Origin of the sequence: Thermoactinomyces intermedius, from assembly GCF_013912365.1 — a bacterium.
GTDB classification, from domain to species: Bacteria; Bacillota; Bacilli; order Thermoactinomycetales; family Thermoactinomycetaceae; genus Thermoactinomyces; species Thermoactinomyces intermedius.
Map to the genome: position 1 here is coordinate 57,672 of NZ_JACETT010000039.1, position 45,913 is coordinate 103,584.

Below are 45,913 nucleotides of genomic sequence, written 5' to 3' on the forward strand. Positions count from 1 at the left end.
TTCCAAAAACAACCGGACGCGTCCTTTGGTCCCCTGTGCGGATCCAAAAAACGCGTCCGTTTTTCTTACAATGTCCGAAGCGCTTGTCCGAGATTAAACTTTGGACAACGGAATGAGTTCCCAGCCGTTTTTCATACTCAACCGTTCCTCGGACACGGCCACGATCATTTGTTCAAAGATGCCCTGCCAGTTTAACTGCGGTCTGACCAAAAGGCGGCGGGCAATCAGGACATTATCCATCGCCAGCATGATTTTCCCGGTGGAATGCCTCATGCTCAATCGTTCAATCCCGGAATCACGAAAAATTTCCGTCTTCCCTTTCAACGAAACCATCAACAAATCCCGGTAAAACAAAAGCAACACATCCAACAAAAACCAAGCCCGTTCTTCCTTCACTTCATCCAACAGCCACGATTCCGAAAGGGTGAGCAATGCGTCGGGACTGCCGGACAAGATCCGGGTCCCCCACTCTTTCACCTGATGCACCACGGATTCATAGTGTTTGATTTTCCCGCCCGCATCTGCTTCACCATCCGTTTCCAATGAACCGGAAAGATGCGCAAAGACGGCGGCAAGTTCCTCCGGGATCCCCTTTTTTAAAAACTGTTCTTTTTTGGCCGATGGCGGGATCTCGGAAAAACGGACCAATTGGCAACGGGATTTGATGGTTGGAATCACATCGGACAAATGCTCGGTGATGAGAATGACCACCATGGCAGATTGCGGTTCTTCAAGAAATTTCAACAAGCTGTTGGCGGCTTCATCCCTCATTTTTTCGGCTTCCTCAATGATGGCGAACCGGATCACTCCTTCCGGGGCGCTGTAACGGAAACGCGATTGCAACTGTCTCAACTGCGCAATTTTGATCACATTTCCCTCCGGAAGAATTTTCATCACTTCCGGATGATTGCCCTGCGCAATTTGGATGCAAGAAGGGCACCGGTCGCAGGCATCCGCTTCATTCCGTTCGCAATTGGCGGCTTTGGCCAGTTCCAAAGCCATTTCTCTTTTCCCCGTGTTTTTGGGTCCGTAAAAAATATATGCATGTGCCAACCGGTTGCGTTGGACCGCGTTTTTCAGCACCTCTGCCAGATGAGGTTGCAGGGAATTTTCAAAAGACATGGCAACGCCTCCCCGCGCGAACATTCTCTTCCTTCATCTTTGCATTTTCCGGGCTGAAAAATCAAGCGATCATGAAAAAGATCCGCCCATGGCCCCGGGAGACAACCATCCATTGAACCCGCCCCGTCCACCGGATCGGCAAAACCCTTTGGCAATCTGTTTTGTTGGCATAATTCTATTTGTTTCCGATATAAACCAAGCACTTTTTTGTTTTATATAGATAAATTTTAGAAAACCGAAATATTATCACTTGAGCCGGAACCAGCGGAGCAAAGAAAGCTTGATTCACGGAAAAGACGACCGGTACAATTTAATTAGCGGCTCTGCAATCTGGATTTCTCCCAAAATAAACCGAAACAATCCATGCAAATTTATGATAAAACTACAATGGGACCTGATTAAACAACTTAGAAAGGAAATGAATTATGCCTTTTTTACGTTTTAAAGGTTTTCCGAAGGAAACCCTGAAGCAATTGGCCCCGCAAATTGTCACCGACTTTGCCAAAATGGCACAAGTCCCCGAAGAAAAGGTAAAAATTGAATTGCTTCAGGTCGAACCGATTATCCAGTCACCGCGTTCACTGGAAATCCTGATGTTTCCCCGGGAAAAAAAAGTGCATGACCAATTGGTTGCCAAACTCCATCAATTATTGGAAGAAAAAGGTTTTTCAAATACACACATTTTTTTCATTCTCCTCTCTCCCTCCCTCTATTACAAGAACGGACAACCTCTGGAGAACCTTTCTTCTCCCCCTTTCCTGCATTCATACTGAGCCATTTGATCCGGTCAGCTCGCCTGTTTTCAGGTGAGCTGATTTTTTGCCTTTATTTTCATATAAAATATAAATTTCTTTTTATATCTAATATTATTTTTCTTGCAAACAGAAAGCCGAACCCCGTATACTGAAAGTACTTTAAGGAGGTTATTGAATGAAAATTGCACTGGTCACAGACAGCACCTGTGATTTGCCCCGTGAAACGGCTGAAAAATTCAACATTCACGTTGTCCCGCTTCGCATCCATTATTCCGGCGGTGAATTCCGCGACGGAATCGACATCACTTCCCGGGAAATCATGAATCGCCTCGAACACGAAGTTCCCAAAACATCCATGCCTTCCCCTGAAGAGATCACCCGGATTTATCACTCTTTACAAGAGCAGGGATATACCCACTGCATCGTTTTGACGGTCTCCGCTTCCCTCAGTGGCACCCACAACACTTTCCGTTTGTGTGCACAAGAGATTTCCGGCATGAAGATTGATGTCATTGATTCCAAAGGGGTATCCTGGATACTGGGATTTTTGGTGCTGGAAACGGCCCGGCTGATCCGGAAAACGGGAAATTATGAAGAAATCATCCGGAAGATTCACGAAACCAAAGAAAAAATCAAGGCCTATTTTATCCTGGACACGCTCCAATACGTGCAAAAAGGCGGCCGAATCGGGAAAGTGGCGAAGTCTCTCGGATCCATGCTTCATATCAAACCCGTCATCACTTTTGATTCGGAAGGAAAACTGCACACGCATTCGGTAGCACGCGGAAAAAAACAAGCCCTCAAAAAGTTGATGGCCCCCGTTTACGAGCATCTGTCTTCCACACGCGCCCGGATTGCCGTGTTGCACACCCAGGCCGAAAAGGAAGCCGAAGCGCTGTTAAATCAATTGAAAAACGCCGGAAATGTTTCCGAAACTTATCTGGGGTGGATCGGCCCGACTCTCGCTGTCCACGCCGGTCCCGGTTTGCTGGGCATCGTCATCCATCCCCAAGATTGATATGACCTCATCCACTTTCTGTGTTTTCAGGAGTGGATGTTTTTTGCACAAAAAAAGGGCGGGTTCCCTCTCATCCGTATTTTTGCAGATAATGCGTCATCGCCATTAAAGGCCACACATACGGATAGCTGTGGTAATACACATAAAACTGCCCGGAAAGGCCCGTTCCCGCCGGATAAGACCATTCTTTCCCGCGTTTTTCCATCATTTTCAACAAACAAGCCATCCCCTTTTCAATCGCCGGTGTCGGATGGTCATGGTAGGCGATCAAAGCATCCAGTGCCCAAGCCGTTTGCACCGGAGTCGAAAACGAAAGGGGAACAAACCGGTCCTCCACGTCACTGTAACAAGATTCTCCCCATCCTCCGTCCGGACGTTGTTTGGAGAGTAAAAACCGGATCCCTTTTTGCACGGAAACATGGGTTTCGGGCACTCCCACCGCAGCCAAACCTTTCAGAGCCGCCCAGGTTCCATATATATAGGAAACACCCCACCGGCCAAACCAGGAACCGTCGGAATTTTGGTGGTGATAAAGCCAACTCCATGCCCGCCTGACTTCGGGACGGTCAATGGTCCAGCCAAGCTCCGATCCCAAAAAATACATCACGCGTCCGGTCAGATCCGCAGTCGACGGATCGCCCCAAACTCTTTTTTCATTGCGAGTGGGCAACAATTTGAGCCACATCTTGTTCGTGTTTCGTTCAAAAGCAGGCCATCCTCCATCCCGGTTTTGCATGCTCAACAACCATTGCAATCCGCGTTTCCATTCATCCTGCGCCCATCCTCCCCGGACGGCCGGAGCAATCGCATGCAAACATTGAACCGTATCATCCACATCCGGATTGATCGTGTTGGTGTCGGAAAATCCCCATCCGCCCGGAATCGCATAACGATTCTTCAAACACCAATCTCCCCACGATGTATGCTGTTTGCGCAAAAGATAATTTCTTCCTTTCTGTATCACGCCATGCCCCGGCGAAAGGCCCGCTTTTTGCAATGCCGTCATCACCAGGGAAGTGTCCCAAACCGTCGAAGCAGCTTCCTGCAAATGAGCGCCTTCCGAAAGAGGGAAAATCATCCGGTCCAATCCTTCCATTGCCTTTTGGATCAACGGATGATCCGGCGGATATTTGAGGGACAACAAAGCAAAAATCATCAAAAAAGTGCTGGTCATATAACTGTACAACGTCCCGTCTTCTTCAATGCGGGAAAGCAAAAAGTTCTCCCCCCAGTAAAGAGCCCGTTGATGGACATTTTTCTTAAAAAACGGGGAATAAGCCGTTGTTTCCACCGCAGGAAGCAAATCCTCTTTGGTCCAAAAGTAATCCGGTTGCATGCGTTCCATATACGTCCGATAAGAAGAAGGCAACCAGTCTTCCACTTTCCGGTAACTTTTGAGATGAATGTAAAAATCCTGATCGGACGCCAGCATGACGGGGGCGATGTGAACACGCGCATATCCCACGAAATCAAAAAAATTGACAGGGCTGGCGGCTGGCAGCAGAAAAAACTCAACCGGCAGTTTGGTGATGCGCGACCAGCTCCGGTGACCCAATAAAGCCAAAACCACTTGCGTCAGGGAGCCTGCTTTCGTTTCCATGCCGCGGGAAAGCAGGAAGTCGCGCGCTCTTTTGAGCGAAGGATCATCGGTCGTTTTCACCCCGGAATACAGCAAGGCAAGGGAGGCATCCAGGGTGGCGGAAACATTCCCTTCCTTCTCATCGGGAAACACTTTCCAAGTTCCGGCGCCGGTTTGCCTGGCCAGGATGCGTTCCAAAACCGGCGCCAAAGTGCCGGGATCCGGACGCTTTAACACTTGATGCAACAGGACATAGTACGCGTCGGTCGCAATTCCGTTTTCAAAGCAAAACGGCCACGTTCCATCCGGGTTCTGTTTTTGGATCAACTCTTTTTTCAACCGGTGAATCATCGCTTGAACACGAAGAATCCATTGACTTTGCATCGCACTGCTCCTTCATTCCTGCTAGTTAAAACATATTCAGGGGGCGATGACAAATGACTAAAATTTGAGATTGGAATTTTCCATGACATTTTCCTGATTTTAGAGTAAAAATCTATTCGGTTTCCTGATAGAATAGAGATTACGATCAACATCGATTGCAGGAGGAAGGTTCGTGATGAAACGGATCAACAATGTGATGGTTCCGGTGGGCAAAAACTTAAAAGCGGTTGACAAAGAACGGCAGTTAAAGCTCCTGCTTCAATTTCCGCTGGTCGAAGAATTCAGGAAGCAACATCCTGAACTTCCGACAGAAGTTTATCAGCGTTCTTTCTCCTTCCTTCAGCAATTTGTGATGGAACGTTCCAATTGCCAACAATGTCCGGGACTGGACCGATGCCCCAACATGATGAAAGGACATTACCCGGAATTGGATGAATATGGAGGTTATCTGGACCTGACCATGCATGAATGCAGCAAATGGAAAGCGGAAAAACAAAAATCGCTGATTCAAAGCCATTACATCTCCAAAGAAATTCAACAATCGACGTTTGAGCGGATTGACTACGACCACCCGGAACGGAACAAAGCCATTTTGACCGCCATGGATTACTGCATCAGCTTCAAAGAATCCCCTCTTTCTTACGGCCTTTATTTATACGGGGCGTTTGGAGTGGGCAAAAGCTATATCGCCGGCGCGATCACCAATGAATTGGCCAAGCACAACATCTCTTCGATCATGGTTCATTTCCCCGCCTTGGTTGAAGAATTGAAAGCATCCATCGCCGATAATCAAATCAGCCGCAAAATCGAGGCATTAAAAACCACACAAGTCCTGATCCTGGACGATATCGGCGCCGAATCTTTGACTCCCTGGCTGAGGGACGAAGTGCTTTCCGTCATTTTACAAAGACGGATGACGGACCAACGACCGACCATCTATACATCCAACATGACATTGGATGAGCTGGAAGAACACTTCAGCTATACGGCAAAAGGCGGATGGGAAATTTTAAAAGCCAAGCGGTTGATGGAACGAATTCGTCCTTTTGTGCAACCGGTGTTGGTTCAAGGACGAAACCGGCGCTATCCCGCTGAATGAAAAACCTTCATCAAAAAACCCCCTTCCCGCGAGAAGGAGCTTTCTGATGAAGGTCATAACAAAGAACGGAGCCATATTTCCGTCATGAATGCCCAAATCAGCCCTTTGGTCGACATCATCAACAACCGCTGGTGTTCCAGGCATTCTTTCAGCCGTTCACAATGGATGATTCCCCAATCCGCCAAAATCGAATCTTCATCCAGCAATTCTTTGACTTGTTCACGGTGTTTCAGCAAAAAACGGGCCTCCATCGGCAACACCCGGTACTGCCGGGGCACATAGGCAATCACCTCGCCCGGCAGCCAATCAAAAAACGCCTGCCTCAAAACCGGTTTTTCGATCCATTGCCCCCCGCGAAACAGCACTTTCATCTCAGAAGGCAGGGAAATTGCGATTTCCATCAGCTTCCTGCTGACAAAGGGAAACAACATGTTCATTTGATGCGGGGACAATTGATGCAACTGAATGAGGGATTCCTTGTCCCGGTTTAATGAATACCCCATCGCTTGCCGGGCACTGGTTTTTTCTTTCAGCGAGCCCAGATAATTTTTGGCTTCTTTTGCCGCCTTGTCGGTAAAAAAAAGCGGAATCGGAATGTTTTCCGGATGATCGGCCCACGTCGGGCGAAGCATTCCCAGCTTCTCCATCAACCGTCTGGATAACGTTTTGTTCCATATCCGCTTGGAAAAACGTCCGGTTCCGTCATACCCGAAAATATAGTCTCCAAAATACCCGGAAGCAAGCAGGTTGATCCCGTCCTTTTGGCTTTGCCTGCGGGCTTCTTTGATCATCAGGTAATCCAGGCCGGGATACGGCAAATAAAATTGGTTGGCGTCTTTTGTTAACGCCTTCAAATCCCCCGGTTCAAGGATGATGAGCGGGACATTCGCCAAGCGGGTCACCTTTTCCGCACTGATCCGGACCTTGGACTTTTCCCCGCGCCATCCCCAATGATAAGCAACGACCGGGATCTGGCAGGATTTCAACAACATGAGAATCGCCGCGGAATCAATGCCTCCACTCAGCAAAACCCCCACCCGGTCGGCCGGTTCGACCCGGTCCTGAATCGTTTGGGTCAGGATTTCGATCACCAAATCCGCCGCTTTGTCCCATTTTAACTTGGCATAATCCGGCCGGGGACGCAATTGGTCAAACAGGGTCATCTCTTCATTCTCCCGGTGAACGCGGATCATGTACCCGGCCGGCAGCTTTTTGATGTCCCGAAAATAAGTCTGGGATGGCTCCTGGCCTTCCGCAAAACAGGACCCCACCAATTCTTCCTTTTTCACTTTGGACAAATGGGGGCGATCTTCTCCCAACACCTGTTCAATCCGGGTGGACCAAAAAATCTGCCGCTTGGTCCGGCGCAGATAAAGGGAATATTTACACAACAAACTGCGGTAAATCAATCCGGCTTTTTCTTTCCTTTCAAAATAAACGACTATAAAAGCGCCGTCGATTTGTTTTAAAAAACCGGTCCCTTCTTTCAACAATGTTTTGAACTCTTTTTTGGCCTCATGCCAGTTGTTGTTTTGAATCAGCTTCATCAAAGGTTCCAACTTGGGCGGATAACCCCAGACCTCACCGTAAAATTGGAAAAAACTCTGAAAAAAACCGAAATCAATGAACCCCTGGATCGGATCAAATTTTCTCAATGGACGTCAAACCTTTCCGGAATACGCTTAATTTCTCGAAAATGCCATTCAACTTCCCATGATTCATTCAGGGGAACGTGCCGGAGCTCAACCCAGACATGCAAATTTTCAATCACATGGTCGTCATTTTTTTCCCCCAACACCATTTGTGCCGGAATCCCCAACTTTTTAAGGGATGCACACAACGACAGGGAACGGAGGAAAGAATCAATTTTCCCTGCATTCAACAGGGACACCACAAATTGCGACCAGACCATCACCCGCCGGGCGTACAAAAATTCCGACAACGGGTTTTTAATGCGCACGGGATCTTTGCACCGGATCGACTTGAGCCGGTCCATGGCTTTGTTTAAACCGTAAATCCGGTAAATCAAAAGCATCCAAACCGAAGTCACAATCACCCGGAGCAACCGCCTGAACGGTAACGGAGGAACTTTGGCTGCCCGGTCCTTGGCAAATAAAAGAACAAAATACAGATTCACCCAAAAAAGCCTCCAATCCATAAAAAAAGCACAGTATTCCCGAACCTCTACTGTACTTTGTCTCTCATTTATCACGATATCTGTCAACGGTTTGGCATGATTGAGCCATCACGAAAAATCCCCCGGCTAATTCCATTCTAATGCAAATTTTTACATCTTTCAATAAATAACTCCTCTTGGCGGACACTTGCGGCCATGGATGTTCAAAGTGTCCGGAAAAATGAAAGCGTCGCCTCCGGGAGGACGTGGAAGTCCTTTCCAGGGCAACGCTTCAGCTTTGTTGAGGTGTAAACAGGTTCTCTCTCATTTTTTCCGCCGCGCATCCTTGTCTTTGATGGTTCTATGAAATGACGTGCCATCGCACAAGCACGAGAACTTTTACAGTCCAAGCATATGATAAAATCATTACGTGCCAAAAATGTCAAAGGAGCGTCCGGTAATGATTTTTTTGCCGTCTTCCATTTCCACTTGAATGACATCCATTAACGGAAGTTGAATTTCCAGCCCGTCCCCCGTCGACAATTTCACCATTTTGATGCGGTGCTCCGGCTTGTGCTCCACGTAACAAATCACACGGATTTCTTCTTTTTCCTGGAAATTGGTTTCATCTCGCAAATATTCGATTTGCGAACGTTGTCTCAATTCCGACAAAAAAGGTCCGACCTTTTCCTTTTGGCCTTCAACCTGCACCTTCAACATAAGCAACTCCTCCCAAAATTTTGCGGTGTTTCAACCACTGAAACCAATCGGCATCTTTCTGACTATAGTTTATAAATCTATTTCATACATTGCAAATCGATACAAAATTACTAATAATAGAAGGAATTTTGCAGATTTGTGCCAAACTAGATAAATAAATAAAAATAGAGCAAAAATGTTCACCCGGATTTTGCATATTTGCATGAAAAGCAACAAAAAAACAACCGAAAATAAACAAAAATTTTTTTATTTGCGGAGGTGAGTTCGTTGCTCCCTCTTGACCATGAGAATGCGGGGCGTGTCATTCGGAAAAGGCGGAAGGATTTGGGGCTCAGGCAAAGTGATTTGGTGGATAACATGATCAAACTCCATACCATCCGCAAAGTCGAAAAAGGCGAAGTGGTGAATGAGGATATATATCTGCATATATGCAACAAGCTGGATTTGGACATCAAACAGTTATCCAAGTCTTATGATGACGAGAAGGAACGCGAAGAACAATTGAAATTCAAATTATTCGCGATCGAGCATGACATTGACATGGCGGGTCCGGACAAAGGTTTGGAAGAACTCAGGAAAACCGAGATCGACAAAAACTCCCCCTTGCTTCCCACATACCTCTTTTTAAAAGGAAAATGCATTGCCCGAAAAAAACATTGGAAAAAGGCACAGGCACAATTTTTGAAAACATTGAGCACGCTGAAACAGTATCCCGATTGGAAATCAACCAACGTGCAAGCCGCAACCTACAATGAACTGGGCCGTTGTTGTTATTATTTGAACAATATTGAACAAGCCCTCCATTATATTGAAAAAGGTTTGGAATCCTACGATCCCTCCGGTGACCGCGAATATGTCGTATACCATTTAAAAATGAGCAAAGTGATCTACCTTGAAAAATTAAACCGGAATGAAGATGCTTTCCGCACTTTGGAAGATATGTGGAAAGAAGTCGACAAAATCGAGAGCATCGAGATCCGCAGCAGTATGTATGAGGTGCACGCCACCTTGCTCAGCAAACAGGAACTGCATGAAAAGGCGATCGAATATGCCACCAAAGGCCTGCATCTGGCCCGTGTGGACCAAAACGTGGACCGCGCGTTTGAGCTCTGGACGGCACTCGGGGATTGCTATCAAAACATGGGGGATTATTACAAAGCAGAAGTTGCATTTCGCACAGCATTAAAATTAGAAAAAAAAATCGGAAAAAAAATATGTTGGTATCTACCTATACCAAACTAGGTATGCTATACTTAAAAACAAAAAAAATCCCCTTCGCACAAAAAGCTTTGCAGAATGCCATACAAACGGGACAAAAAACGAACGATGCTTTAAAATACTGCAATGCTCTCATCGCTTTGGGCGATTGCTACATGCGCCAAAACAAAAACGGCGATGCACGCAAATGCCTGCAAAAAGCACTCACGATCTCCGAAAAACACGCACTCAAAATCCTGGAACCGGAAATACTCGTCAAACTTGCAAAATGTTGCGAAGAGGAAGACCCTGTCACTTATGAAAAATATAAAAACAGATTTTTTCAAACTTACTGCCAATTACTTGAAAAAGGCGAGGGAAAATTGTAACCCCTTTCCCTTCCCTTGTCTTGGAAAGGAGGGATCCGGATGAAACGCCTTTTCGGCGGAGAACCGCCTGCTGTTTGATCGTACTTTTCCAATCCAATCTTAATGAAGGGAGTTTACACTATGACTTTTCTCTTTGACGGAGAACCGCCTGCCGTTTAATTCCAAACCAAGCCATCTTTTCTTTTTGCCTGAATGATCATAAAATTCGTGCAGCCATTTTGGGGGAATGGCTGCTTTTTTTATTTGATCTTTATAGAAAGTTTATATTAATTTTACAGAATTGTCAATGTTCCCTGCCCTTTCCAAGACCGGATTGGAAAAGCATCGTTCATAATATTATTCGTAACCCGTTTCTGTTTTGTATCCCTTCTCTTCCACTTTTTTGAGAAATTTGCCATAGTCTTTTCGATTGAATTCACCACAGGCATTCAGTATGATAAAATCATTGCTTGATCATAGGGAAGGGAAGTACCATGTTGAAAAAAACACTGCTGATTGTTTGCACACTCCTTCTGGCATCCGGTTGTTCAGTCATCACCGATTACCAGCTTTCACACCAACTGGTTGAATCGATCGAACAGTTGGTTGTGAAACACAATGACACTGAACATACGCGGAACAAGATGGAAACGTATTATAAAAACATGGAAAAAAGCATGAACCAATTTCAACGCAGCATTCAAGAAACGGGAAAAGCGGACCCCAATGAGTTAAAAGCGCTCTTAAGCGATATGGACCAAGTGATTGCTGAACTTCACAACTATCAGACAGAAGAAGAAAAAGTCCTGAAACAACTGGACCAATTGATGAAAAAAGCGGAAGAAATATCCGGTGACAAAGGTCCGTTGGCAAAGGAAACCTTAAATCTGTTTCAACAGCTGGTTCAGCGTGAATCCAGACTGGCCGAAGTGAATATCGGGATTTTGACGGCGAATAAAAATTACTACACCGCCATCGCCAAGAAAAAAACGCCTCCCAAAGACCAATTTGAATCATTAAATCAGGAAAGAAAGAAATTGGAGAAAGAAACGGAAACACTCATTCAGAAGTTTAATCAGTCTTGGGGCCGCTTCAGCGAGGAAGTTACGGGCCAGCCTTTGAATAAAAGCAACAGCAAACCATCCTTATAAGCCGTTTTGCCTGCCTTTTCTCTCCACGATGCAGAGAAAAGGCTTTTTTTGTATGCGGGTGGGTATCCTTTTGTCATCGGTCCTCCCTTTTTGACACAGCAAAAAGGGACCGGTCGGCTGTGACGGTCCCTTTCCCCTTTCAACCCTTGCATGCAACCAGGTTTTTAAACCTTGACAATCTGTTTTCCCAGGTTCTCTCCGCGAAACAGTCCCAAAAAGGCATCGACGGTGTTTTCAAATCCTTCCACGATGTTTTCTTTATATTTCAACCGGCCGGCATTTACCCATTCCGCCAACTGCTTTAACGCTTCATCAAATTTGTCGGCGTAATCGGAAACGATAAATCCTTTCATCAAAGCGCTTTTAATCAGCAATTGCGGCTGGATTCTCGGCCCGATGTCCGGTTTTTCGAGATTATACAGGGAGATTTGTCCACAGAGCGGAATCCGGGCCTGATGATTCAATAATGAAAGGACTGCATCGGAAATGCTTCCGCCCACGTTGTCAAAATAGATGTCCACCCCGTCGGGACAAGCTTTTGTCAGTTCTTCCCGGATGGAGTCCGTCTTTTTATAATTAATCGCGGCATCAAAACCCAACTCGTTCTTCAAAAATTCCACTTTCGCCTCGGAACCGGCGATCCCGACCACCCGGCAACCTTTGATCTTGGCAATTTGCCCCACGGTCATACCGACGGCTCCTGCAGCACCGGAGACCACAACCGTTTCCCCTTCCTTGGGCTGCCCGATTTCCATCAGTCCAACATAAGCGGTGAGCCCCGGCATGCCCAAAACACCGAGAGCGGTGGAAACCGGAGCCAGATCAGGATTCACCTTGGTCAATTCATCTTCTGCGGCCACGGCAAATTTCTGCCAACCGTAATTCCCGAGAACAATGTCTCCTTCTTCGAACAACTTGGATTCCGATGCAATCACCTCACCGACCACCCCGCCGGTAATCACTTCATTGATCCGGTAAGGAGGAACATATGATTTTTGATCGTTCATTCTCCCGCGCATGTAAGGATCGACGGACAGATATAACGTCTTGACCAGAACCTCACCACTTGACGGTTGAGGAATCTCTTCTTCCACCCATTCAAAATCTTCAGGCACCGGCATTCCTTGTGGACGTCTGGCCAGCAAAATTTTTTGGTTTCTCTCTTTCCCCACGGATAACTCCCCCTTCATTCGACATTCAATAACGATATTATTCCCGCAACCTGTTTCTTTCAAACGGATTTTCAAATAAAATGAACATGAGAAGGGATGTGATGGCCGCAATGAAGCCGATTCGTTGTCTTGAGTGCTACAAACAGCGTCCGGGCGGGCGTTGTGACTTTTGCCCGCTGCACCGGAAAAAACGCGACAAGTATCAAGCATTGGGAAACGGGTGGTATTTGCTGAAAGAAGAGAAGCAACCGGTTGAATCAGATCACCTCTCTTCTCGCAAATCCCCACCAAGCCAAGAAAACAAACAAGACATAGTGAACCGCAAGCATCGCCAATGAGAAGCCCAAGGTCATCCCGTCAAACGCCGGGAATCCCCCAAAAAGATAAGTCGCCAAATCCAGATTCGCAAAGAGCAGATACTTTCCCCATTGGACATCAAATTCGCGGAGCAATTCCACCCAAAAATACCCGGTGAAATAAAGAAACAGGGTGAATCCGATGGACAGCGAATTTTTGACGGTCAAAGCCGAAATCGCAAAAGCCATGGTCACCATCATCACCATTTCCACCCATTTGCATCCGTAGATCACCAGGGCACGCGCCAAAAGCATCCCCGAATCTTCCCGGACAGGCGAACCGAAAAAAACCCATCCATACAAGGCGGAAGTCCCCGCCAGCACCAAAACCCCTGCCAGCAATAAAAGCAAAACCGAGGCATACTTGGACAACAAGATTTTTAAGCGGGAGACCGGACGAATCCAAAGATACGTGATCGTCCCCCAGGTATATTCACTGCTGACAGCATCCGCGGCAATGATCAAAGCAAACAGTTCCACCACCGGCAAAAGAACCGTGTTCGTCAGAAAGAATCCCCAGACATCTTCCTTGATGCCGCTTGCAGATTGCAAAAACAAACAGACATACGCCATGACAAATCCGGCAAGCAAAAGAATCATAAAGAAAACCGATGTGCGGGTCCTCAGAAAAATTTTCATCAACTCATTATGTACAAGCCGGTTCCAGTGGACCATCCGTTTCACCTTCAATCATTTCCAAATCCTGATCTTCCATGGTCTGATGAACCACCCCGATTCCGTAAACTTGGACTCCTTGTTTCATTAATTCGGCGTTGAACTCCGGAATTTGTCCTTTTTTTAACATAATTTCAAATCCCTTGGGAAGAGGCACAAACTCCTTGTCCCAATTCAATGCTTTTAAGGCGGTTTTCACGTTTTCCAACGAGTCCACTTCAAAACGGACCCGACCCGACACTCCTTCGCTTCCCCGTCCGGTTCCGGCTTGAGCGAACGAACCACCACACATTTTCCCGCATTTATCACCGCAAACCGGTCACACATCATCTGCATTTCCGGCAACAAGTGGCCGGATATGAGCACCGCCGTTTTTTGTTCCTTTGCCAACTTGCCCAAGAAATCGCGCAATTGGCGGATTCCTTGGGAATCAAGCCCGTTGGCCGGCTCATCCAAAATCAACAAGCGGGGCTTGGAAAGAATCGCCTGTGCCAGTCCCAAACGTTGTTGCATGCCCGGGGAACAGGTGTGTACCGGATCATGAATAAAATCGCCAAGATCCAGGAAAGCGGTTACTTCATCGATCCGCTCTTTATCCACATCCGGCATCATCCGCGCAAAAAGGCGCAGATTTTGATACCCGGTTAAAAAGGGATAAAACTTCGGACGTTCCACAATGGCGCCGACCGGCCGGATCGCCTTTTGAAATTGGGTGCGGACCGAATACCCGTCAATGAACACATCTCCCTGATCCAACTTCATCAAACCGACAATCAACCGGATCAACGTGGTTTTTCCCGCACCGTTTCTGCCAAGCAGGCCGAACACCTCACCAGGGTAAACGTCAAAAGAAACCTGGTCAATCACCTTTTGTTTTGCAATCGATTTGGATATATTTTTGATCTCAAGTATCGGCTGCCGGTCCATTTTTCTCTCTCCTTCATCCAACGGCCTTGTCTTTCAAATTGTAACAAAACCGCACAAGGTGACAAGGAAACGTTTGATGAACGAACCAAACAAAAACACCGCTCCCAAAGGAACGGTGCCGGATGAAAAAAATTTGCCCGCTTATCTTTCCAACACCGGGTAACAGCTTTTCAACTCAGAAATGCCATCCTGTTGATGGATGGAGGCAAGTACCCGGTTTAAATCGGCTTTGACCGCTTCATGCGTCACCAAAATAATTTCCGCACGGTAACCTCCGTTATAAGGTTTTTGGATCACTTGCTCCATGGAAATGTGGTTTTCCGCAAACAGTTGAGTCAGCCGGGCAAGCACTCCCCGCTCATCGGCCACCACCAACCGCAAGAAATATTTGGATCCTTTCTCCCGGTCGGTTTTTAAACGTTTGGTTTCATACGGCGCCACCATTCTTTGCCCGTTAACGCCCAGTTTCATATTCCGGATAATCGTCACAAGATCGGACACCACGGATGTCGCCGTCGGCAAAGAACCTGCCCCGGGACCGTAAAACATGGTTTCCCCGACCGCTTCCCCTTCAATCAAAATGGCATTATTCACCCCGTCGATGGAAGCAAGCGGATGTTTTCGGGACAAGAATGTCGGTTGAACGCTCACTTCGACCTTCTCGTCGTCCCGTTTGGCCAAACCCAGCAGTTTTAATTCATAACCCAGATCTTTGCCCAACTCGATATCCTCCATGGTGACTTGCGTAATCCCACGCACATCCACTTCGTCCGGATGGACGGCGATGTGGAAACCCAACGTGGACAAGATGGACATTTTATATGCCGCATCCCACCCGTTCACGTCGGAGGAAGGATCGGCTTCCGCATACCCCAGCTTTTGCGCCTCGGAGAGGGTGTTCTCAAAATTTGCTTTGTTTTGGCTCATCTTGGATAAAATGTAATTGGTCGTCCCGTTGACCACGCCCATGATCTTGTGGATCCGGTCGGAGGAAAAGCTGTCCATCAACGCCCGCAAAATGGGAATCCCGCCGGCCACACTGGCCTCGTAATATACATCGCACTGATTTTCCTGTGCCACCCGCAAAATCTCCGCCCCGTACAGAGCCATCAAATCCTTGTTCGCGGTAACCACATGTTTTTTCCTTTTCAGAGCCGTCAAAATATATTCCTTTGCCGGTTCAATGCCCCCCATCACTTCAATCACCACATCAATTTCCGGATTTTCAATCACTTCCTCCGGATGAAGGGTTATTTGATCCGGATTAACTTCCGTTTCCCTTTTTTTATGAAGGTCTTGCACAAGGACTTTATCAATTTCCACATGCAGTCCGGTTTCTTTATACAGATCCTGCTGATGATCCGAAATAATCCGCACAACCCCTTGTCCGACAGTACCCAGCCCCAAAAGACCCACTTTGACGGCTTGTCTTACCATATTCTCCCTCCCGCTTGATGAAAACAATGGACAAAAGACGTTTTTGTCTATTGCAGAAAGACATATGTTTTCTGTATGAAGACAGTATAACGAATTCCAAAAAAATTGGCAACCGATATGAAAAAGAAAAAAACAGAAGATGATGGTTTCTTTCTTAATATTGTCATTTTTTTCTCTTATAAATTTGATAAGATTACTATATACAAGATCATGAAAGCGTTTTTTCGGCATAAAGAGAGAACCGGCGAAGTCCTTGTCTATTTCCATAAGGGGGTTTTTCGCTTATGATGTTTAAAACCTTATTGGCCAAAATGGGGAAGGGCGGAGCACAGATGGACTTAATTCTGGAGAAGGATCAAGTCCATTTGGGAGATCAGGTAAAGGGAAAATTATTGATTCGCGGAGGCATCATCGATCAAGAAATTCACCAGATCGCGACCGATCTGATGATTCATATCCGGATGGAACAACAAGTGCATTCTTATTCCATTGCGACATTCCCGTTTCATTCTCCATGCTCTGTTCGTCCCTCGGAAGAAATCACGTTTCCTTTTTCTTTCCGACTGCCTTCAAACTTGCTCGTTTCCGGTTATACCGTCTCCTATCAGTTTGTCACCCGGCTGGAAGTGGGGACCGGTGAGAAACACACAAAAACCGATCCGGTCATCATCACCCCGCCCCGTTCCTTTCAACCTTTGTTAAATGCTTTGGAGCAATTGGGGTTCCATGAAAAATACGGCTCCCGCAGCTATGACGGAAAAATGCAAACGTTTGAATTCAACCCCACTTCTTTTTTGAAAAAGAAAGTACGAGAATTGGAAATGGCTGTTGCCATCGGAAAAGAAACTGTTTATATGTTGGTGCAACTGCCATCTTTGAAGGCTTGCCGGGAAATCAAGTTGAAACGCGAATGGTTCAATCAACCGGAGCGGCTGAAAAACTTTTTGCAGGCATCGTTATGGGAAATGGTGTATTATCCGGAGCAATGTCCACACAGCAAAGAAATGTTTTATAAAAAATACTGTTCACTCCCCGGGTCCATTGGCGCTTTTGCCGGAGAGTGGTCGGACCATTATGAACACCCGGATTGGGTTTTCAATCAAAAAAAGGCTTGACGAATCCATCGTCAAGCCTTTTTTGCAATCACGATTGCAACGGAGCTTCCTCCGCTTGATCTTCTTCATCCGGTTCCTTTTCATCCAGCGGAGAAACAATAATCCGGGATATGCGCAACTGATCCATCTCTTTGACGGTAAACACCCACTTGTCAAACGATACCTGATCCCCTTCCTCCGGCACTTTATCCAGTTCGGAGAAAAGCCAACCGCCGATGGTGTCATTATCCGGATCCTCGATTGAGATGTTGAAATGTTCATTGACATCCTCGATCAACAAGCTGGCATCAATCAATGTGTCTTCTCCGACTTTTTGGATCAGCGGCAGTTCGTTGTCAAATTCATCCTGGATTTCCCCAAAGATCTCTTCAATGATATCTTCGGTTGTCAACAATCCTGAGGTTCCGCCGTATTCATCCACAACAATCGCCATTTCCACGCGATTTTTTTGCAAGTTATGGAAAATATCCTTTAACTCCATGGTTTCCGGCACCACCACCACCGGGCGGATGATTTGGGAAATATCCGGTTTTTCCCCTTCTGCGATGTATTTATAAATATCACGAATGTGCACAATTCCTTTGATATCGTCTTTATCCTGACCGCAAACCGGGAAGCGGGTATGATGGGCCTCTTTGATGATTTCAAAATTTTCTTCAAACGAATTCCCTTCAAAAAGGCAAACCATTTTCACCCTTGGTACCATGACTTCCCTGGCGATTCTTTCCGTAAAGTCAAAAACGTTGTCAAACAACGTCAATTCAGTTTGGTCGATCACTCCGCTTTTATGGCTTTGCGCGATCAGCATCCGGATTTCTTCTTCCGTGTGCGCCTGCTGATCCGCTTTTCCGTCGACACCGATTATTTTCAAAGCCAAATTGGCTGAAGAGTTCAAAATAAAGATAAAAGGCTTAAACAAATTGTAAAACCAATTGAGCGGTGTTGCCGTCCATAAGGTTGTCTTCTCCGACATGCGGATGGCCAGGGATTTTGGAGCCATTTCACCCAAAACAATATGCATAAAGGTGATGATCAAAAATCCGATCACCGCGGCAATGGTATGAATGACCCAGCCGGGCATGCCGAAGTAAGCAAGCACCGGTTCAATCATTTTTGCAATGGCTGGCTCACCGACCCATCCCAATCCAAGCGAAGCTAGGGTGATTCCCAACTGCGTTCCTGACAAGTATGCATCCAAGTTCTTTACAACTTTTTTGGCTACCTGAGCACGGCGTCCTTTCATATTGGCAAGTTGCGTCGTCCGTACCTTGACAATGGCAAATTCTGCAGCAACAAAAAAGCCGTTTAAAAATACGAGAAAAAGCACCAGGATTAATTTCAATATAATACTTATCACTTCGTCCAAATCTTTTTCCCCCTATTAAACACCGCGAAAAATCATTGAAGTAAAAAGAAATCAAATCTTATTATAACGCATTTTTTCTCTTGGGCGTTGATCATTTGATGAAATCATAAACCGGGCAAATCGTCAAGATCAAAAGTGCCAGCAAGGTCAGGCAGTAGTCCCGTTTCTGCCGTTTCATCACCGGTGTCTTTTTCATTAAACCGTCGATCCTGACCTCCATCCATGCAGAGGAAAAGCCGGCCGACCCATGGATGGAAGACACGGAAGAAGATGGTTCCAAGATCTTCATAAGCGCGGAAGCCAACGGTTTTAAACCGCATTGCCCGATGGCATACCGGTCGGCAGCCAGTTCCTTTTTTAAATCATATTGTTTTGACCAGGTTCTGATTAATGGAAAATAAAAAAATGCGGCGGATGCACTTTTGGCAAACCATATTTTTAACGGATCCTTTTGTCTGCAGTGATAAACTTCATGTTCCAACACGGCTTTCAGCTCTTCCTCACGGAGTGCTTCCATCATGCCTTCGCTCACCACAACCTGCGGACGGAACCATCCGTACGCAAAGGCGAAAGGCCGGGGATGTTTCACCACCTTAAACGGGACCGAGGTCTCCCTTTGCATCCGGTGAACCAGCGGGAAAAAGGCATCGGACTGCCATTTTAACAGTTGGTTGATCTTGTGTTTTGTCCGGATCAGAATCATTGCCGAACGAACGGAAAAAATCATCAGACTGAGGAAGAAAATCCCCTGCACCAGATCATGATGGATCCACCGGGACTCTCCAAAGAGCATGTCACAACAGCGATCCATCCAACCGGCCGCAAACCCGCTGAAGACGCTCCATCCCACGGTAAAGGCAAAAAGCTTTTGGAACGAACTCATTTTCGTTCCCCTTCCTCTAATTCGTTTAACAACTGTTTCAATTTTTTCAGTCCGTCCGGTGCGTTGCCCACCGCATCGACAAATTGGGCAATCGCAATATCCCCGAAATCATCCAAGATGCCCCGGATCGTATGGGAAGAAAAATGACGGATCAACTCTTCCGGCTGATGTCGCGCTTTGTAAAGATATCTCTTTCCCTTTTTCTTCCGGATCAACACGCTTTTTTGGTGAAGGCGGTTCATCACCGTCATAATGGTTGTATAAGCATATTGCTTTTGTGCCGGCAACTGATCCAACACCTCTTGCACGGTTTGCCAATCTTTTTGCCAAATAATTTTCAGGACTTCGAGTTCCAAAGGACCGAATAATTTGCTTAACATCTTGTGTTGTTCTTCTGTCATCATTGTCGTTTTCTCTCCTTCTATCTTCATTGTAGCAGCCACGGCCCTTCCGGTGGAGAAATTCCATTAAAAAAAGAACTCCGTCCAACCGGAGTTCTTTTCTTTCAACCATTTCTGTCAATGATGCCCCATATGTTCGCCGTGCCCGGTGTTTTCCGGCATGGGCATATGCCCATCATGTCCGGACCCGCCGTTTTCGGGCACAATTTCCAGCAAACGGTCGATTTTCCCTTGAACCGCAAACGGAACAGATTTTTCGGAACCGATCAGATAGGCGTGATTGTAAGGTCCTTCGGTCGGTTCCTTCTCATACTTGGGCTGAAGCGATGTTAAATATTGTTGCAGTGCCGCGGATAAATCGTTCCCCTCCAAAACAAGCATGGGGGCATGTTTTCCAAGATGGGCAAACGAAGCCGAAGCAATGGCGGTGTCCAATGAACCGCTCTTGACAAAGGTCAGGCCATGCCCGGGTTCGGTTACTCCCCAACCAAATCCGGTTTTTTCATCCTTGAATTTGGCAAAGGCAATCGCATTTTCTTCCGGCACATCGCCTGCAATCCGGACCACTTCCCCATAGGATTGCAATTCTTTTTCCACTTTGGGGGAAATCACTTGTTCCGGACCCAACAAATATATTTTTGCTTGCCCTTTCCGTTGTTGGAGTGCCTGCCGGGTGGCTTCCGGAACCGCATCTTTGCTGACATAAAGCAACGGCTCGGGCATATGGGCAATCCAGCCGGCTGCCGGCAAGGTATAGTCAAGCCGGTCGACCGAACTGACAATCACGTTTAAAGGATACTTGCCACCGTTTACTTTGGCATAGTAAACATCCAGCTGCCGGGCCATTTCAGCAGGATCTTCGCCGTGAATGACATCCGCTTTGTACCCTTGATCCGTGATTTGTTTTTTGGCCTCGGGATCAAAGGAGCCGATCAAGATCACCTGGGTCCCCTGATTCATCGGACTCCCGGCCGGCTGAAGCCGCTTGATTTCATCCAGCGTCGCCTGCGGGATCTGATCTTTTTTGGCATACAACAGCGGTCCGTTATTCGGATGATGCACCAGCGTGACTGACGGCAAATTGAGTTTGGTTTTGCCGGCTTCCGCAATCAATACTGTTCCCGGCCGGTTTTCCGCATCCGTGGCCGGCCAAATCATTCGGGAAACCAGAACCGCAGCCTTAACCGGATCATCCTCATTCACCCGTGTCACATTCTTGGTTTGCAATATCGATGGTTCCATTCCCTCCGTCCGGTCCGGTTTCTGTCCCTGGTAACCGCAACCGGCCACCAGCATCGCCACGGCCAGGACCGCCATCCATACCATCCGTCTTCTTCTCAATTTTCTCTCCCCTTTTTGCTGGTCAAACATTTTATACTACATTATTGTAGTAGTTTAATAGGGATGATGCAACAAAAAAAGACGCCCCCTCCGGGACATCTTTTCGTTCAGGAACTGGAAAACGAAAAATATTTTTTATATTTGCGGCGGCGGTAACGGTCCGATGATGAATAACGACGATGGTGCGGATAAGAACTTGAATACTTGTGGTGATACGGATACGAGCTGGAATACTTGTAATGACGCGGGTAAGAGCTGGAGTATTTACGCCGGCGGCGGTGCTTGTGCCGGGATGAAGAAAAGAGACTGCCGAACAATCCGCAGTGATATTGCAAGCATTCCAGTTCCTCCGCGATGCGGGACCGGTAATCCTCTTTGTCCCCGGCAAAAAAGAAACGCCCTGTATCAATCACCCGGATCCGGTTGGTATCCTTGTCCAACATCAAATTGTTCAGATGGAGGTCAGACGGGATGATACCTTCGTCATAACAATCCTCCACAATTTCCTCGATCTGCGCGTAAGTCCGGCTGTCCAGCTTTTCCCCGGACCGGACGGCTTCCGCCAGTGTGAATCCGTCCACTTTCTCCACCACCATCCACCGCTTTCCATGATCGATGTAATGAAATGCCGGGAATGCGGGATGACCGTTTAAACCGCTCAATGTTTTGTAATCATCATTCTCGCTGTAATTTTCTTTATACACTTTGACTGCAAATCCGTCATAATCATATACTTTTCCGCTCAGCCCTTCTCCAAGCAGGGGATACTCCCCGATCTTTCCGCTTTCAATCAACGCCGCCAAATATCGGATGGTTCCTTCATCCGTTGCAAAATGCTGTTTCCGGGTCACCAACATTTCCTCCTCCGTGTTTTCTACCTGAGTATTTCTCGTTTCTTCCACGAAATAAACCTCTTTTGCCCCTTAAATATGAACAAACGATGAACACAAGCAGTTGCCAAACAAAAGCGTTCACCGGAAAACTTCCCTTAATGCAAGGGGTCTCCGGCGAACGCTTCAGGAGAATAAATGCCGCTCTTGAAATTCTTTTTCAATTTCTACCGCCAACCGCTTCCAATAATGATTTACTTTTTGATCCATTCTTCTTTTGAATAAGGTATAAAGAATACCATTCAACCAATTCCGTTTCTTGGTTCTTTGAGTAATGACCGTGAGCCGGGTTCCTGCTTCCACCCGTTTGAGGCGGTAGGTATGGGTCAGGTCTTCCTCTTCCGTGGAAACAGTTGTCTCTAATAAAGAAGGAGGAGCATATTCGGTAATTTTCATTTGGATGGTTTCCGGTCCGGCCGGTTTTTCGTAAGTGATCCTGAACACTCCCCCCACTTCCGGCTCCATCTCCACCTCCAACACATCCTGATGGGCCCGGCGGCGGATTCTTTCATTCGTTAACTTGGAAAAGCAAAACTCCGGCGGTGCCTGAACATAAAAAACGGACACATGTTCAACGTTGATGGTATCTTTATATCTTTGTTTCAGTGGTTTCATGATGTTTCCCCTTATTCCTGATCTAATCTTATTTTACTGGAATTTTTCCGCTGTCGATGGAGAAAAATATGTTTGATTTCCGTCCGCTTCACTCTGCCTGTTTTTGTCCACTGTGAGTAAACATTTTTGTGAAAATATGATAAATTAGTATCAGAAACGTTGATATAAAAAGACCGACGCACCCTGATATGTCCTTGTAATGCGGACATATGTGTTCGTGCTCAAGAAAACACGGATGGCGCAAGGAGGAGTTGCCATGGCAAGCAAAACATTAGACCAGTTTTTACATGACAACTTGGAGGATTTAAAAAGCCGGGGTCTTTACAACGTGATTGATCCGCTGGAAAGCCCCAACGGACCCGTGATCGAAATCGACGGCCGGGAATTGATCAATCTTTCTTCCAACAACTATTTGGGTTTGGCGACAGACGAACGCCTGAAAGAAGCGGCATTGGAAGCGGTTCAAAAATACGGCGTCGGCGCCGGTGCCGTTCGTACCATCAACGGAACCCTGAGTCTTCATGTTCAGTTGGAAGAAAAACTTGCTGAATTTAAGAATACAGAAGCGGCAATCGCTTATCAATCCGGCTTTAATTGCAATATGGCCGCAATTTCTGCCGTGATGGATAAAAATGATGCCATCTTGTCCGACGAACTGAACCATGCATCCATTATCGACGGTTGCCGCCTTTCCAAAGCAAAAATCATCCGCTTCAATCACTCCGACATGGATGATTTGTATGCCAAAGCCAAAGAAGCCAAAGAGTCGGGACAATACAAAAAAATCATGGTCATTACGGACGGCGTTTTCTCCATGGATGGCGATATCGCCAAACTTCCGGAGATTGTGGAAATCGCCAACCGTTTTGACCTGATCACCTATGTCGACGATGCACACGGCTCGGGCGTTCTGGGAAAAGGGGCCGGCACGGTGAAACATTTCGGACTGTCCGATCAAGTGGATTTCCAAATCGGAACCTTGTCCAAGGCAATCGGTGTCGTCGGCGGTTATGTCGCGGGCAAAAAGCTTTTGATTGACTGGTTAAAAGTCTGCAGCCGTCCGTTCTTGTTCTCCACCGCACTGCCACCGGCCGATGTGGCGGCATGTATCAAAGCCATCGAGATTTTGATGAGCAGTACGGAACTGCATGACAAATTGTGGAGCAACGGGCGCTATCTGAAAAAAGGCTTGAAGGAACTGGGCTTTGATATCGGCGAAAGCGAAACCCCGATCACCCCTTGCATCATCGGGGATGAAGTGCTCACCCAGAAGTTCAGCCGGCGCTTGAATGAAGAAGGCGTTTATGCCAAAGCCATCGTTTTCCCCACGGTTCCAAGAGGAACCGGACGTGTCCGGAACATGCCGACGGCAGCCCATACCCAAGAGATGCTGGATCGCGTGCTCTCGATTTATGAAAAAGTGGGGAAAGAAATGGGCGTCATTTAATTTGACGAGTTGTGACAGCAGGAGGCGTTTTGCATGAAAAAAATACTGGTTACCGGTGCTTTGGGACAAATCGGTTCGGAACTGGTGATGAAGTTAAGGGAAATTTATGGAGACCACAATGTCATTGCAACGGATATCCGAGAAACCGACAGTACGGTCGTCCATTCCGGACCGTTTGAGATTCTGGATGTGACCGATGGCAAAGCCATGTACGATATTTCCAAAAAATACCAAATTGACACCCTGATCCATTTGGCGGCATTATTGTCTGCCACCGCGGAAAACCGTCCGCTCATGGCCTGGAATCTCAATATGGGTGGACTGATCAACGCACTGGAAGTGGCACGGGAACTTCGTTGCCAATTTTTCACCCCGAGTTCCATCGGTGCTTTCGGCCCGTCTACTCCCAAGAAACAAACGCCGCAAGATACGATTCAACGCCCCACCACCATGTACGGGGTAAACAAAGTTTCCGGTGAGTTGCTGTGTGATTATTACTATCACAAGTTTGGTGTGGATACACGGAGTGTGCGTTTTCCGGGGTTGATCTCATATGTGGCTCCCCCCGGAGGCGGAACCACAGATTACGCCGTCGAAATTTACTATGAAGCACTGAAAAAGAAAGCATACACTTCCTATATTGCCCCGGGCACTTACATGGACATGATGTATATGCCGGATGCCTTGAATGCCATCATCACGCTCATGGAAGCGGACGCAGCCAAATTGAAACACCGCAATGCTTTCAATGTGACCGCCATGAGCTTCGAACCGGAAGAAATTGCGGCGGAGATCCGCAAACATATTCCGGAATTTCAACTGGATTATCAGGTGGATCCGGTCCGGCAATCCATCGCCGACAGTTGGCCCGACTCCATTGATGCCACTGCCGCCAAAGAAGAGTGGGGCTTTCATGCCGAATATGACTTGGAAAAGATGACCCAAGACATGCTCACCCGTTTGCAAGAAAAATTTGCGGTGTTGTCGTAAAAAAAGCCGTCTTCCCTCTGTTTCCGGGGAAGACGGCTTTTGTCATTCTTTCTCAGATCTCTCTTTTTCTTGCCGGATGATTTGGGTGAACGCTTTGGACTCCGCCACCACGACGCCGGACAAACCGATCAGGCCGATCAAGTTGGGAATGGCCATCAATCCGTTGAAAACATCCGCAATGGACCACACCAACGCCAAATTCAGTCCCGAGCCCAACAACACCGAACAAGTGAAGACCACCCGGTAACCCGTGACCGACCGGGAACCGAACAAATATTCAAAACATTTCTCGCCGTAATAGGACCATCCCAACACGGTGGAATAAGCAAAGAAAATCAAGCCGATCGTAACGATCCATCCGCCCGGGCCCGGCAACAAACGGTTAAAAGTTTCGGTCGTCAATGCCGCTCCCGTCAAATCGCTGCCGACATAGTAGCCGCCCATCACCAGACCGATTCCCGTGATGGAACAAACAACAATGGTGTCCAAAAAGGTTCCCGTCATCGACACCAGCGCCTGCCGTCCCGGATGGTCCGTCTTGGCTGCGGCTGCCGCAATCGGAGCCGATCCCATCCCGGCTTCATTCGAGAATACCCCCCGGGCCACTCCATAGCGGATCACCGTCCCGATCGCTCCGCCGGCAACCGCTTGTCCCGTAAACGCATCCGTAAAAATCAAGGCGAGGGTGGAAGGCAGTTGATCCACATGAAGCACAATGATGAGGAGCCCCCCCCAAAACATAGAAGATCGCCATCAACGGAACCAAAAAGCTGGTCACCCGGCCAATCGATTTGATGCCCCCGATAATCACCATCCCGGTGATCACCGTCAATACAACGCCGGTAATCCAGGGATTCACACCAAAACTGGCCTTCATCGACTCCGCCACGGAATTGGATTGCACCATACTGCCAATACCAAACGCGGCAATCGATCCAAACAAGGCAAACAGAACCGCCAGCCATTTCCATCCCAGACCCCGTTCGATGTAATACATCGGTCCGCCGGCCATCTCGTTCCGCTCGCCGACCACCCGGTACTTCACGGCCAAAATCGCCTCTGCATACTTTGTCGCCATGCCAAAAATCGCGGTAATCCACATCCAAAACACCGCTCCCGGCCCCCCGGCAACCACGGCCGTGGCAACCCCCGCAATATTTCCCGTCCCAATCGTCGCAGAAAGGGCGGTCATCAACGATTGAAAATGGGAAATATCCCCTTGCGACTCATGATCCTGTTTCAAGGAAAAGGCGGTTTTCAAAGCGTAAGGAAGTTGGGAAAATTGCAAAAATGACAAACGAATCGATAAATAAATGCCTGTCCCCACCAATAAAACCAGCAAGGGAGGACCCCAAACCACATTCGAAATTTGATCCAACCATTGAGTAAATGATTCCATACCGTTTTCTCCTTTTTGTCTAACACATATCGAATGAATTTTTTTATAATTTTATTTAAAAAGATAATATCACGGCCCCTTCATTTTTTCAACAGATGTTCACAATTTCGCGAAACCGCCAAATAAAAAAGCTGCCCGCCATCGAGCAGCTTTCTTTCAAGAAAATGGATCAAAATACCAAGAAATAAATGATTACCGCCAAGACAATCCGGTATACGGCAAACGGCACCAACTTGACTTTGTTAATCAGTTTCAAAAAGTAGCGAATCGACAACAACGCAAAAAGAAATGCACTGATGAAACCGGCGATAAAGAAAGGAAGAGCATCCGCCGTAAAATACTCCCAGTTTTTAATCAGAGACAGACTGCTCGCCCCGGCCATGATGGGAACGGCCATGATAAAGGTAAAATCGGAAGCCGTCCGGTGGCTCAAACCGATCAAAACCCCGCCGGAGATGGTGGAACCGGAACGGGAAAAACCGGGCCACAAGGCAATACATTGAAACAACCCGACGAGAAATGCGTCTTTGTAACTGATTTGATCCAACGTTTCCACTCGCGGTCTGGTCGGACGGAACCAGTCTGCGACAATCATCAGGATCGCCCCGGCCACCAAACCGACGAGTACCGTGGACATGCCAAAGAGATGTTCATCGATCAAGTCCTCAAATAAAAAGCCCAACACGGCAGCCGGCAGCAACCCGACAAAGATTTGCCCCAAGGTCAGGCGGTCTTTCTTTTCGCCTTCTTCGGATCCTTTTCTTTTCAAGCCCAACAGATCCAGAATCCGGTCTTTAAAGACGATCACCACCGCCAAAATCGAACCCAACTGGATGCACACTTTGAATGTATTGGCAACCGGCTCGGAAAAAATCTCTTTCGTTTTAAAAAGAATGTCATCAACCAAGATCATGTGCCCTGTTGAAGATACAGGAGCAAATTCGGTCAATCCTTCGACCATCCCCAAGATGATCCCGACAAAAATTTCCCACAAGTTCAATGCGCTCACCTTTTCCTTCAGACTTAGTGATGTATTTCCTGTGAAGACTTCGGAAAAAGAAAATCTATCTCCTATAATGGCACAATTCCTTTTTTCTTGACAATGAAAAGTCCAACAGATTTTTTAAATGTTCATAACTATTTTTTATAAAATCGGAGAGAGCAACCGGGAAATCGATTCTTTAAATCGAATCCAGTTGGAACGCCGGTTATACACCTCTTTCGTCAACTCCCGCGAGTTTTTGAGATCTTGCTCAAAAATGGTTTGCAGACGTCCGGCCACCTGAACATCAAATAAAAAGGCATTGACCTCAAAGTTTAATTTAAAACTGCGCACATCAAAATTCGCTGTCCCCACCGATGCAATTTTGCCGTCGACCACGATGGTTTTGGCATGGATAAATCCTTTTTCATAGATGAAACACTTCACGCCCACTTTCAACAGTTCCCCGATATAAGAATACGTCGCCCAGTAAACAAACATGTGATCCGGTTGGTTCGGGATCATCAGGCGGATTTCCACTCCGGACAGCGCAGCAATCTTTAAGGCATGCATCAAGCTGTCGTCGGGAACGAAATAAGGTGTTTGAATATCTATGCGTTCCTTGGCGGAATAAATCATTTTTATCATCCCGTTTTTGATTTGTTCCCACTCGGAATCCGGACCGCTGGACACAATCTGAAGCGCCGAAGTCCCTTGGGATGATTTTTCCGGAAAGTAACGTTTTTCATAACGGAGCTCCTTTTCCGAAGCATTGTTCCAATCCAGGAAAAACCGGGATTGCAAAGCATCCACGGAACTTCCCTTGATCCGGAGATGAGTGTCCCGCCAATAACCAAACTTCGGGCTTAATCCCAAATACTCGTCGCCGATGTTGAAACCGCCGACATAGCCGATTTTCCCGTCAATGACAACGACTTTGCGGTGATTCCGGTAATTCACCCGGAAGTTTAAATACGGAATCCATTTGGAAGGAAAAAAGGCAGCTACTTCTCCCCCGGCTTCGATGAGCGGTTTAAAAAAGCGGGGCGGCAGCCAGGCCGATCCCATATCATCATACAGGACGCGCACCTTGACCCCCTCTTTGGCTTTTCGGGTCAAAGCTTGCACAATTTGATTGCCGATCCCGTCGTTTTTAATGATGAAATAAAGCAGATGAATATGATCTTTGGCCTGATCAATATCCTTTAAAAGAGCATGGAATTTTTCCTTCCCGTCTGTGAATATTTTCACTTCGTTGTCCTGGGTGAGCAGCCCGTATCCGCTGACCAGATTCATGTAAATAATGGGCTGGTATTGTTCAATCTCCGGATCCCGGAATTGAAACCGCCGCTCCTCCAACTCCTTGGCTTGTACGGATAATTTACGGACAAACTCTTCGGTGTGCTCGGCATTGAGCTGGAAGATTTTCCGTTTGCTCAGATTTTGTCCAAAAATAATATACAGCATAAAGCCGACAACAGGCAGAAACAGCAGGATCAAAATCCAGGCCCAGGTTGTGGCCACGTTCCGCCTCTCTAAAAATATAATGACGATCGCCAACAGAATATTCACCATGGTTAACAATGAAAGCGAATGTACACCCATGTCCACGAAATTCATCCCACTTCCTCCGCTTTTCCCATATTTTTCATAAACTCTCCAAACAAGCCATATAAAACATATGAAAAGGAGAGAAATAGCCATGTCATTCGGTCCCCGTTTTTCCCGACGCATTCGTTTGTTTGCGAGAAGACGCTTTAAAACACACAAAAGAAGACCGAGGTTTGCCCGCTCGTCTTTCAGAACTTCCAATACGTTTTTGAAGCCATCTTCAATGATTTTTCTTGTCTTTCTCGGATTCACTGTATTGACCGGTTACCTTGGTTATACCTTTGTGAACCACCAATTGAAACCCGTATTGGTCGCTCTCGCTGAAGAAGAAGCCAAAAAAACGGCACAAAAAGCATTTTTAAAAGGCATTGAAGAAATGCAGCAAAAGGTGAACCCGGTGGCCACCTTGCAAGTCGACAAACAAAACCGGATCACCGGGGTCCAGTTCAACAGCCAGATGGAAGCCAAAGCCTATCAGTTGGTGACGCAACGGATTCTGAAAGAATTGAGTAAAGAAGAGAACCGGCTGAAACACATTTCTTTTGGGAAAATCTTGCAGAGCAGCATATTTGCCGATATGGGCCCCAATATCCCGGTTCATATCTGGGTCGAAGGAACCCCGCATGTCACCTTTACATCCAGTATCGAAGGAAAAGGAATCAATACCACCTTGATTACCGTAAACCTGCAGGCTGTCATCGAAATGCAGTCGTTATTGCCTTTAACCAATGAACATTATACCCTAAAATTCAACCAGCCCATTGCCCGGCAAGTGATCGTGGGGGAAGTGCCGGATTTTTATCCTTTTGGCCTGAATCCAATCCCCCAAAATGATTAGACTGTTATAATGAAAGAAACGGCTTTTTTCCGCCTGCACCCATCATGACAGGAGGACTGTTTATGCATTCGCATCACCATCATCATACCCCTTCCACCCGTAACCGCCAAAGCCTGACCATGGCACTTGCAATCACTGCAAGTATAATGGTTTTGGAGTTTGCAGGCGGATTATGGACAAAAAGTCTGGCTTTGATATCGGACTCCGGGCACATGCTAAGCGATTGCATCTCACTCGCCCTGAGCCTGGCGGCCTTATGGTTTGCCGCCCGGCCGCCATCAGCCCGCAAAACATACGGCTATTACCGGTTTGAAATCTTGGCGGCGCTTTTTAACGGCGTCACCTTGTTCATCATCGCCGGGTTCATCGTGTGGGAAGCCATCCAACGTTTTTTTTCCCCGCCCGAGATCCAAGGGAACATGATGATGGCCATTGCAACCATCGGACTGATCGCCAATGTGATGAGCGCCTGGATTCTCTTTAAAAAAGGGGATGTGAAAGAAAATCTGAATGTCAAAAGCGCCTACCTGCATGTATTGGGTGACGCCTTGGGTTCACTGGGCGCCATCATCGCCGGCCTCATGATCAGTCTGTTTTCTTTTTACCTGGCCGATCCGCTTCTCAGCATCATCGTTGCCGTCATCATCCTAAAAAATGCATGGGGAGTGATCACCCATTCGGTCCATATCTTGATGGAAGGCACCCCCGTCACGGTGGATCGCGAAAAAGTGGAACAAGCATTAAAACAGATTCGCGGTGTCATCAATGTCCATGATCTTCACATCTGGACCATCACGTCGGGCATCGATTCCTTATCTTGCCACTTGCTGGTGGAAAAGGATACAGACCCGCAACAAATCTTAAAAACCGCCATCGAGGTGATCGAACAACAATTTGCCATCCAACACACCACCATTCAAATCGAAACCACTGATTTTCAGCATCAAGCCGGACACCTTCTTCACTGACCAACTTGACAGAAAGGAGCATTCATGATGCAAAACGAAGAACACAAAGAAAACGCAAAACAAGAGAAAAAAATATTATTTACCATCGTTTCCTCCGCCTTTTTGATTGCACTTCTCATCTTGATTTTTGCCATTTCCATCACTTCATAACAAAAGCCCCGGCCAAAAAGCCGGGGATCTTAGTTTGATATTTTAAATAGTTTATTTTAAGGTTCAATGCCACAACTTTAACCTTTAATTTTCTCTAAAATACTGACTGCTGTATTGATTAACTGACAAACCGCTTCACTTCCCGCCAGCAACCCGCTAAGATTTTGTAACTTTGTATTTAAAATAGAGAGAAAATTGGCAGACATTTGATCAGCAGACACCTTACTTGACGCTTCTTCAAGATCATAAAGCGCCTCTTCTTTTTTCTCTGGTGGTAAAGATTCCGTTTTCTCTAATTCTTTTACTATTTTTTCAAGCACTTCCACCAACTGACGTTTCGGATCTTCCTCATCAAGCTTCCCAAGATTAACGGTTTGCGATACGTTTTGTGGCCCTCCATGGCTGATATTAATTTGTCCATTATTCTCACTAATGTTTAATTCATTTTTACTCATGGGTAACTCCTCCCGAAATTTATTTTTTGTTTACCACTTGTGAGACCTGCATTTTCCCATCTTTAGCAATATTTATCTGACCTTGATTCCGGTGAATAATTATTTGTTGAATAATCGTTTGCTTTCCACTATTCTTCTTACCACTTTTACGAGCAATTCTTTCAAACAAACGATCAACATGGGTTTGCTCTTCCCGTGTCCGTTCAAATAATTTGTCCTCATGAGAAATATATTGTTTTAATTTACCTGATGGAAATCGCCTCACATTGCCAAACTTATTCCAATCAGTAAATACAAGAAAACTTTCGCGTGCGCGGGATACTGCAACATTCAACATATTAATCCCTTGATCATAAAAAGGACGATTTGACTCATGATCCACTGGCGAAAACAAAATAATATCCCTTTCTGCTCCTTGCAATTCATGAACAGTACCTACCGTGATATTTTTGACGCCAAGTTCTTTTAAAAATTCTTGTATCAAAGTACGCTGGTACCTGAAAGGAGTAACCACTCCCACCAAATCCTTCAACTCTGACTTTTTATTTTCCGTTTTTTGAGCTTGTCTGAGAATTGAATGTTTATTTTCTGCAATCCATTCAGCCACTGCAGCGGCTTCCATCAAATTGAACTTACTACCGCCAATCTCTTCGGTCTCCCCTTCAATATGAGCATATCCTAAATACGGAATATCATGATATTTCATTGAATTACCTCTAAGAGGCATAAGATTTCCATTATAAGCCAAGTCGTTGCAATACTGGATGATATCATCCACACAACGCCGGTGCTCATTAAGGAACATTCCGCCATACATCTCTTCCTTTTGATATTTACTGCGGCGCTGTGCAATTCTCATTACACTACCGCGATGGGTAATTCCTGTTTTTTCAATTTCAGAAAACTGATCCCACCGTTTAATTATTTTAGCCCCCAAAAGATTTCCAATATCTATAGATAAGTTGAGGTTGCTGATCGGCTCAATTTGCATGGTATCCCCAACGATTAGAGCTTTTTTGGCCAATGAAAAAACCGGCGCCGCCAAAGGAGGAGTCACTTGACCCGCTTCATCAATAATAAGTAAATCAACAAATTCATAAAGGTAATTTGGATCTCTGTCATTTGCAAAAGATTTTTTTCCCCACTTGTTATCCAATTTTAAATGGCGGGCAATCATATAAAATGTTGCAACAAAGCATGGAGCCAGCATGGCATAACGTCGCAAACAATTGGCTTTTTTCTCTTTTGATTCCAATTTGCTTTCAGTATCATTTTCAACTTCCAAAAGCCAGCGTGCTTCCCAATAATGGGTTGCCAACTGAAACAAGAGATAACGAAGACTGACATCCAACTCCTCCATCATCTCACTAAAGCTGTCAGGAATTTGTTCAGGTTCTTCACCAATCCCGTATTTTTTTCGCCAATTTATCAAGTCAGCTTCTGCATCCTTATATTTCTCTAACCGCGAATAACAATTATCCAATTGCTGTTGGATATGCATTTTAGAAAACAGAGTCACTTCGAAGGGGAGATCATCTTTCCATTTCAAAATAAAATTTTCATTTCTTCGTTCCTGTTTTTCTTTAATAGCTGGGATAAACGACAACAAGGACCAATGAAACGGCTCTTTACTACAATGTTGATTCCACTCTGTCTTCAACATTTTAAGTTGCTTAATTTGTTTATCAAGTTGTTCTTTATGTATAACTCGCGAATCTTCTAACTCAGAAAAATAACCGCGACCGTTTTTTTTCAATTCCTCTTGGTACGCCACCCAGCTTTTGATGTATTGAATCCCCTCCTGCAACACCTGATGCCACTTGTTCAACTCCTCATGCAACCATTTACAAGCTTCCTTGAGATGATGAAATTTTTGCCCCGCCGCTTTCCCACAGTGATTCAAAAAAGCTTTTTTCAATACGGGCATATTCATCTTTTCCATGTCTTTCATAAAATTCATACCGTTTTGTGTGACGATTTGGTAATCATTTACTTTGTTTTTGTTATTATCCAGCCATTTCGAAGAAGGAAAATAAAGCCCGTAACTCTTTAGCGGCTGAATCCAACGACCTTGTAATAATTCAGCCAATTCCCCCCATTTTCGATTTGAATTGGTTTTTCCCTGATTCATTTTCCCAAATGAATCAATAACATTAATAATCGCCTGATTATTAGTCGATGTTGCGAAAATAACAGGAGGTTCACTGCCTTCTATCGCCTTTTCAACCCACAATGAAGCTACAACATTTTGAATCAATGTGGTTTTACCGGTTCCCGGGGGCCCATTGACTGCAAGAATCTCTCCTTTTTTTAAAGAAAATAAGTGTTGTAGCGATTCTCTTTGCCGTTGAGACAATGGATATTGAGAATTCATCTGCCCCAAATGAGATTCAGCACCGTCCTTTTCATGCTGAATCGGCTCTTTTTCCTTTTCGTCCAATGACAAAAATTCTTGTAAAAGCTTTGGATATTTTTTTAACTTAATTACATCTTCATATAGAGATAAAATATCCCTTGATTTATTCTCTAATTCCTTGGGAATGATACACACTTGATTACTTACCCGATAACCTGGCAACTTTAGCGATCGGAAATTTTTTCCTGTCACATGTTGAAACATATTTTCAGCATATTTCCAAGCTGCTATCCAGTTTTCTTCCACCAAATAAGGGTGTTTCTCCACATAATCATCATTCTTTTCAATTGTACCAATCGTTATCTCATTGTCTTTGGATGACGGTTCCAAATATTGACGGACAAAATATGGTGGTCGCTGTGAAATAGGCACCAATCTCTGTTCATTCAATTTGGCAATGATAAAAAAGGGCAATATAACTGATTGACTGTCTGATTCAGAAAGGATAACCGGACAAATGTGGTATTCTAATTCTCCTTTTGATTTTATATTTGATGATTTTTTCTTAATCAATTCCAGTGATTCTTCAGTCAGTTTTCCACTCTTTACTTCATCCAGGGAAAGATTTACACCATGATTCATATTTAGTGAACTGTGATCACTATCAATATGACTTCGCAAAAAATAACGTAATAACTTTTTGTCGGAATCCATTTTTCCACTCCTCTCCCATATTCATATTCTTCTGCAAACAAAACAAGATCCCTACCGCAATAATTAAATTTTTATAAATCCGTTAAATAGATAAAAAATAGACTTAATCACAATTGCATTAACAGTATGACGGGCATTCTTAAAATTTGATTCAATGATTTCAAGAATACAAATCAATATACATTTTAATAAAGGTGACAGGGAGCGACATAAATGAATGAAAAAATCAATATCCGGCAATTCAAGCGTGCGAGTAAAACGGCCGAGTTTGCCGCTTTGTTCCGCACATTGGAATACACTTTTCCCAAAGAACGGCGTCTGGTAGAAGATCGGTTTGCATTTCATTTTTTAAGCCGGCCACTGAAATTCATTGCGGCATTGGCCCGCATTCCGGTTGCCGGCTGGTGGATTCTTGAACTGATTGATCACGTTGAACCCGGAGCAAGGGCTTCCGGCGTAGCCCGAACCCGGCTCATTGATGACCATTTGATCTATGCTTTGTCCCGGGGAATATCACAAGTGGTGATCCTCGGTTCCGGATACGATTCCCGCCCTTACCGCATCCCGGAATGCCGGAAAACCCGGGTGTTTGAAGTGGATCAAGCAGGCATTTTGCGTTTGAAAAGGACAAAACTGGATCGCCTTCTTCACCGGTTCCCTGGGAATGTCTCTTTTGTTAAAACCGATCTGAACATTGAAAAGATCAACGAAACATTGCGGCAACACGGGTTCAACAAAAACAAGCCCGCTTTTTTTATCTGGGAAGGTGTCACCCAATATCTGACCCGCCGCGCAGTGGACCAAACCATGGATTTTATCAGCGGGACGGCACCCGGCAGCTTTCTGCTTTTCACCTATGTCCATAAAAAAGCGATTGACCAATGGCTGAACGGGCCGAAAGCTAACTGGATCCGCCGTTGGGTCAAGCAAATGGGGGAACCGTGGATCTTTGGTTTTGATCCCAAAGAACTCCCGGATTACTTGAACCGTTACGGGCTGGAATTGGTGGAAGACGTGGACTCCAAAACGTTCCGGCAGCGTTATATGAATCCCAGAAGTCCCCACATCGAAGAATACCGGTTTTACCGGGCGGCTCTGGCCCGCGTCAAAAGCGAAGAACAACCCCGGATCCGATTCTTTCGATCTTTTTTTCGCCAAATGGAATAAAAAAAGAAACCAATGCCTACAATGATATTTAAAGAGGCACTGGTTTCCCGCTTAATCCTGATGGTACGCAGGAATATCCAAAAGTTCATTCACGGTGACAAACTGGTAGCCTTCTTTCTTTAACTGTTGAATCAGCCGGGGGAGGGCTTGAACCGTTGCCGAACGATTGCCTCCCCCGCTGTGCTGAAGGACAATGCTGCCGGGTAATGCATGTTGGACCACATTTTGATAAATCCGGTCCGGTGTCTGTCCCGGTTTCCAGTCCAGTGTGTCGATATCCCATTGAATGACGGAAATCCCCATTTGATGGATCAATTTTTCTTTTCCTTTGACAGCCCCGTATGGCGGTCGCAGCATCGCCATTTTTTTGCCTGTCAGCTTTTCCACGATTTGATAGGTTTTGGTGATTTCCTGCCGTACTTTCGCATCATTCTCCTTCACCAAATTTGGATGGCTCCAGGTATGACTGGCAATCACATGCCCTTCATTCACAATCCTTTTGACCACTTCCGGATGGCGCGGCACTTGATTGCCGATCACGAAAAATGTGGCAGACACCTGCTGTTGCTTTAAAATGTCCAGAACCTGACCGGTATATGTAGCATCCGGTCCGTCATCAAAAGTGAGCGCAATTTTTTTCTCTTTGGTCGGGCTCTGGTAATAAGTGGCAGCCGGTTTCGCGCGATAATAAAAAGAAGGGACAGGTGCCCTCTCCGCAAGTTGATCCGGCATGGCAAGCGTTTTTTCGTTCAATGCATCCGGCTGTTCTTCCGGATTTGCAGCAAACAAAGTCGTGCCTGCACAACCGCTGAGCAAAATAAAACTTGACAATACAAAGATTAACTTTCTCATCGATGAACTTCCTACTCTATTTTTCTATATAGTAAGCGATCCTATAATTAAATCTATGCTATCTGTGAATCTAAATTCAAGCGATGATCCATGGAAATATTTGATGATCATGTGAACCTTTCGCATTACAGCGACACCATACTTACGATCGTTGATCCTTATGTCATTTCAAAGAAAAATATTCCTCCATGACCAGTCCTTTTTCATTCAACTCTTTGGCCAATTCTTTGCCCACATACCGAATGTGCCACGGTTCATAAGCATAACCGGTCACGTCTTCTTTTCCTTTGGGATACCGGATGATAAAGCCGTGCTCCGCTGCATGATCGGCAAGCCAGCGACCAGCCTTGGTTTCTCCGAATGATTCAATCAACTGGTAATTGACAATGGAACTGGAAACGTCCATCGCCAGTCCGGTCTGATGTTCACTGTGTCCCGGCCGGGCATTATACTTCGACGTATTGGCCATTCCCTTGCGTTGCAAAGCAGACTGATATGTCGCTTGTTGTCGCTCATAAGAACGGTAACCGGATACGGCAACCAAATCAACCCCGTCTTTTTCAGCCGCCTTGAACAATTCCGCCAAGGCTTCTGCCGCTTCTTTTCGCATCAGTTTCTTTTCAGCAGTGCCTTCAAAAGAAAAGGTCACATCCGGTTCAACCAAATCCGGGGGAACATAATCCGCCGGAAGTTCTCTCTTTTTATTCACCACCACCGTGAGCGAATCCGGCGAGTCAATATCCCATTTTTCCTGCGGCGGCACCGGTTTGGGTTTTACCTGTGTCACCTTTTCCTGTTTGGGTTCTATATTTTTGGCATCAGCCGGCACGTCTGTCTGCGTACAGCCGGCCAATAGCACAGTGCCTGCAATCAGTGGAATCGAAATGGATTTGAAAAACATTTTTTTCATTGGTCCTGCCTCCAGTGTACTATCCGTCCAAGCGGACGCGTCAACGGATAAACCATTGAACTTCTTCCTATCATTATATCGTTAATCCGGTTGTATGTGCGAGAATCTCTTCGTTGTTCGAAAAAATATCAGCCTTTTTTGCCATTATTTAACACCGGTTCAAGTTGCAACCGGTATCCTGCTTCATTGTTGCTATGTATTATGAATTGAAAAAACCTCCTGCAAACAACACGATGGTATCCAGGATATTGAGCCCGATCAAGATCCAAGCCCCGGTCTTCTTCTTTTTCAATATCAGCGATATAATGGCCCACAAACAGGAAGCAATGCCGAAAGGCACCCAAAGAAACATAAAAAGGAGAGCCACCGTGATCCCCGAACTGAGATCAGGCATCAAAAGAATCATATTGTACGTCACCACACATTTGGCAAAAAGCATCATGGCTGACATCACGTTGTACCCGTTGATTTTTTTCAATGTTTTTTTCCACTTGCGGCCCTCTTCTTCCGGGAGGGGGTCTTCTTCCGGGACTTCATCTCCTGACTCCTCTTGATTGATCAGATTCAGATACTGCAGATAGAAAACCCCCAGAAAAAAGGCCAACAGATAGGTGGCGATTTGATTGGTCAGATCGGTGTCTTTCCCCTCATGCTCCAAAAACATCCCCCGCAAATAAACGGGGATGATCCGGTTGATAACAAACAAAATACAGAGAATCGTCCAAGCCAGTTCAAGATAAAGCATTGAAAATTCATAGGAAAACTCAAATCCTGTCAACCCCAGGAGCAACCAGCCAAAGCTCATCGCAAAATCAAGCAACGCGGCAATCCATATATACCAAAACGGAAAACGCTTTTGGGTGTTTAGATGCTGAATCGCTTTTTTTCTGCTCAAATACCAGTAATAACCATAAAACCACCGTGTCACCACTTGCAAAAGAATCATTGCCACAACCGGCATTTTTTTAAATCCGGCTGCCCGGTATATTTTTTTCAGTCCGGCATGTTCAATGGCTTCCAAATTAAAATCTCCTTTCCAGAATTTATAATTCTATTCATTTATCTTATCATAAAACTGTTTCACAAGAATTATCGCAATCCCCGGAATAAAACATTAAAAAAGGCTGTTGACTTTTAATCAGCCAACAGCCTTTCAGCCTGCTCATACGGGATTATGATTGAAACTTCCCGAGGACGTCATTGATATTGACTCCCAACGCATCCGCCAAACGTGTGCCGTATTCTTCATCCGCACGATAGAAGTTGTAGATCGCCCGTTGTTTCGTCTCTTCATGCACTTCTTTCAAATCATTGGTCAGGTTTTTGATCAAATTGTCCTGCTCTTCTTTTGTAAATGAACGGTAGCGTTCGCCTGCCTGCTTATAGTCGAGGGTTTTATAGATTTTATTCCGTCCGGCGTTTCCTTCCAGCGGGGTTTCGCTTTCCAGGTATGCCGGATCTTCTTTCGGACGGTCGTCATAGCGGTTGGGTTCATAGTTAACGGTCGGGACATCTTTCTTCATTTGCATGGGTCCATCCGTTTGATAGTTATTCACCGGAGCAATCGGCCGGTTGATCGGGAGATGCAGGTAGTTGGCCCCCAAACGGTGACGTTGCGTGTCCGGATAAGAAAACAACCGTCCTTGCAACAATTTGTCTTCTGACGGTTCAATTCCCGGAACCAGCGCACTCGGGGAAAAGGCCGCTTGCTCGACTTCGGCAAAGAAGTTTTGCGGGTTGCGGTTCAAAGTCATACGGCCGACCAATTGCCACGGATACTCGTCTTCCGGCCAGATTTTGGTTGCATCCAGCGGATCGAAATCGAATTTATCCATGTCTTCCGGCGGCATGATTTGAACATAAAGATCCCATTCGGGATAGTTTCCTTTTGCAATATTTTCAAACAGATCGCGTGTGGCATGGTTTGCGTCTTTTCCTTGGATTTCCATTGCTTCTTCCGCGGTCAAATTTTTGACACCCTGGAGGGGTTTCCAGTAATATTTAACATATACGACTTTACCTTCTTGATTTACCCATTTAAACGCATGTACACTAAACCCTTCCATTTGCCGGTAGTTCGCGGGAGTTCCGTAATCGGAAAACAGCCATGTCATCATATGTGTGGATTCCGGACTCAGTGTCATGAAATCCCAATACCGGTCCGGCGACTGGATATTGGTATCGGGAGCCGGTTTCAGCGAATGAACCATATCCGGGAATTTGATGGCATCGCGAATAAAGAATACCGGCAAATGGTTCCCCACCAAATCATAGTTTCCTTCCTCAGTATAAAACTTCGTTGCAAAACCGCGCGGATCCCGGGCCGTTTCCGGCGAACCTTTGGAATTGATCACGGTTGAGAAACGGACAAACACCGGTGTTTCTTTCCCCACTTCTTGCAAGAAAGCCGCCTTCGTATATTCTTTCATGCTGTTGATCACACGAAACACGCCGTGTGCGCCGGCGCCTCTCGGGTGAACCACCCTTTCCGGAATGCGTTCACGGTCAAAGTGCGCCAGTTTTTCGATCAAATGATAATCTTCCAACAGGGTGGGACCACGCCGGCCTGCGGTGCGGGAATTTTGGTTGTCGCCAACCGGAGCCCCCTGGTTCGTGGTTAAACGTTTTTTGGATTGATCCATCTGTTTATCGACCCCTTTTTCAAGGTGATTATTATTATCATTCTTTATTAATAATAATTATAATCTAGAAAAAATGCAATGGGTTCCCCGGAAAAAGATTTGACAGAAAAAAAACGATCCCGTCAGGGATCGCTTTCATGAATCCGGGGAACATCTCTTCTTTCTCTCTGATAATAATATTCGCAAACCGGCCTCCGTTTACGGTCTCCGAAACAAAAAAATCATGAATCTGTTTCATTTCTTTTAATAATCAGCTATAAAAATAGCAATGAACACGCTATACTTATGTGGGAATAATCATGGAAATGGATGAGGAGTTGAAACACGCAAATGGAGAACTGGATTATTGAATTCATGGAAAAATTCGGATATTTTGGCGTCTTTTTAATGATTGCTTTGGAAAATATTTTCCCTCCCATCCCTTCTGAAGTGGTTCTCACCTTTGGCGGGTTTATGACCACCAAATCGGATTTAACCGTTTTCGGCGTGGTGGTTGCAGCCACACTGGGAGCCGTTGTCGGGGCCGTCATTTTGTATTTGATCGGTTTATTGTTGAACGTGAACCAACTGGAAAAGATCATTGACCGTTGGGGACATATCCTGAAAATTAAGAAAGAAGACATCCATAAGGCGGATCGTTGGTTTGAACGTTATGGCGTATGGACCGTCTTCTTTTGCCGCATGGTCCCGATTGTTCGCAGCCTGATCTCCGTTCCGGCCGGCATGGCCCGCATGAACATGGTTTTATTTTTGATTTTCACCACCATCGGAACCCTGATCTGGAACACCATTCTGGTCAGCTTGGGAGCCGCCTTCGGTGAAGCCTGGACCACGGTGTTGGATTATATGAGCGTTTACTCCAACGTTTTCTACGTCATTTTCGCCGTTTTGTTCGTTTTGGTGATCGCTTGGTACGTCAAAAAACGCAAAGCTTATTAAACAAACAAAAGGTAGGGAAAAGGATCTTCCCTACTTTTTGTTTGTTGCCAAATATCTTTTGGTCGTCTCCATGCTCTGGTGCCCGGCCAAACGGCAAACGGTTTTCAGATCGGCTCCAGCTTCGATTAACCGGCGGCAAAAGGTGTGCCTTAAGGTATGGGGCGAATATGCTTTTAACCCGATCTCCTTCAGATATTTTTTCACCAGGTAATGAACCCCCTGCCTGGACATTTTTGCCCCGCTTTGGGTGCAAACCACCGGCCCTTTGTTTCCCCCTTCTTTCCGCCAGTCATTCAACGCCCGGTAAAGACGTTGCGTGATCGGAATCCTTCGTTTTCCCTGTTCGTTTTTCACTAAAATTTCGTGATCTTCCCACAATATTTGGTCCCAATCCATCCGGATCAGCTCAGAAACCGTGCAACCTGCATCCAGCATCAACAACAACAGGCACCGGTTCCTTGATCGTTTCCAATCATTTTTCTCCATCTCCACCTGAATCAGCAACCGCTTCTCTTCCTCTTTGTCCAACCAGGAGTGGGGAGGCAAAACGGTTGGGGAAGAAGGCGTTTTCCAATCAATCTCCAGTAACGGATTGGTTCCCGCCAGGTTTTTTTCGATCAAGAAGTCCCAAAAAGATTTTAATGAAGCCATATATTTATGAACCGTGGCGATCGAAAGCTTTCTTTGCGTTAACAATTCCTGTTGAAAAGCGATGATATGAGAGCTCAACACTTGGGTGGGCAAGGCCAATGAAGGATATTTTTGCTGAAACCACGCCGCGAACATCAACACCGTCATCACATATTCATCAATCGTCCGCTGCCTTCTTCCCGTGTCAACCAACCACTTCACAAACTCATCCACAAAATCTGAAAAACTGCTGAAATCCACAAAATCACACCTCCCTTGGTGTCTCCCATTATAAGGCATCCGGATCGGTTGGCAAATTGTTGGAAGTTAAAACATATAAATAAGCAAAAACGGACAAGGTTGGTTTCGCTGATGTACAAGTTTATCATGCGCACGCTTTGCTACCCTGCCGGTTTAATCATCAAATCGCTGGGCATCACGCTGATGATCGGTTCCCGGGCGGGGACGGATGCCTGGAACGGATTATATGTGGGAATGAGTGATCAGTTTGGATTCACTGTCGGAACATGGGTGATTCTCATCGGAATGCTGATCATTTTGCTGAATGCCGGTTTAAAAAAGGGAAAGCCGGACCTCTTTTCATTGCTGACGGTGCTCATCCTCGGAACCTGCATCGATTTTTGGTTGAACATCCTTTCCTTTTATCCGGTCAATCGCTTGGAGCAAATGCTCACGTTTTGGGCCGGACTGATTTGCACCTGTTTTGGCATTTCGGTCTATGTACAAGGAAAATTTGCGCTGACCCCGTGTGACGATCTGATGTACGTTCTGTGCCGGCGGTTCGGGCTGAGCCTGGCTGTATCCAAAACCCTCACGGATGGCTGCGCGCTCGTTTTCGCATTGATGCTTCACGGGCCGATTTCGGTCGGAACCGTCATCTTCACCTTTTTAAGCGGCCCTTTGGTGCAGTTTTTTGCCCCCAAAATCGATGGATTGTTGAAACAGGTAAAATAATCCACCCTGCGATGCCCGGGATGGATCATTGTCCGGAGGTGCCAACGCTTTGATCTCCAGTTTTTTTCCGACCCGGAATACCAGGCGGGTCCCATCCGGATATTGGCTCAATTGTTCTTGGATCCAGTTTTCCACCACCCGGTTGTTGTCACTGGGAACATAATCCACATACGAACCGGCTCCGCCCTCCTTGCAGACATGAAGCGGCCACTCCACCCGGTCATAACCATCTTTTACGGGATGGTTTTTAAAAGCGGCTTCCCTCCGGGCTTCGGCATTGGCCCGGTCGAGGGTGCAAACATGGATCTTGGTAGTCCGGAAAGCATTCCGGAAAAACCTGGCCCTCTCAGCAAACGTCTTGTCCAAATAAAAAACGGCCCCTTTGCTGAAATCAGCACTCTGGTTTTCCCCGCTTGCCGAACATCCCGTAACCAGCCAAATCAAACTGAACATCACACTCCAAAAGCGCATCGGTTTCCTCCTTTATGGCAAAACAATTTCCGGAATTAACACATGTTTTCCATTTTTAATATGGACGGATCCCTCCCTTTTTATAAGCGCCATTTGCCAAGCGAAAGTTGGTATGCCCGCCATCAAAGCCTGACCAATATCTTTGCCATCCGGATCACTCTTTTGGTTCCCGACCTTCAGATCCTATATAATGAATAATAGGAATGTTTTTATAAATATCCAACCGAATTCATCCGGAGGTGTCGTTTCCATGACCCGAAAACATGGATTAAAAATTGTCGCCATCGGCGGCGGGTCCAGCTATACGCCGGAACTGGTCGAAGGATTCATCAAAAGATACGACCATCTGCCTGTCCGGGAATTGTGGCTGGTCGATATTCCCGAGGGAAAAGAAAAATTAAACATTGTCGGGAATCTGGCCAAACGCATGGTGAACAAAGCCGGACTACCCATCCGCATTCATCTCACGTTAGACCGGCAGCAAGCGCTTCAAGGTGCGGATTTCGTCATCACCCAGTTCCGGGTCGGAGGCCTTCGCGCCCGGGCATTGGATGAAAAGATCCCTCTTCGATACGGTGTGATCGGACAGGAAACCAACGGGCCGGGCGGCCTTTTCAAAGGACTTCGCACCATCCCCGTCATCCTGGATATCTGCAAAGAGATGGAAACCCTTTGTCCCGATGCCTGGCTGATCAATTTCACCAATCCGGCCGGCATGGTCACGGAAGCCATCCTCCGATACAGCCCGCTTACCAAAGTGGCCGGCCTTTGCAACATTCCCGTCGGAATGAAAATGAGCGTGGCCCAAATGCTTCAGGTCGAGCCGGAGCGGATTCATATCGACTTTGCCGGATTAAACCACATGGTCTTCGGGCTCAACGTTTATCTCGACGGGCAAAACATCACCGGACAAATCATTGACCGGATCGCCCAAGGAGACACCTCCGGCATCCGTGCCAAAAACATTATTGACTTGGGCTGGGAAAAAGAGTTTATCAAAGCGTTGGGCATCCTTCCTTGTCCGTATCACCGGTACTACTTCCAAACGGAAAAAATGCTGGCCGAAGAACAAGAGCAAGCGCGAAAAACCGGAACCCGCGCCGAAGTGGTGCAAAAAGTGGAAGCTGAACTGTTTGAAAAATACAAAGACCCAAAGCTCGCCGCCAAACCGCCCGAACTGGAACAACGCGGCGGCGCTTACTACAGTGATGCCGCCTGCAACCTGATCGACTCCATTTATCATGACCGCAAAGACATCCAAACCGTCAATGTAAAAAATCAAGGCGCCATCGCCAGCATCCCCCACGATTCCGCCGTCGAAATCAACTGCGTCATCACCGCAAGCGGCCCCAAACCCATCGCCATCGGAGACCTGCCCATCCCCGTCAGAGGCCTCGTCCAACAGATTAAATCCTTCGAACGGGTTGCCGCCGAAGCCGCCGTAACCGGCAACTACCATACCGCCCTGCTTGCCATGACCATCAATCCGCTCGTCCCTTCCGACTCCGCCGCCAAAAAAATCCTGGATGAAATGCTGAAAGCCCACCAAAAATATCTGCCGCAATTTCAACAATAAAAAAGGCGGGGATTCATTCCCCGTCCCAACCATAAAATTAGAGAACCGGATTAAACACAACGCACCGAAATCAGCGTATTTCGGCGAACTCTCCGGACAATCGTTCTCCGGATGCGCCGCCCTCTGCAGACAAAAATAAAGGTTTGTCTGTGCCGGCCCCGGCCGCAGATGACCACCAAAACTTCACCGGGGCGCAAAAAAAAGCGGCGAATGCGCACCACTCTTCTTCCGCAGCGCACAATTCTTCTCTCTCCCCGGCGGAGAACGAAAATTCTCCTTGCCTGTGCCGCAGTGACCCCATGATCTTGGCCAAGGTGGATTCCAAACTCTGTCATCCTATCCCTCCTTTTTACAAAGCTAAATTATTCTATGAATTTCCCTGCAATTGGTCTAAACCAAGAACCAAATTTCATGAAATTAAACTTCTTCTTGATTCCCCCTGTCATTTGCTTTGCATGCAGATGCAAAATTGCTCTTGACACTCTGAAACAAAAGGATCATCATGACCGTGCGAAGAAAAAACAGGGAGAGGAGACAAAACATGGATAATGTACCTGCCAGCGTGATAACCGAATCCATCCAATCCTTTCAATCCACCATCCGCAAATCGGAGAATGCCTTGGATCAGATGACGCAAAAAGGCGCAAACACCTTCCTCATCCGGAAAAGGCTCAAAGCCTTTCACATCGGCTTGGCCATGCTGGAATACGCCTGGTATCAAAGGCCTCATCCTTTCACATCTGAAGAGCTGACCGAAGCCCGCCAAATTCTTACCGAGTTACTCCCTTCCATTGAAAAGATTTACGCAAAGTCAAAAGAAGGAAGTCCGCAAAAAACACTTTTGGAAAGAAGAATCCAAGCGTTCAACCTGGCCATTCAAGCAATTGACGATTCAGCGAAAAAGTAAAGGACAGGCCGGCCGCCGTGCGGTCTTCCTGCCCTTTCTTTTTAATGTTGAATGACCTTTTTATTTGGATCCAAATCGAGATGATCGAGATCCACCATTTGAATTTCCTGTGGCAAAGTATATGTGTATAACAAAATATTCACTCTCTTCGGCACCCTCAAGTGACTTAGCCATAAAATTGGGGATGAGCCAATATCATTCTGCTCATCCCCGTTTCCCTATTCTTTGATGACTGTCTTATATTGAT

At 46.2% G+C, this 45,913-nt stretch carries 44 protein-coding genes and 1 pseudogene; 17 read left to right on the forward strand and 28 right to left on the reverse strand.

Annotated features, from left to right (window positions below):
- Nucleotides 1-93: 93 nt before the first annotated feature.
- Nucleotides 94-1,122 carry a DNA polymerase III subunit delta' gene (gene holB, locus H1R82_RS09815; RefSeq protein ID WP_181732507.1) on the reverse strand — a complete coding sequence of 343 codons (1,029 nt, stop codon included), beginning with the start codon at nucleotides 1,120-1,122 and terminating at the stop codon, nucleotides 94-96.
- Between the two features lie 425 nt (nucleotides 1,123-1,547).
- Here holB and H1R82_RS09820 point away from each other — a divergent pair, with 425 nt between their 5' ends.
- Both H1R82_RS09820 and H1R82_RS09825 read left to right on the forward strand, forming a co-directional pair.
- Nucleotides 1,548-1,895, forward strand: coding sequence for a DUF1904 family protein (locus H1R82_RS09820; RefSeq protein WP_181732508.1), 348 nt, complete (start codon nucleotides 1,548-1,550; stop codon nucleotides 1,893-1,895).
- A 157-nt stretch (nucleotides 1,896-2,052) separates the two neighbouring features.
- Nucleotides 2,053-2,895, forward strand: a complete 843-nt coding sequence (locus H1R82_RS09825; protein ID WP_181732509.1) for a DegV family protein — start codon at nucleotides 2,053-2,055, stop codon at nucleotides 2,893-2,895.
- A 70-nt stretch (nucleotides 2,896-2,965) separates the two neighbouring features.
- Here the strand turns inward: H1R82_RS09825 and H1R82_RS09830 are convergent, their stop codons facing one another.
- Nucleotides 2,966-4,858, reverse strand: coding sequence for a terpene cyclase/mutase family protein (locus H1R82_RS09830; protein ID WP_181732510.1), 1,893 nt, complete (start codon nucleotides 4,856-4,858; stop codon nucleotides 2,966-2,968).
- Nucleotides 4,859-5,033: 175 nt separating this feature from the next.
- Between H1R82_RS09830 and dnaI the strand changes: the two genes are divergently transcribed.
- Nucleotides 5,034-5,957, forward strand: a complete 924-nt coding sequence (gene dnaI, locus H1R82_RS09835) for a primosomal protein DnaI (protein ID WP_181732511.1) — start codon at nucleotides 5,034-5,036, stop codon at nucleotides 5,955-5,957.
- 53 nt (nucleotides 5,958-6,010) lie between these two features.
- Here the strand turns inward: dnaI and H1R82_RS09840 are convergent, their stop codons facing one another.
- The 3 genes from H1R82_RS09840 to H1R82_RS09850 all read right to left on the reverse strand — a co-directional run bounded on the left by H1R82_RS09840 (nucleotide 6,011) and on the right by H1R82_RS09850 (nucleotide 8,793).
- Nucleotides 6,011-7,612, reverse strand: coding sequence for an asparagine synthase-related protein (locus H1R82_RS09840; RefSeq protein WP_181732512.1), 1,602 nt, complete (start codon nucleotides 7,610-7,612; stop codon nucleotides 6,011-6,013).
- Entirely contained in the window at nucleotides 7,609-8,094 is a 486-nt protein-coding gene (locus H1R82_RS09845; RefSeq protein ID WP_181732513.1) for a transglutaminase-like domain-containing protein, read from the reverse strand. Before H1R82_RS09845 ends, H1R82_RS09840 begins: the two co-directional genes overlap by 4 nt.
- Before the next feature lie 405 nt (nucleotides 8,095-8,499).
- Nucleotides 8,500-8,793, reverse strand: a complete 294-nt coding sequence (locus tag H1R82_RS09850; RefSeq protein WP_181732514.1) for a hypothetical protein — start codon at nucleotides 8,791-8,793, stop codon at nucleotides 8,500-8,502.
- A 267-nt stretch (nucleotides 8,794-9,060) separates the two neighbouring features.
- On the opposite strand from H1R82_RS09850, the gene H1R82_RS09855 reads away from it, so the two are divergent.
- From H1R82_RS09855 to H1R82_RS09865, 3 genes are all read left to right on the forward strand, one after another.
- Nucleotides 9,061-10,035 carry a tetratricopeptide repeat protein gene (locus H1R82_RS09855; RefSeq protein ID WP_181732515.1) on the forward strand — a complete coding sequence of 325 codons (975 nt, stop codon included), beginning with the start codon at nucleotides 9,061-9,063 and terminating at the stop codon, nucleotides 10,033-10,035.
- Nucleotides 10,008-10,379 (forward strand): tetratricopeptide repeat protein, encoded by a 372-nt coding sequence (locus H1R82_RS09860; protein WP_181732516.1) that lies wholly within the window; start codon nucleotides 10,008-10,010, stop codon nucleotides 10,377-10,379. Before H1R82_RS09855 ends, H1R82_RS09860 begins: the two co-directional genes overlap by 28 nt.
- A 473-nt stretch (nucleotides 10,380-10,852) precedes the next feature.
- The gene (locus tag H1R82_RS09865) at nucleotides 10,853-11,509 is read left to right on the forward strand and encodes a hypothetical protein (RefSeq protein ID WP_181732517.1); all 657 of its coding nucleotides are present in this window, start codon (nucleotides 10,853-10,855) and stop codon (nucleotides 11,507-11,509) included.
- 164 nt (nucleotides 11,510-11,673) lie between these two features.
- On the opposite strand, the gene curA is transcribed toward H1R82_RS09865, so the two are convergent.
- The 5 genes from curA to H1R82_RS09885 all read right to left on the reverse strand — a co-directional run bounded on the left by curA (nucleotide 11,674) and on the right by H1R82_RS09885 (nucleotide 16,076).
- Nucleotides 11,674-12,699 (reverse strand): NADPH-dependent curcumin/dihydrocurcumin reductase, encoded by a 1,026-nt coding sequence (curA, locus tag H1R82_RS09870; protein WP_181732518.1) that lies wholly within the window; start codon nucleotides 12,697-12,699, stop codon nucleotides 11,674-11,676.
- A gap of 239 nt (nucleotides 12,700-12,938) precedes the next feature.
- On the reverse strand, nucleotides 12,939-13,712 hold the full coding sequence (locus H1R82_RS09875) for an ABC transporter permease (RefSeq protein WP_181732519.1): 774 nt from the start codon (nucleotides 13,710-13,712) through the stop codon (nucleotides 12,939-12,941).
- Entirely contained in the window at nucleotides 13,684-13,953 is a 270-nt protein-coding gene (locus H1R82_RS14670) for a hypothetical protein (RefSeq protein ID WP_232333886.1), read from the reverse strand. The genes H1R82_RS09875 and H1R82_RS14670 overlap by 29 nt, the downstream gene beginning before the upstream one ends.
- Nucleotides 13,908-14,639 carry an ABC transporter ATP-binding protein gene (locus tag H1R82_RS09880; RefSeq protein ID WP_232333887.1) on the reverse strand — a complete coding sequence of 244 codons (732 nt, stop codon included), beginning with the start codon at nucleotides 14,637-14,639 and terminating at the stop codon, nucleotides 13,908-13,910. The genes H1R82_RS14670 and H1R82_RS09880 overlap by 46 nt, the downstream gene beginning before the upstream one ends.
- Before the next feature lie 141 nt (nucleotides 14,640-14,780).
- Nucleotides 14,781-16,076: a homoserine dehydrogenase gene (locus H1R82_RS09885; RefSeq protein WP_181732520.1), complete on the reverse strand. Its 1,296-nt coding sequence runs from the start codon at nucleotides 16,074-16,076 to the stop codon at nucleotides 14,781-14,783.
- Nucleotides 16,077-16,360: 284 nt separating this feature from the next.
- Between H1R82_RS09885 and H1R82_RS09890 the strand changes: the two genes are divergently transcribed.
- Nucleotides 16,361-17,191: a sporulation protein gene (locus tag H1R82_RS09890; RefSeq protein WP_181732521.1), complete on the forward strand. Its 831-nt coding sequence runs from the start codon at nucleotides 16,361-16,363 to the stop codon at nucleotides 17,189-17,191.
- A gap of 28 nt (nucleotides 17,192-17,219) precedes the next feature.
- Here the strand turns inward: H1R82_RS09890 and H1R82_RS09895 are convergent, their stop codons facing one another.
- From H1R82_RS09895 to H1R82_RS09920, 6 genes are all read right to left on the reverse strand, one after another.
- Nucleotides 17,220-18,548 carry a hemolysin family protein gene (locus H1R82_RS09895; RefSeq protein ID WP_309544816.1) on the reverse strand — a complete coding sequence of 443 codons (1,329 nt, stop codon included), beginning with the start codon at nucleotides 18,546-18,548 and terminating at the stop codon, nucleotides 17,220-17,222.
- Nucleotides 18,549-18,648: 100 nt separating this feature from the next.
- On the reverse strand, nucleotides 18,649-19,440 hold the full coding sequence (locus H1R82_RS09900; protein ID WP_181732523.1) for a M56 family metallopeptidase: 792 nt from the start codon (nucleotides 19,438-19,440) through the stop codon (nucleotides 18,649-18,651).
- A complete protein-coding gene (locus H1R82_RS09905) occupies nucleotides 19,437-19,844 on the reverse strand; it encodes a BlaI/MecI/CopY family transcriptional regulator (protein ID WP_232333888.1) in 408 nt (135 codons plus the stop codon). Before H1R82_RS09905 ends, H1R82_RS09900 begins: the two co-directional genes overlap by 4 nt.
- A 114-nt stretch (nucleotides 19,845-19,958) precedes the next feature.
- On the reverse strand, nucleotides 19,959-21,182 hold the full coding sequence (locus tag H1R82_RS09910; protein ID WP_181732524.1) for a cell wall-binding repeat-containing protein: 1,224 nt from the start codon (nucleotides 21,180-21,182) through the stop codon (nucleotides 19,959-19,961).
- A 107-nt stretch (nucleotides 21,183-21,289) separates the two neighbouring features.
- Complete coding sequence (locus tag H1R82_RS09915) at nucleotides 21,290-22,084, reverse strand: serine/threonine-protein kinase (protein WP_181732525.1); 795 nt, start codon at nucleotides 22,082-22,084, stop codon at nucleotides 21,290-21,292.
- Nucleotides 22,085-22,198: 114 nt separating this feature from the next.
- A complete protein-coding gene (locus H1R82_RS09920) occupies nucleotides 22,199-22,687 on the reverse strand; it encodes an SRPBCC family protein (protein WP_181732526.1) in 489 nt (162 codons plus the stop codon).
- A 256-nt stretch (nucleotides 22,688-22,943) separates the two neighbouring features.
- Here H1R82_RS09920 and H1R82_RS09925 point away from each other — a divergent pair, with 256 nt between their 5' ends.
- Nucleotides 22,944-24,134, forward strand: a complete 1,191-nt coding sequence (locus H1R82_RS09925; RefSeq protein ID WP_181732527.1) for a glycine C-acetyltransferase — start codon at nucleotides 22,944-22,946, stop codon at nucleotides 24,132-24,134.
- A gap of 33 nt (nucleotides 24,135-24,167) precedes the next feature.
- Nucleotides 24,168-25,124 (forward strand): L-threonine 3-dehydrogenase, encoded by a 957-nt coding sequence (locus H1R82_RS09930; RefSeq protein WP_181732528.1) that lies wholly within the window; start codon nucleotides 24,168-24,170, stop codon nucleotides 25,122-25,124.
- Nucleotides 25,125-25,166: 42 nt separating this feature from the next.
- Here the strand turns inward: H1R82_RS09930 and H1R82_RS09935 are convergent.
- The 3 genes and pseudogenes from H1R82_RS09935 to cls form a co-directional block, all read right to left on the reverse strand.
- Nucleotides 25,167-26,523, reverse strand: a pseudogene (locus H1R82_RS09935) (alanine/glycine:cation symporter family protein).
- Nucleotides 26,524-26,692: 169 nt separating this feature from the next.
- Nucleotides 26,693-27,523, reverse strand: coding sequence for an undecaprenyl-diphosphate phosphatase (locus H1R82_RS09940; protein WP_269747553.1), 831 nt, complete (start codon nucleotides 27,521-27,523; stop codon nucleotides 26,693-26,695).
- 144 nt (nucleotides 27,524-27,667) lie between these two features.
- A complete protein-coding gene (cls, locus tag H1R82_RS09945) occupies nucleotides 27,668-29,125 on the reverse strand; it encodes a cardiolipin synthase (RefSeq protein WP_052186660.1) in 1,458 nt (485 codons plus the stop codon).
- A gap of 214 nt (nucleotides 29,126-29,339) precedes the next feature.
- Here cls and yunB point away from each other — a divergent pair, with 214 nt between their 5' ends.
- From yunB to H1R82_RS14675, 3 genes are all read left to right on the forward strand, one after another.
- Complete coding sequence (yunB, locus tag H1R82_RS09950; RefSeq protein WP_181732529.1) at nucleotides 29,340-29,954, forward strand: sporulation protein YunB; 615 nt, start codon at nucleotides 29,340-29,342, stop codon at nucleotides 29,952-29,954.
- A 62-nt stretch (nucleotides 29,955-30,016) separates the two neighbouring features.
- Nucleotides 30,017-30,922 (forward strand): cation diffusion facilitator family transporter, encoded by a 906-nt coding sequence (locus tag H1R82_RS09955; protein ID WP_232333889.1) that lies wholly within the window; start codon nucleotides 30,017-30,019, stop codon nucleotides 30,920-30,922.
- A gap of 27 nt (nucleotides 30,923-30,949) precedes the next feature.
- On the forward strand, nucleotides 30,950-31,072 hold the full coding sequence (locus H1R82_RS14675) for a hypothetical protein (RefSeq protein ID WP_255347158.1): 123 nt from the start codon (nucleotides 30,950-30,952) through the stop codon (nucleotides 31,070-31,072).
- A 77-nt stretch (nucleotides 31,073-31,149) separates the two neighbouring features.
- On the opposite strand, the gene H1R82_RS09960 is transcribed toward H1R82_RS14675, so the two are convergent.
- Together H1R82_RS09960 and H1R82_RS09965 are read right to left on the reverse strand one after the other, a co-directional pair.
- Nucleotides 31,150-31,527 carry a hypothetical protein gene (locus H1R82_RS09960; RefSeq protein WP_181732531.1) on the reverse strand — a complete coding sequence of 126 codons (378 nt, stop codon included), beginning with the start codon at nucleotides 31,525-31,527 and terminating at the stop codon, nucleotides 31,150-31,152.
- A gap of 19 nt (nucleotides 31,528-31,546) precedes the next feature.
- Complete coding sequence (locus tag H1R82_RS09965) at nucleotides 31,547-34,597, reverse strand: DEAD/DEAH box helicase (protein ID WP_181732532.1); 3,051 nt, start codon at nucleotides 34,595-34,597, stop codon at nucleotides 31,547-31,549.
- Nucleotides 34,598-34,810: 213 nt separating this feature from the next.
- On the opposite strand from H1R82_RS09965, the gene H1R82_RS09970 reads away from it, so the two are divergent.
- Entirely contained in the window at nucleotides 34,811-35,764 is a 954-nt protein-coding gene (locus tag H1R82_RS09970) for a class I SAM-dependent methyltransferase (RefSeq protein WP_181732533.1), read from the forward strand.
- A 51-nt stretch (nucleotides 35,765-35,815) separates the two neighbouring features.
- Here the strand turns inward: H1R82_RS09970 and H1R82_RS09975 are convergent, their stop codons facing one another.
- The 4 genes from H1R82_RS09975 to H1R82_RS09990 form a co-directional block, all read right to left on the reverse strand.
- Nucleotides 35,816-36,616 (reverse strand): polysaccharide deacetylase family protein, encoded by an 801-nt coding sequence (locus tag H1R82_RS09975; protein WP_181732534.1) that lies wholly within the window; start codon nucleotides 36,614-36,616, stop codon nucleotides 35,816-35,818.
- 163 nt (nucleotides 36,617-36,779) lie between these two features.
- Nucleotides 36,780-37,526, reverse strand: coding sequence for a M15 family metallopeptidase (locus tag H1R82_RS09980; RefSeq protein WP_181732535.1), 747 nt, complete (start codon nucleotides 37,524-37,526; stop codon nucleotides 36,780-36,782).
- Nucleotides 37,527-37,725: 199 nt separating this feature from the next.
- Nucleotides 37,726-38,547: a hypothetical protein gene (locus tag H1R82_RS09985; RefSeq protein WP_181732536.1), complete on the reverse strand. Its 822-nt coding sequence runs from the start codon at nucleotides 38,545-38,547 to the stop codon at nucleotides 37,726-37,728.
- A gap of 151 nt (nucleotides 38,548-38,698) precedes the next feature.
- Nucleotides 38,699-40,168 (reverse strand): catalase, encoded by a 1,470-nt coding sequence (locus H1R82_RS09990; protein WP_181732537.1) that lies wholly within the window; start codon nucleotides 40,166-40,168, stop codon nucleotides 38,699-38,701.
- 330 nt (nucleotides 40,169-40,498) lie between these two features.
- On the opposite strand from H1R82_RS09990, the gene H1R82_RS09995 reads away from it, so the two are divergent.
- Complete coding sequence (locus tag H1R82_RS09995) at nucleotides 40,499-41,107, forward strand: DedA family protein (protein ID WP_181732538.1); 609 nt, start codon at nucleotides 40,499-40,501, stop codon at nucleotides 41,105-41,107.
- A 30-nt stretch (nucleotides 41,108-41,137) separates the two neighbouring features.
- On the opposite strand, the gene H1R82_RS10000 is transcribed toward H1R82_RS09995, so the two are convergent.
- Complete coding sequence (locus H1R82_RS10000; RefSeq protein ID WP_181732539.1) at nucleotides 41,138-41,998, reverse strand: tyrosine-type recombinase/integrase; 861 nt, start codon at nucleotides 41,996-41,998, stop codon at nucleotides 41,138-41,140.
- A 111-nt stretch (nucleotides 41,999-42,109) separates the two neighbouring features.
- Between H1R82_RS10000 and H1R82_RS10005 the strand changes: the two genes are divergently transcribed.
- Complete coding sequence (locus H1R82_RS10005; protein ID WP_181732540.1) at nucleotides 42,110-42,712, forward strand: YczE/YyaS/YitT family protein; 603 nt, start codon at nucleotides 42,110-42,112, stop codon at nucleotides 42,710-42,712.
- Here H1R82_RS10005 and H1R82_RS10010 read toward each other — a convergent pair.
- Nucleotides 42,647-43,183 (reverse strand): hypothetical protein, encoded by a 537-nt coding sequence (locus H1R82_RS10010; protein ID WP_181732541.1) that lies wholly within the window; start codon nucleotides 43,181-43,183, stop codon nucleotides 42,647-42,649. The two genes, H1R82_RS10005 and H1R82_RS10010, sit on opposite strands and share 66 nt — an antisense overlap.
- A 250-nt stretch (nucleotides 43,184-43,433) precedes the next feature.
- On the opposite strand from H1R82_RS10010, the gene H1R82_RS10015 reads away from it, so the two are divergent.
- Entirely contained in the window at nucleotides 43,434-44,759 is a 1,326-nt protein-coding gene (locus H1R82_RS10015) for a 6-phospho-beta-glucosidase (protein ID WP_181732542.1), read from the forward strand.
- A gap of 50 nt (nucleotides 44,760-44,809) precedes the next feature.
- Here the strand turns inward: H1R82_RS10015 and H1R82_RS10020 are convergent, their stop codons facing one another.
- On the reverse strand, nucleotides 44,810-45,094 hold the full coding sequence (locus H1R82_RS10020) for a hypothetical protein (protein ID WP_131470847.1): 285 nt from the start codon (nucleotides 45,092-45,094) through the stop codon (nucleotides 44,810-44,812).
- Between the two features lie 206 nt (nucleotides 45,095-45,300).
- On the opposite strand from H1R82_RS10020, the gene H1R82_RS10025 reads away from it, so the two are divergent.
- Nucleotides 45,301-45,666 carry a hypothetical protein gene (locus tag H1R82_RS10025; RefSeq protein WP_181732543.1) on the forward strand — a complete coding sequence of 122 codons (366 nt, stop codon included), beginning with the start codon at nucleotides 45,301-45,303 and terminating at the stop codon, nucleotides 45,664-45,666.
- Nucleotides 45,667-45,913 lie beyond the last annotated feature (247 nt).

Excerpts from the sequence above, each read along its gene's own strand:
- holB (WP_181732507.1), bottom strand. The coding sequence starts at position 1,122 with ATGTCTTTTGAAAATTCCCTGCAACCTCATCTGGCAGAGGTGCTGAAA.
- H1R82_RS09820 (WP_181732508.1), top strand. The coding sequence starts at position 1,548 with ATGCCTTTTTTACGTTTTAAAGGTTTTCCGAAGGAAACCCTGAAGCAA.
- H1R82_RS09825 (WP_181732509.1), top strand. The coding sequence starts at position 2,053 with ATGAAAATTGCACTGGTCACAGACAGCACCTGTGATTTGCCCCGTGAA.
- H1R82_RS09830 (WP_181732510.1), bottom strand. The coding sequence starts at position 4,858 with ATGCAAAGTCAATGGATTCTTCGTGTTCAAGCGATGATTCACCGGTTG.
- dnaI (WP_181732511.1), top strand. The coding sequence starts at position 5,034 with ATGAAACGGATCAACAATGTGATGGTTCCGGTGGGCAAAAACTTAAAA.
- H1R82_RS09850 (WP_181732514.1), bottom strand. The coding sequence starts at position 8,793 with ATGTTGAAGGTGCAGGTTGAAGGCCAAAAGGAAAAGGTCGGACCTTTT.
- H1R82_RS09860 (WP_181732516.1), top strand. The coding sequence starts at position 10,008 with ATGTTGGTATCTACCTATACCAAACTAGGTATGCTATACTTAAAAACA.
- H1R82_RS09865 (WP_181732517.1), top strand. The coding sequence starts at position 10,853 with ATGTTGAAAAAAACACTGCTGATTGTTTGCACACTCCTTCTGGCATCC.
- curA (WP_181732518.1), bottom strand. The coding sequence starts at position 12,699 with ATGAAGGGGGAGTTATCCGTGGGGAAAGAGAGAAACCAAAAAATTTTG.
- H1R82_RS09875 (WP_181732519.1), bottom strand. The coding sequence starts at position 13,712 with ATGGTCCACTGGAACCGGCTTGTACATAATGAGTTGATGAAAATTTTT.
- H1R82_RS09880 (WP_232333887.1), bottom strand. The coding sequence starts at position 14,639 with ATGGACCGGCAGCCGATACTTGAGATCAAAAATATATCCAAATCGATT.
- H1R82_RS09885 (WP_181732520.1), bottom strand. The coding sequence starts at position 16,076 with ATGGTAAGACAAGCCGTCAAAGTGGGTCTTTTGGGGCTGGGTACTGTC.
- H1R82_RS09890 (WP_181732521.1), top strand. The coding sequence starts at position 16,361 with ATGATGTTTAAAACCTTATTGGCCAAAATGGGGAAGGGCGGAGCACAG.
- H1R82_RS09900 (WP_181732523.1), bottom strand. The coding sequence starts at position 19,440 with ATGAGTTCGTTCCAAAAGCTTTTTGCCTTTACCGTGGGATGGAGCGTC.
- H1R82_RS09905 (WP_232333888.1), bottom strand. The coding sequence starts at position 19,844 with ATGATGACAGAAGAACAACACAAGATGTTAAGCAAATTATTCGGTCCT.
- H1R82_RS09920 (WP_181732526.1), bottom strand. The coding sequence starts at position 22,687 with ATGAAACCACTGAAACAAAGATATAAAGATACCATCAACGTTGAACAT.
- H1R82_RS09925 (WP_181732527.1), top strand. The coding sequence starts at position 22,944 with ATGGCAAGCAAAACATTAGACCAGTTTTTACATGACAACTTGGAGGAT.
- H1R82_RS09930 (WP_181732528.1), top strand. The coding sequence starts at position 24,168 with ATGAAAAAAATACTGGTTACCGGTGCTTTGGGACAAATCGGTTCGGAA.
- cls (WP_052186660.1), bottom strand. The coding sequence starts at position 29,125 with ATGAATTTCGTGGACATGGGTGTACATTCGCTTTCATTGTTAACCATG.
- yunB (WP_181732529.1), top strand. The coding sequence starts at position 29,340 with ATGATTTTTCTTGTCTTTCTCGGATTCACTGTATTGACCGGTTACCTT.
- H1R82_RS09955 (WP_232333889.1), top strand. The coding sequence starts at position 30,017 with ATGCATTCGCATCACCATCATCATACCCCTTCCACCCGTAACCGCCAA.
- H1R82_RS14675 (WP_255347158.1), top strand. The coding sequence starts at position 30,950 with ATGCAAAACGAAGAACACAAAGAAAACGCAAAACAAGAGAAAAAAATA.
- H1R82_RS09960 (WP_181732531.1), bottom strand. The coding sequence starts at position 31,527 with ATGAGTAAAAATGAATTAAACATTAGTGAGAATAATGGACAAATTAAT.
- H1R82_RS09965 (WP_181732532.1), bottom strand. The coding sequence starts at position 34,597 with ATGGATTCCGACAAAAAGTTATTACGTTATTTTTTGCGAAGTCATATT.
- H1R82_RS09970 (WP_181732533.1), top strand. The coding sequence starts at position 34,811 with ATGAATGAAAAAATCAATATCCGGCAATTCAAGCGTGCGAGTAAAACG.
- H1R82_RS09975 (WP_181732534.1), bottom strand. The coding sequence starts at position 36,616 with ATGAGAAAGTTAATCTTTGTATTGTCAAGTTTTATTTTGCTCAGCGGT.
- H1R82_RS09980 (WP_181732535.1), bottom strand. The coding sequence starts at position 37,526 with ATGAAAAAAATGTTTTTCAAATCCATTTCGATTCCACTGATTGCAGGC.
- H1R82_RS09990 (WP_181732537.1), bottom strand. The coding sequence starts at position 40,168 with ATGGATCAATCCAAAAAACGTTTAACCACGAACCAGGGGGCTCCGGTT.
- H1R82_RS09995 (WP_181732538.1), top strand. The coding sequence starts at position 40,499 with ATGGAGAACTGGATTATTGAATTCATGGAAAAATTCGGATATTTTGGC.
- H1R82_RS10005 (WP_181732540.1), top strand. The coding sequence starts at position 42,110 with ATGTACAAGTTTATCATGCGCACGCTTTGCTACCCTGCCGGTTTAATC.
- H1R82_RS10010 (WP_181732541.1), bottom strand. The coding sequence starts at position 43,183 with ATGCGCTTTTGGAGTGTGATGTTCAGTTTGATTTGGCTGGTTACGGGA.
- H1R82_RS10015 (WP_181732542.1), top strand. The coding sequence starts at position 43,434 with ATGACCCGAAAACATGGATTAAAAATTGTCGCCATCGGCGGCGGGTCC.
- H1R82_RS10020 (WP_131470847.1), bottom strand. The coding sequence starts at position 45,094 with ATGACAGAGTTTGGAATCCACCTTGGCCAAGATCATGGGGTCACTGCG.
- H1R82_RS10025 (WP_181732543.1), top strand. The coding sequence starts at position 45,301 with ATGGATAATGTACCTGCCAGCGTGATAACCGAATCCATCCAATCCTTT.